General features: G+C 54.6%; 46 protein-coding genes, 1 tRNA gene and 1 pseudogene (2 of these 48 cut by a window edge). 18 read left to right on the top strand and 30 right to left on the bottom strand.

Annotation, left to right across the window (positions count from 1 at the left end; genetic code table 11):
- The 4 genes from FHG12_RS13900 to gmd all read left to right on the top strand — a co-directional run.
- Positions 1-3658, top strand: the 3' portion of a protein-coding gene (locus FHG12_RS13900) for a sensor histidine kinase (protein ID WP_139516301.1). Its footprint begins 74 nt before the window's first position; the window shows 3658 of its 3732 coding nt (coding positions 75-3732); its start codon lies beyond the left edge, outside the window; it ends in the stop codon at positions 3656-3658.
- 147 nt (positions 3659-3805) lie between these two features.
- Positions 3806-7378 (top strand): hypothetical protein, encoded by a 3573-nt coding sequence (locus FHG12_RS13905; RefSeq protein WP_139516302.1) that lies wholly within the window; start codon positions 3806-3808, stop codon positions 7376-7378.
- Between the two features lie 141 nt (positions 7379-7519).
- Positions 7520-8461 carry a GDP-L-fucose synthase family protein gene (locus tag FHG12_RS13910; RefSeq protein WP_139516303.1) on the top strand — a complete coding sequence of 314 codons (942 nt, stop codon included), beginning with the start codon at positions 7520-7522 and terminating at the stop codon, positions 8459-8461.
- Between the two features lie 138 nt (positions 8462-8599).
- Complete coding sequence (gene gmd / locus FHG12_RS13915; RefSeq protein ID WP_139516304.1) at positions 8600-9709, top strand: GDP-mannose 4,6-dehydratase; 1110 nt, start codon at positions 8600-8602, stop codon at positions 9707-9709.
- A gap of 109 nt (positions 9710-9818) precedes the next feature.
- Here the strand turns inward: gmd and FHG12_RS13920 are convergent, their stop codons facing one another.
- From FHG12_RS13920 to FHG12_RS13950, 7 genes are all read right to left on the bottom strand, one after another.
- Positions 9819-11897 carry a beta-N-acetylhexosaminidase gene (locus FHG12_RS13920; RefSeq protein ID WP_139516305.1) on the bottom strand — a complete coding sequence of 693 codons (2079 nt, stop codon included), beginning with the start codon at positions 11895-11897 and terminating at the stop codon, positions 9819-9821.
- A gap of 80 nt (positions 11898-11977) precedes the next feature.
- Positions 11978-13336: a DUF58 domain-containing protein gene (locus FHG12_RS13925; RefSeq protein ID WP_230471374.1), complete on the bottom strand. Its 1359-nt coding sequence runs from the start codon at positions 13334-13336 to the stop codon at positions 11978-11980.
- Positions 13337-13377: 41 nt separating this feature from the next.
- Positions 13378-14445 carry an AAA family ATPase gene (locus FHG12_RS13930; RefSeq protein WP_139516307.1) on the bottom strand — a complete coding sequence of 356 codons (1068 nt, stop codon included), beginning with the start codon at positions 14443-14445 and terminating at the stop codon, positions 13378-13380.
- 213 nt (positions 14446-14658) lie between these two features.
- Positions 14659-15894 (bottom strand): DUF4350 domain-containing protein, encoded by a 1236-nt coding sequence (locus FHG12_RS13935; protein ID WP_139516308.1) that lies wholly within the window; start codon positions 15892-15894, stop codon positions 14659-14661.
- Positions 15894-16703 (bottom strand): DUF4129 domain-containing protein, encoded by an 810-nt coding sequence (locus tag FHG12_RS13940; protein ID WP_139516309.1) that lies wholly within the window; start codon positions 16701-16703, stop codon positions 15894-15896. The genes FHG12_RS13935 and FHG12_RS13940 overlap by 1 nt, the downstream gene beginning before the upstream one ends.
- A gap of 38 nt (positions 16704-16741) precedes the next feature.
- Complete coding sequence (locus FHG12_RS13945) at positions 16742-17653, bottom strand: hypothetical protein (protein WP_139516310.1); 912 nt, start codon at positions 17651-17653, stop codon at positions 16742-16744.
- A gap of 28 nt (positions 17654-17681) precedes the next feature.
- Positions 17682-18641 carry a stage II sporulation protein M gene (locus FHG12_RS13950; protein WP_139516311.1) on the bottom strand — a complete coding sequence of 320 codons (960 nt, stop codon included), beginning with the start codon at positions 18639-18641 and terminating at the stop codon, positions 17682-17684.
- 99 nt (positions 18642-18740) lie between these two features.
- Here FHG12_RS13950 and FHG12_RS13955 point away from each other — a divergent pair, with 99 nt between their 5' ends.
- Positions 18741-19457, top strand: coding sequence for an RDD family protein (locus tag FHG12_RS13955; protein WP_139516312.1), 717 nt, complete (start codon positions 18741-18743; stop codon positions 19455-19457).
- Positions 19458-19544: 87 nt separating this feature from the next.
- Here the strand turns inward: FHG12_RS13955 and FHG12_RS13960 are convergent, their stop codons facing one another.
- From FHG12_RS13960 to FHG12_RS13970, 3 genes are all read right to left on the bottom strand, one after another.
- Positions 19545-20276: an SDR family oxidoreductase gene (locus tag FHG12_RS13960; RefSeq protein ID WP_139516313.1), complete on the bottom strand. Its 732-nt coding sequence runs from the start codon at positions 20274-20276 to the stop codon at positions 19545-19547.
- Between the two features lie 217 nt (positions 20277-20493).
- Positions 20494-20931, bottom strand: coding sequence for an RDD family protein (locus FHG12_RS13965; RefSeq protein ID WP_139516314.1), 438 nt, complete (start codon positions 20929-20931; stop codon positions 20494-20496).
- 157 nt (positions 20932-21088) lie between these two features.
- Positions 21089-22723, bottom strand: a complete 1635-nt coding sequence (locus tag FHG12_RS13970) for a bifunctional GNAT family N-acetyltransferase/carbon-nitrogen hydrolase family protein (RefSeq protein ID WP_139517821.1) — start codon at positions 22721-22723, stop codon at positions 21089-21091.
- Between the two features lie 381 nt (positions 22724-23104).
- Here FHG12_RS13970 and FHG12_RS13975 point away from each other — a divergent pair, with 381 nt between their 5' ends.
- Positions 23105-23407: a hypothetical protein gene (locus FHG12_RS13975; RefSeq protein WP_139516315.1), complete on the top strand. Its 303-nt coding sequence runs from the start codon at positions 23105-23107 to the stop codon at positions 23405-23407.
- 84 nt (positions 23408-23491) lie between these two features.
- Here the strand turns inward: FHG12_RS13975 and FHG12_RS13980 are convergent, their stop codons facing one another.
- From FHG12_RS13980 to FHG12_RS14020, 9 genes are all read right to left on the bottom strand, one after another.
- Positions 23492-24148 carry a CoA transferase subunit B gene (locus FHG12_RS13980; RefSeq protein ID WP_139516316.1) on the bottom strand — a complete coding sequence of 219 codons (657 nt, stop codon included), beginning with the start codon at positions 24146-24148 and terminating at the stop codon, positions 23492-23494.
- A gap of 29 nt (positions 24149-24177) precedes the next feature.
- Positions 24178-25482, bottom strand: a complete 1305-nt coding sequence (locus FHG12_RS13985) for a serine hydrolase domain-containing protein (protein ID WP_139516317.1) — start codon at positions 25480-25482, stop codon at positions 24178-24180.
- An 80-nt stretch (positions 25483-25562) separates the two neighbouring features.
- A complete protein-coding gene (locus tag FHG12_RS13990; RefSeq protein WP_139516318.1) occupies positions 25563-26261 on the bottom strand; it encodes a CoA transferase subunit A in 699 nt (232 codons plus the stop codon).
- A 292-nt stretch (positions 26262-26553) separates the two neighbouring features.
- Positions 26554-27507, bottom strand: a complete 954-nt coding sequence (locus FHG12_RS13995) for a bifunctional riboflavin kinase/FAD synthetase (RefSeq protein ID WP_139516319.1) — start codon at positions 27505-27507, stop codon at positions 26554-26556.
- Complete coding sequence (gene truB, locus FHG12_RS14000) at positions 27491-28309, bottom strand: tRNA pseudouridine(55) synthase TruB (RefSeq protein WP_139516320.1); 819 nt, start codon at positions 28307-28309, stop codon at positions 27491-27493. The genes FHG12_RS13995 and truB overlap by 17 nt, the downstream gene beginning before the upstream one ends.
- Positions 28306-29094, bottom strand: coding sequence for an undecaprenyl-diphosphate phosphatase (locus FHG12_RS14005; RefSeq protein ID WP_139516321.1), 789 nt, complete (start codon positions 29092-29094; stop codon positions 28306-28308). Before FHG12_RS14005 ends, truB begins: the two co-directional genes overlap by 4 nt.
- Positions 29095-29409: a DUF3098 domain-containing protein gene (locus FHG12_RS14010; protein ID WP_139516322.1), complete on the bottom strand. Its 315-nt coding sequence runs from the start codon at positions 29407-29409 to the stop codon at positions 29095-29097.
- A gap of 78 nt (positions 29410-29487) precedes the next feature.
- On the bottom strand, positions 29488-30381 hold the full coding sequence (locus FHG12_RS14015) for a cell division protein FtsX (RefSeq protein ID WP_139516323.1): 894 nt from the start codon (positions 30379-30381) through the stop codon (positions 29488-29490).
- An 84-nt stretch (positions 30382-30465) separates the two neighbouring features.
- On the bottom strand, positions 30466-35046 hold the full coding sequence (locus tag FHG12_RS14020; protein ID WP_139516324.1) for a translocation/assembly module TamB domain-containing protein: 4581 nt from the start codon (positions 35044-35046) through the stop codon (positions 30466-30468).
- A 258-nt stretch (positions 35047-35304) separates the two neighbouring features.
- On the opposite strand from FHG12_RS14020, the gene tsaD reads away from it, so the two are divergent.
- The 5 genes from tsaD to FHG12_RS14045 all read left to right on the top strand — a co-directional run bounded on the left by tsaD (position 35305) and on the right by FHG12_RS14045 (position 38720).
- Entirely contained in the window at positions 35305-36315 is a 1011-nt protein-coding gene (gene tsaD / locus FHG12_RS14025; RefSeq protein WP_139516325.1) for a tRNA (adenosine(37)-N6)-threonylcarbamoyltransferase complex transferase subunit TsaD, read from the top strand.
- A gap of 12 nt (positions 36316-36327) precedes the next feature.
- On the top strand, positions 36328-36759 hold the full coding sequence (locus FHG12_RS14030) for a thioesterase family protein (protein WP_139516326.1): 432 nt from the start codon (positions 36328-36330) through the stop codon (positions 36757-36759).
- 8 nt (positions 36760-36767) lie between these two features.
- Positions 36768-37241 carry an SsrA-binding protein SmpB gene (smpB, locus tag FHG12_RS14035; RefSeq protein WP_139516327.1) on the top strand — a complete coding sequence of 158 codons (474 nt, stop codon included), beginning with the start codon at positions 36768-36770 and terminating at the stop codon, positions 37239-37241.
- A gap of 75 nt (positions 37242-37316) precedes the next feature.
- Positions 37317-38105 carry a C40 family peptidase gene (locus FHG12_RS14040; RefSeq protein ID WP_230471127.1) on the top strand — a complete coding sequence of 263 codons (789 nt, stop codon included), beginning with the start codon at positions 37317-37319 and terminating at the stop codon, positions 38103-38105.
- 120 nt (positions 38106-38225) lie between these two features.
- The gene (locus FHG12_RS14045) at positions 38226-38720 is read left to right on the top strand and encodes an HNH endonuclease (protein ID WP_139516328.1); all 495 of its coding nucleotides are present in this window, start codon (positions 38226-38228) and stop codon (positions 38718-38720) included.
- A gap of 130 nt (positions 38721-38850) precedes the next feature.
- Here the strand turns inward: FHG12_RS14045 and FHG12_RS14050 are convergent, their stop codons facing one another.
- Positions 38851-39708, bottom strand: a complete 858-nt coding sequence (locus FHG12_RS14050; RefSeq protein ID WP_139516329.1) for an alpha/beta fold hydrolase — start codon at positions 39706-39708, stop codon at positions 38851-38853.
- Positions 39709-39981: 273 nt separating this feature from the next.
- Between FHG12_RS14050 and FHG12_RS14055 the strand changes: the two genes are divergently transcribed.
- Complete coding sequence (locus FHG12_RS14055) at positions 39982-41046, top strand: fatty acid desaturase family protein (RefSeq protein WP_139516330.1); 1065 nt, start codon at positions 39982-39984, stop codon at positions 41044-41046.
- 55 nt (positions 41047-41101) lie between these two features.
- Here the strand turns inward: FHG12_RS14055 and FHG12_RS14060 are convergent, their stop codons facing one another.
- A complete protein-coding gene (locus tag FHG12_RS14060; protein ID WP_139516331.1) occupies positions 41102-41923 on the bottom strand; it encodes a hypothetical protein in 822 nt (273 codons plus the stop codon).
- A 59-nt stretch (positions 41924-41982) separates the two neighbouring features.
- Here FHG12_RS14060 and rpsA point away from each other — a divergent pair.
- From rpsA to cphA, 3 genes and pseudogenes are all read left to right on the top strand, one after another.
- Positions 41983-43779 (top strand): annotated as a pseudogene (gene rpsA / locus FHG12_RS14065) (30S ribosomal protein S1); the annotation flags it as partial.
- 562 nt (positions 43780-44341) lie between these two features.
- Positions 44342-44412 (top strand) — tRNA-Cys (locus FHG12_RS14070).
- Between the two features lie 271 nt (positions 44413-44683).
- Positions 44684-47329: a cyanophycin synthetase gene (gene cphA / locus FHG12_RS14075; RefSeq protein ID WP_139516332.1), complete on the top strand. Its 2646-nt coding sequence runs from the start codon at positions 44684-44686 to the stop codon at positions 47327-47329.
- Positions 47330-47439: 110 nt separating this feature from the next.
- Here cphA and FHG12_RS14080 read toward each other — a convergent pair whose 3' ends face one another.
- Positions 47440-48387, bottom strand: coding sequence for a hypothetical protein (locus FHG12_RS14080; RefSeq protein WP_139516333.1), 948 nt, complete (start codon positions 48385-48387; stop codon positions 47440-47442).
- 110 nt (positions 48388-48497) lie between these two features.
- On the opposite strand from FHG12_RS14080, the gene FHG12_RS14085 reads away from it, so the two are divergent.
- Both FHG12_RS14085 and kdsA read left to right on the top strand, forming a co-directional pair.
- The gene (locus FHG12_RS14085; protein ID WP_139516334.1) at positions 48498-49106 is read left to right on the top strand and encodes a methyltransferase domain-containing protein; all 609 of its coding nucleotides are present in this window, start codon (positions 48498-48500) and stop codon (positions 49104-49106) included.
- Positions 49107-49217: 111 nt separating this feature from the next.
- Positions 49218-50072, top strand: coding sequence for a 3-deoxy-8-phosphooctulonate synthase (gene kdsA / locus FHG12_RS14090; RefSeq protein WP_139516335.1), 855 nt, complete (start codon positions 49218-49220; stop codon positions 50070-50072).
- A 19-nt stretch (positions 50073-50091) separates the two neighbouring features.
- Here the strand turns inward: kdsA and FHG12_RS14095 are convergent, their stop codons facing one another.
- Both FHG12_RS14095 and apaG read right to left on the bottom strand, forming a co-directional pair.
- Entirely contained in the window at positions 50092-50931 is an 840-nt protein-coding gene (locus FHG12_RS14095; protein ID WP_139516336.1) for an O-methyltransferase, read from the bottom strand.
- 12 nt (positions 50932-50943) lie between these two features.
- On the bottom strand, positions 50944-51330 hold the full coding sequence (gene apaG, locus FHG12_RS14100; RefSeq protein ID WP_139516337.1) for a Co2+/Mg2+ efflux protein ApaG: 387 nt from the start codon (positions 51328-51330) through the stop codon (positions 50944-50946).
- Positions 51331-51441: 111 nt separating this feature from the next.
- On the opposite strand from apaG, the gene ung reads away from it, so the two are divergent.
- A complete protein-coding gene (gene ung / locus FHG12_RS14105) occupies positions 51442-52107 on the top strand; it encodes a uracil-DNA glycosylase (RefSeq protein ID WP_139516338.1) in 666 nt (221 codons plus the stop codon).
- 163 nt (positions 52108-52270) lie between these two features.
- Here ung and lepB read toward each other — a convergent pair whose 3' ends face one another.
- From lepB to FHG12_RS14135, 6 genes are all read right to left on the bottom strand, one after another.
- The gene (gene lepB, locus FHG12_RS14110) at positions 52271-53443 is read right to left on the bottom strand and encodes a signal peptidase I (RefSeq protein WP_139516339.1); all 1173 of its coding nucleotides are present in this window, start codon (positions 53441-53443) and stop codon (positions 52271-52273) included.
- Between the two features lie 150 nt (positions 53444-53593).
- Positions 53594-54313 carry a 4-hydroxy-tetrahydrodipicolinate reductase gene (gene dapB, locus FHG12_RS14115; RefSeq protein WP_139516340.1) on the bottom strand — a complete coding sequence of 240 codons (720 nt, stop codon included), beginning with the start codon at positions 54311-54313 and terminating at the stop codon, positions 53594-53596.
- Positions 54310-54951, bottom strand: a complete 642-nt coding sequence (locus tag FHG12_RS14120) for a DUF5683 domain-containing protein (RefSeq protein WP_139516341.1) — start codon at positions 54949-54951, stop codon at positions 54310-54312. Before FHG12_RS14120 ends, dapB begins: the two co-directional genes overlap by 4 nt.
- A gap of 188 nt (positions 54952-55139) precedes the next feature.
- The gene (locus FHG12_RS14125; protein ID WP_139516342.1) at positions 55140-56105 is read right to left on the bottom strand and encodes a ParB/RepB/Spo0J family partition protein; all 966 of its coding nucleotides are present in this window, start codon (positions 56103-56105) and stop codon (positions 55140-55142) included.
- A 159-nt stretch (positions 56106-56264) separates the two neighbouring features.
- Positions 56265-57071, bottom strand: coding sequence for a ParA family protein (locus tag FHG12_RS14130; protein ID WP_139516343.1), 807 nt, complete (start codon positions 57069-57071; stop codon positions 56265-56267).
- Between the two features lie 87 nt (positions 57072-57158).
- Positions 57159-57671 carry the 3' portion of a metal-dependent hydrolase gene (locus FHG12_RS14135; protein ID WP_139516344.1) on the bottom strand. The gene runs 168 nt beyond the window's last position, so 513 of the gene's 681 nt are visible here — the last part of the coding sequence; its start codon lies beyond the right edge, outside the window; its stop codon occupies positions 57159-57161.

Genomic DNA, 57671 nt, shown 5'->3' on the forward strand with positions numbered 1-57671 from the left:
TAACCATTACGGCCAAGAGGCCGGCGTGCTTTCACGTGCCGATACAGCCCGCTTGCAGGCTATGCTTATCGATGCTGAGCAAACTGCTGAGGGCGAAGCCGATGTAGTAGCCGAGCAAATACTGCAAAAAAAGCTCCGCTTCAGTACCTTAATCAACCGCACCACCTATCCCTGCTTCGTCTTTAAGGGCGAGAAGTTGCTTTACTGGTCTGACCATACAACCAAACCCGAGGCTGAGAATGTCGGCCAGAATTTCCGCGAAAAGCTCGTGGAAATGAAGTTTGGCAACTTCTTGGTATTGAGGCGGTTAGTCGGGCAATACGTTATCCTGACGTATGTTCCGCTAGAGCGCCATTACGGCATCAGCAACCGCTACCTGCGGGAGGGCTCTGAACGCGCCTTGTTTCGCGGCATGGCGGTGAAGCTCATTCCCAATAGTTCCAATCCTCATTTTGCCCGTTTGTACGCAGAGGAAGGCAACTACCTTTTCTCGGTGGAAAGCATGCAGCCCAATCCCGTAACGGGCGAATATCTGCCGTTAGCCCTGCTTCTGATCGGTTTTGGATTCTATTTGGCGGGCTGGATAAAGTTGGCCCGGCACCTCTTTGCCCAGAGCAAAGTACTGCAAGGAGCCTTGGCCATAGTCGTGCCGCTGGCTGTATTTCGGGGCGGTCTGCTCTACTTTGGACTGCCCTTTTCCTTTATTGAGTTGCCGCTCTTCGACCCTAAAGTCTATGCAGCTTCTCTGCTGTCGCCTTCCCTGGGTGACTTGCTGATCAACGCGGCTCTTTTCGTGGTGGCCGCCTACTACGTGCTTTTGCTGTTTCGCTGGTACGGCGTAATGCGTCTGTTCCGGCGTATAAGTGGCATCGGGCCGCGGGCAATTGTCGGCATGCTCGCCATAGCGGGTTTTTATAGCCTGCTCGAATCACTTTACCACTTCTACGCCAATACCTTCAACAACTCCCAGCTTGTGCTGGATGTCACGCAGGATATCCAAGTCTCCGGATTCAAAATCCTGCTCTGCCTGGCCATCATTCTGCATACCGTTGGGTATCTGATTGGTTTCTACATACTGGCGCAGGTTTTCAGCGCCATCGAACATCCCTCGAGCAAACGAGTTACAGCACTCATTTTGCTGTTGACTGCGTTGGTGCTTCTGCCTACCTGGCTGATTACTGAGCAGTTGCACGCGGCAACCCTGCTGGGCATCACGTTTATTTTCTTCTTCGTGCTGCGCCTCACCGGCATCAAGCAATTGGCTGCTGTGGTGCCATACCAAGTGTACCTGTTTATTTTCATGATGCTGGCCATCAGCTCGGCTGTTGGCAGCTTGGCCTTGTACGAGCACTTCGATCGCCAGCTGATTCTAAATAAACAGCGTGTAGCAGGTAACTTATTGGTAGACAATGACTTGCAGGGTGAGTACCTGTTGGCCGAGCGCATGCATAGCATCGCCGAAGACTCTCTGATTATCAAGAAGTTGGGTAGCCCGTTCTCCAATCAGGACATGGTGCGCCAAAAAATCGTGAAGCATTACCTGCGCGATTATTTCGACAAGTACGAAGTCATTGTAACCCTATTCGACCAAGCCGGCCGGCCGGTTGAGCCCGACGATGGCATCGGGTCGCTTAAGCAATTCAGAAACAGGTTGTTGCGTACTGCCGTCTCTACCGACCAGCCCAATCTGTACCTGATTCACAACAGCAACTCGTTTAGCTCGCGGCGCTATGTGGCTTTCCTGCCCGTCCGGACTCTTACGCCCGGAGTTTGCACGATTGTTTTGGAGCTGTCGCTCAAGAAGATAACGGCATACAGCGTGGTGCCGGAGCTGCTGATTGACCAGAAGTTCTTTCAACCCGGCTTAGGACCCGAGTTGAGCTATGCCGGGTATGAAAATAACCGCTTGGTATATAGTGAAGGTGATTTTGATTACGTCAACCGCCTGACCACCACACAGTTGGCTGATCCGCGGTTGTATACTTCGGGCTTGTCGATTGGGCGGGTGCACCACTTGGCTGTGCGCGGTGCCCAGCACCGAACTGTGGTTGTGACGACTTACACGTATTCGTTTAGCAATTGGCTGGCCAATTTTTCCTTCCTGTTTCTGCTGCACACGTTTTGCTGGCTGCTTTGCGTGGGCTTGTATATGCTGGCCAAAGGACGTTACCTGAACGTCTTCCGTACTAACTTCAGCACCAAGATTCAGCTGTTCCTCAACTTCGGAATCTTCATTCCGCTCTTGGTCGTCAGCATTGCCACGGCCAGTCAGGTTACCGATTCCTACAAGCGTGACTTACGGCGCAACTACGAGCGCCGTGGCAAGGCCGTGCAGGAGAACTTGTTGAAAAACAGTGCTTTATTGGCTGATTCGGCCGGTCGCGTTGCCCTTACCGATTTGGCCGATAACGTAGCCAGCCTCACGGAAACCGACCTGAACCTGTACGGTGCCGACGGCAACCTGCTGGTGAGCAGCCAGCCCATCATCTTTGAATCGGGGCTGCTCAGCCCGCTGATGAATGCACAGGCGGTGGCCTCTTTGGCCGAGCGCGGGCAGCCGCGGGTGCTGCTTTCGGAGCAGGCGGGTTCGTTGTCGTTCAACGCGCTGTATCTGCCGTTGCGGGCACCGTCGGCGCAACCGGGGCGTTCGGGCACCGTGATTGGTTACGTTGGTATTCCCTTCTTCGATTCGGAAAAGGATTTGGACAACAAGCTTATTGAGTTGATTTCCACCATCTTGAACATCTTCACGGTGATGTTCATTCTGTTCCTGTTGCTTACGTTTATTGCTTCCCGCATCCTAACCGAGCCGCTGAAGCTCATTACCGAGAAGCTGCGCCATACCACGCTTACGGGGCAAAACGAGATGCTCTCGTATCAATCGTCGGACGAAATCGGGTTACTGGTGCGCGAGTACAACGCCATGTTGCTGAAGCTAGAAGAGAGCAAACAGGAGTTGGCCACCCAGGAGAAAGAGGCCGCGTGGCGCGAAATGGCCCGCCAAGTAGCGCACGAGATCAAGAATCCGCTGACGCCGATGAAGCTTTCGCTGCAATACCTGCAAAAAGCCATTGCGGAGCGCCGCCCCAATACCGAGGAGTTGATTGGCAAGATTTCGCAAACGCTTATCACTCAGATTGATGTGCTTACGGATATTGCCACATCGTTTAGCACGTTCACCAATTTGCCCGCCATGCGACCCGAGCGCTTGGACATTGTACCTATTCTGCGGCGCACAGTTGAGTTGCACCAAGGTGGGTTGGTGGGCGGCATTCCGTTGGTGCTGCCCGGCGATGCAGAACAAGAACGCTATATCGTCTATGCCGACGAAAATCTGCTGGTGCGGACGCTTAACAATTTGCTAATCAATGCGTTGCAGGCGGTGCCTGAGGGGCGTAAATCCAAAATCAAAGCCAAACTGGAGCCGGTAGGCACCGATCGGGTCCGGATTTGCATACAGGACAACGGCACGGGCATTCCGGAGGCAGTACGCGACAAAATATTTGTGCCCAATTTCACCACCAAAGCCTCGGGTTCTGGTATTGGCTTGGCTGTGGCGCGCCGTGGCATCGAGAGCGCCGGCGGCCGGATTTGGTTTGAAACCCAGGAAGGCGTCGGTACTACTTTCTGTGTAGAGCTACCGCTAGCTCCCGAATAAGCTTGATAGTGAAGTGCTTATAATTTTATAAAGCAAATAAGCAGAATATAGCAGCCCATAAGCGGGCAAAGCCACGGCACGAATCTGGCGGCTCCGAGCGTTGTTGAGCTGAAGAAGTATTGGTTATCAGTCCCTTTAATACACCGTATGATTAGCAGCACTACGCACGGCCTCCTGCGCTTTTGCCTGCTGCTCGTCCTGCTGCTGGTGGCTGATGTTGTTGTGGGCCAACAGATTGGGCCGCCCAATACCCGCCGTTGCCAATGGCTTCGGCTCGTGCCGGGCCGCGATTCTACGGCGTTTCGGCTTTCGGATTCGCTTACCGTAGTGCCGTCGTCGGTGATGGCCAATGGGCGCTCCGTATCGTACGATTCGCGCTCCGATCAATACTTTTTTATCCGGGCCCAAAGTCGTTTTCCTGCCCCCGAGCCCGGCCAACCTGACTTGCAATTTCCGTCCGCCGAATCCGATTCCGTTTTGGTCTGCTACCGGGTGTTGCCGCTGCGGCTCACGGCCCCGCGCTACCGTCGCCCGCGCAGCCTGATCGACAGCGTTGGCTTTCCGCGCAGGCCTTTCAGCTACGAAGATTTTGCGGTCAAAGAGCAGATTCTCAGTACGCCGGGTATCAACAAAACGGGCAATTTGGCGCGCGGAATTTCCTTCGGGAATACGCAGAACGTGTTCGTTAACTCAGCGCTTAACCTGCAATTGGAAGGCAAACTGACCGATCAGATCAATCTGATTGCCGCTATTTCGGATCAGAACGTGCCGTTTCAGCCGGAGGGCAACACGCAGCAGCTCCAGCAGTTCGACCGCATTTACATCACGCTCACGCATCCGCGCTGGAACCTGTCGGCCGGCGACGTGGTGTTTCGCAACAAGCCCGACTATTTCCTGCGGTACTACAAAAACGTGCAGGGCGCAGCCGTAGAAGCCAATTTGGCGCAAGGCCCCGGCAAGCGGAGCAGTACCACAGCCGCCGCTGGTGTGGCCAAGGGCAAATTTGCCTCAATTGATATCGCGCCGCTGGAAAACGTGCAGGGACCGTACCGATTGCGCGGGCCTAATGGGGAGCAGTTTATCATCGTGCTTGCCAACTCAGAGCGGGTGTATCTCGACGGCCGGCTGATGACGCGAGGCTTCGATTTCGATTACGTCATCGATTACAACCAAGCCGAAATCACCTTTACGCCCAAGCACCTGATTACTCGCAACTCGCGCATCAAGGTTGATTTTGAGTACTCCGATTTCAACTACGCCCGCTCGCTTTTTCAACTCAGTCACTACCAGGAGTTGGGCCGGTTGCAAGTGCACGCAAACTATTACCGCGAATCGGATAACCCCGATAACTCACCAAACCTGGAGCTGAAGGAATCGGATCGGGAATTATTGCGCCGCATCCCCGACAACGTGGCGCAGGCCGTTACGCCCGGCGCCGACTCTGTGGCTTATGACCGGCGTCAGGTGCAATACAGCCGGCAGGTTCGGTTAGATCCGGTTACCAATCAGCGCGTTGCGTCGTTTTCGTATCCTCCCGATTCTACGCGGGGCGTCTACAACGTTCGGTTTACGGAAGTGGCACAAGGGGAGGGTGATTACGTATTGAGCAGCCAAAATGCCAATGCCAACGGGCGCGTATTTGAATACGTAGCCCCCGTCAACGGCAAGCGGCAGGGCCGTTACCAACCGGTACGCCTGCTGCCGACGCCCCTGCAAAAGCAGATGGTGACGATGGGCGCCAGCTACCGCCTCGATTCGACGGCTACGGTTTTTGTCGATCTTTCTTCTTCGGATCTCGACTTAAACCGCTTTTCGCCACAATCGGATAAGGGGCAAGCCTTTCGCGTCGGGTATGCGGTGCAGGATCGGGAGTTGAACATGCCCATCCTGAAGAACTACAAGTTCCGCAGTACGCTGGATTACGAATACACCAGCAGCCGATTTTCGCCCGTAGATCGCTACCGCGACATCGAATTTGACCGCAACTGGAGCACAACCAGCACGGTACAGGGCAACGCTACCCGGCGGCCAGCGCGCGAAGACAATATTTTTAACTTCTCGGCGGGGGCAGTAAAAGATCCCAACAACCTGTTCAACTACCGGCTGAGCCGCCGCTACCGCGCGGGCGAAGTCAACGGAGTGCAGAACTGGCTTGATGTAGCGCACCAGCTAGGCGCTGTGGAAATGCGCGGCGGCTTGTTTCTGCTGAGTTCCGAAGCTGGCCGTCGGCAATCGCGCTGGGCGCGGGGCGAGGCAACGGCGCGCTACGTGCGCGGGGCCATCGTGCCGGGGTACGCGTACCGCTTCGACAAAAACCGGGTAGCGCTACCCGGTGGCGATTCGCTTAGCTCGGCCAACTATTACGACGAGCATGCTTTCTTCATCCAAAGCCGCGACAGCGCCAAAACCCGGTTCCGCCTCGACTATACCTACCGCCGCGACCGCGACACGCTCAACGATGCCTTGCAGCTGCGCGGCCGCGCTCAGACTTGGCAGGGAAGTTTTATTAGTCGTATTGGTAAGTATCAGGATATCAATATATTAGCTACGTATCGTGATTTGGCTGTGCGGGATAGTGCCCGGCAGCGGACGGTATTGGCCAAACTGGACTGGAACGCCTCGTTGCTGCAAAACCAGATTCGCTCGGAGTTGAGTTACAGCGTCGCGACGGGTCGGGAACTGCGGCGCGATTACTCCTTCTTGCCCGTGCCCAATGGCCAAGGCACGCACTATTACGGCGGCGACGCCAACGGCAACGGTCGGCAGGATAAAGAAGAGTTTTTTGAGGCCCAAACGCCAGATGCACAATACCGGACGCACATCAAAGTGTTTCTGCCAACCAACGACTATATCTCGGCCTTTACCAATCGTTTCAGTTATCGCCTCACCATGGCAGCCCCGCGCGGCTGGCGCGAAAAAGGCGGTTGGTGGGCAGCGGCTGCCCGTTTTAGCACGCTTACCAGCGTTGCCTTAGACCGTCGCACTACCGACAAGAGCCTAGGTTCGCGGCTGAATCCCTTTGCATTGCAAACCGACGATGCTCTGTTGCTGTCCCTCAATAAGCTGCTGCGTAATACGCTGTATTTCAACCGCTCCAATCCCATCTTCGGGGCAGAGTTTACGGTGCAGCAAACCCAGCAAAAAGTACTGCTCACCAACGGTTCCGACATTCGCAACCTCGCCAGCCAGAGCATTCTGCTGCGGCGCACGCTGGCTCAATCCTTCACCGGCCGGCTTACCACGACGCGTAGTATCCGGCAGAATGTATCGGATTATCAGACGCTTATTACGCAGCCCAACCGCAATTATCGGCTGTTGATATACGAAGCCACCCCCGAAATCAGCTACCAACCAACTACGGCCTTACGGTTTACGGGCACTTACGTGCACTCGAATAAGCAAAACACGCAAGGGCCAGAACTCGAGACGCGGGGCGTTTTTGATGAGTTGGGTCTTGAAACCCGGCTTAGCCAGGTCAGCAAACGTACCGTAACGGCCGCGACCCGCTTTGTGCGCGTGGGATTTACGGGGGAACAGGCATCGCTGGTTGGTCTGGAGATCCTGAATGCCTTGCGGCCCGGCAACAACCTGACCTGGACTCTTAACCTCGAACAACGCCTCAGCAACGGCCTAAACCTCACCTTAGCCTACGACGGCCGAAAACCCAACGGGCTTGGCGCCGTACACACCGGCCGCATGCAAGTTTCCGTGCTGTTCTGATTATATTTCCAGCTACGAAGGACGGAACTGCTCAGCTTTCCTGATCATACAAACATATGATTTGGGTATTGCAGGTTACCTTTACCTTCTGATTGCATACATGAAGTCTGGCAATACTCCTACGTTATTAAAGAAAAATACATGAATCTCGACGCTCCTGTATACATCGCAGGCCACCGCGGAATGGTAGGCTCTGCAATCATGCGCCGCATGCAACGCGCGGGGCATACCAACTTTGTGGTTCGTAATTCTGCCGAACTCGACCTGCGCAATCAGGCGGCAGTAGCTGATTTCTTTGAAACGGAAAAGCCCGAATATGTGATCTTGGCTGCTGCTAAAGTAGGGGGAATCTGGGCCAACAACACCTACCGGGCCGAGTTCATCTACGATAACTTGATGATCGAGAGCAACGTCATTCACCAGAGCTACCTACACGGGGTGAAGAAATTGCTGTTTCTGGGTTCATCGTGCATCTACCCCAAAATGGCGCCGCAGCCGCTGAACGAAGATTCGCTCCTGACCGGCCCTTTGGAGGAAACCAACGAGCCCTACGCCATCGCCAAAATCGCCGGCATTAAGCTGTGTGATGCGTACCGGAGTCAGTACGGGGTGAACTTCATCTCGGCTATGCCCACCAACCTGTACGGCCCCAACGACAACTACGACCTTAAAAACTCGCACGTGCTGCCTGCGTTGCTGCGTAAGTTTCACGAAGGCAAGCAAAACAACGCGCCGGAAGTTGAGATATGGGGCACGGGCACGCCGCGTCGCGAATTTTTGTACGTCGACGATTTGGCGGATGCCTGCTACTTTCTGCTGGAAAACTTCGACGAGGCTGGCTTGGTCAACATCGGAACCGGCGAGGACGTATCCATCGCTGAGCTGGCTGCGCTTGTCAAATCCGTAACGGGCTACGAAGGAAACGTGGTTTTCAACTCGACTTATCCCGATGGTACGCCGCGCAAGCTCATGGACGTCAGCAAATTGGCAAAACTAGGCTGGCGTTATTCTACTTCTCTGGAAGAGGGTGTTAAAAAGGCTTACCAGGACTTTCTGACCAAGGTAGAACAGCCTCAGGCATAGAGCTTTGTAGTTTTAAATGGCTGTTCCTACTGACCTTTGATTTGGCAGTAAACAGCCCACGCCCATAAAATCTTTTTGTTTAGTGCTCTGGCGCATCATGTTGATACAGAGCCTTTTATCAATCAAAAGCATTTCCTCATGAAAGTTGCTCTAATCACGGGTATCACCGGTCAAGACGGATCTTATCTGGCCGAGTTCTTACTAAACAAAGGCTACGAAGTCCACGGCGTGAAGCGTCGTTCGTCGCTTTTCAACACCGACCGCGTAGACCACCTCTACGAAGGCAACGACCCTGATGCCAAGTTTAAGCTGCATTACGGTGACCTGTCGGATACCACCAACCTGATCCGGTTGATTCAGGAAACGCAGCCCGACGAGATCTACAACTTAGGTGCAATGTCGCACGTGAAGGTGTCGTTCGATGCGCCCGAATACACGGCCGATGTGGATGGCGTAGGTACACTGCGTATTCTGGAAGCGGTTCGGATTCTGGGGCTTACGAAGAAGACCAAAATCTACCAGGCCTCGACTTCCGAGCTGTATGGCTTGGTGCAGCAGGTGCCCCAATCGGAAACCACCCCCTTCTACCCGCGCTCGCCCTACGCGGTGGCTAAGCTCTATGCTTACTGGATTACGGTCAACTACCGCGAGGCGTACAACATGTTCGCTGTCAACGGTATCCTGTTCAACCACGAGTCGCCGATGCGCGGGGAAACCTTCGTGACGCGCAAAATTACCCGTGGCGTAGCCCAGATCGTAACGGGTCTGCAAGATTGCATCGACCTAGGTAACCTGGACGCAAAGCGCGACTGGGGCCACGCCAAGGATTACGTGGAGGCCATGTGGCTGATTCTGCAACAGGAGGTTCCCGAAGACTTTGTCATCGCCACCGGCGTTACGACCACCGTTCGCGAGTTCATTCGTCTGGCATTCTTAGAAGTGGGCGTTACCGTAAGCTTCAGCGGCGAGGGCGTTGACGAAATCGGAACGGTAACCGAATGCAGCGATCCCGAATACCAACTGCCTATCGGCCAAGTAGTAGTGAAAATCGATCCGGCTTATTTCCGCCCTACGGAAGTAGAACTGCTAATCGGTGACCCTACCAAGTGCAAAGAGAAGCTGGGCTGGGAGCCCCGTTACGATTTAGCTGGCTTGGTGAGCGAAATGGTGAAAGCCGACGTCGACCTGTTCAAGCGCGATAAGTACCTATTGAAAGGCGGTCATAAAGTATTCACCTACAAAGAATAGGCAAGAAAATTTAGTTACAGATACTTGATTATCAAGTATTTGTATTCATAAAGTAAAAAGAGCCGCTAAGATCTTAGCGGCTCTTTTTACTTTATGAAGAAGGAGTGGGTTAGCTTGCCAGCAGCTTGCGCAGGCTGTCCACCACAACGAGTTCCGTCTGGCCGGCGGGTGCTTTAGCGGCTTCCACTTGCTTCAGCGCAGCGGCTTGCCAGGCTGCCGACGGAACTTCTCCTTTTTCCAGCATACGCAAGTGCTCCAAAGCTAAACCCGATAAGGCACTGAGCCGCACGGACAGGGGAGCATATTCTTGAAGCGAGGGAGAAGCAGCGAGGGTAGGTTGAAGCAGTTTGTCATTGACTTGCCATTGAGCAAGCTGTGTCTGCACCGCGATGAGCGCCGCACGGGCCGAAGCGTCTTTGGGCATTCTACTGCCGGTTTCCGTTGAAATACCTTGTACCAGCTTATCAACTTGGACCCCAAACTGATGAGCTACCTCCGATTCGGGTAGAGCCGCATCTACCAGACGGTTCAGGGGTGTGCGAGTCGTATACTTGAAGCCCTGAAAATGCCGCTTGTATTCTTTTACGGGTTCGATTACGCTGGCCAGCGTGCGGAGCGGGGCCACGTCGCGGCCTGCGGCCAATTGCTTTAAGAGCTGTTCGGGCGCGCGGCGGTGTTGTAGGCCTAATAGCTCCATCTCGTCGCTGACTGCTGCCAACCGGCGATACATATCCGGCACGTCGCGTACCGTAGCCGGCGACCACAGCCGCTCTGCAACTGCCGCTGCGCGCGGCCAGATCCGGCTGTCAACAATGGTAGAATCCACAAATTCGCTCCACATAGTGGCTTCACCTCCCAAAATCAGCTTCTTCTGGGCATCGGTGAGTGGGGCGTCGGCGGGCAAAGGGTCGTTGAGGTAATGGCTGGCAGCACCGTAGTTCAAATCGATGTAGTAGCCGTTGGAAAGCAGCGTGGCGTGCCCCGCTTTGGCGGCTTCAAAAAGCCCTTTTCGCCCGCGCCAACTCTGGATAACGGCACTTTCAGGAAGGCCTGGCCCCAAAATCTCGTCCCAACCCACCATCGTCTTACCGTATTTGGTCAGCAGGGGCAAGATGCGCCGATTGAAGTGCGTTTGCAGCGCATGGTTGTCGAGCTGGCCATTGGCTTTCACCATGTGGTTTTCGCGCATGAAAGCGGCAATCCGCGGATTGCGTTTCCATTGACGCCCGTCGTTTTCGTCGCCGCCGATGTGGAAATAGGGATCGGGGAACAGCGCGGTCATTTCGCCAAAAAGCTTGTCCAGAAACTCGTAGGTGCTTTCCCGGGTTGGGTCGATGGCAATGTTGAGAATGCCCCAGCGGTCCGTCACACCATATGTAGAGTCGTTGCTGGCCAAGGTTGGATTGGCCGCAATCAGGGCCGTGGTGTGGCCGGGCATGTCAAACTCCGGGATCACCCGGATGCCACGGGCCGCCGCATACCGGACAATCTCTTTTACCTGATCTTGGGTATAATAGTGGCCCTCACCACCTACTTGCTGCAAACGCGGAAATAACTTGCTCTCTACTCTAAAGCCCTGATCATCTGATAGATGCCAATGAAGCACGTTGAGCTTCACCGCCGCCATACCGTCTAGGTTGCGCTTGACGACGGAAACCGGCATGAAATGCCGCGCGGCATCCATTAGCAAACCACGCCAGGCAAACCGAGGCTGGTCGGTAATGTCGACTTCGGGAAAATAGAATCCCTTTTTGTCCTGCACCACCAGTTGTTCCAGCGTGGCCAGGCCGCGCAGGGCGCCTATACTCGTTGCCGAGGTAAGCGCGATGCCCATGGGCGTTACGCGCAAGCTGTAGGATTCGTCTTCGCCGAGCTTGGCTTGCCCAGCTCGTCCGTAATGAATGGTAAGGCCGGGTGCTTTGCCCGCGTCAACTTGCTTGGTGCGCTGCGCCAAACGGGCTACGAACCGGGCCGAAGCTTCGCGCACAGCCGGATCAGAATCAGTTTCTAGCTGCACACTCAGTTGGCCTTTGATGGACAGGCGGGCGGCTCCCCAATGTGCCTCGGCCGGCACGGGCATCAGGTTGGCCGAACTCACAGACGTTACGGTGGGCGTCTGCGTTTGACAAGCGGCTGGGGTAATTACGCTAGAGAGCGCGGCGGCAAAAAGGAAAAGCGAACGAAGCATACGAGTGGGTTAAGCGACCAAGCCAGCATACGAAAATCGGCAAGGCAAGATAGGTAGTTGCGTGCTGTCTGCTTTGCCGCTCAAATCAACCCGCGGGCTTTGAACTCCAAATACCGATTGAGGGTGTTTACGGTCAGGTGCTCGGGCGCCGTAAGCAGCGCGTGGATTCCGTAGCGTTGCAGCTCGCGCACAATCTGCCGCTTTTCCTGAGCGAACTTTTCGGCAATTGTCTGATTATAAACTTCTTCTGTGGTGAGGGCAGGCGCGTTGAGGAAGTGGCGTAGCTCGGTATTTTCAAAAAACACAACCAAGAGCAAATGGTCTTTGGCCAAGCGCCGCAGGTAGGGGAGTTGCCGTTGCATGCCGTTCAGCGTCTCGAAATTGGTGTAGAGAATCAGCAGGCTGCGCTGACGAATTTTGGCTTTGACGTTGGTATACAGCAACTCATAATCCGTTTCTAAGTACTTGGTGCGCTGCTTATAGAGAACCTCTAGGATCTTGAGCATATGGCCGCCGCGACGGTCGGCGGGCAGGAGCGCGCCCAAACGGTCGGAGAACGTAATAAGGCCCGCTTTATCGTGCTTAATAATGGCAATGTTGCTGACGACCAGCGCCGCATTGATGGCATAATCCAGCAGGCTCAGCCCTTGAAATGGCATGCGCATCACCCTGCCTTTGTCAATGAGGGAGTACACTTGCTGCGCGCGTTCGTCCTGGAAGTGGTTGACAATCAAGGTGTCGCCGCTGGCATCGGTGCGGCGCGCCGTGGCTTTCCAGTTGATGGCCCGCGGGTCGTCGCCGGGCACGTAGGGCCGGACCTGCTCAAACTCCAGGCTGTGGCCCACCCGCCGGATACGCTTCACGCCGACTTCGGTAAGCCGGTTGCTAATGGCAAGTAGCTCATATTGGCGCATTTGCAAAAACGACGGATACACCGGTACCATCTGATCTTGCCCGTAGCGGAAGCGCCGCCGCACCAAACTAATGGGCGAGGCAGCAAACACGTTCAAAGCCCCAAATTGGTATTCGCCACGCTTCACCGGTCGCAGTTGGTAACGAATAATGCCTGTTTCGCCAGCCTTCAACGAGCTGCGAAACAGCACATCGCGGCGCTGAAACTGGTGGGGGATCTCATCTATCGTTTCAACGCTCACCGGGAACCGGTAGCTGTTTTCCAGATAGATCGCGAGGTCGTTGTCGCTGCCGTTGGCCAGCTTGTCGCCCATCACCCGCCGGCCAAATACCTGCCCGGCGCCGTTGCTGCCGGGCGCATACAGCAACAGCAAATCCAGCAGGGTAAACGTAGTCAGCATGCCCAAGGCCACCCGCATGGGTTGCAGCAGCGAAGGCAGAAAAAATGCCACCACAAATCCGGTCGCTACCAGCGCTAACGCAATAAAAAAACGCCGTGTCAGGTAAAGCGACTTCATTGAGTTTATAAATATTTGATATTCAATTTGTTATGAAAACGAATAATTTCTTACCGCGGCACTTCAACTTGTTGAATAATCAATTGTACTACTTCGTCGGGGGTGCCGCCTTCCATTTCGCGCTCGGGGGTGAGCAGGATGCGGTGACGCAACACCGAAGGAGCCAGGAACTGGATGTCTTCGGGGGTGACAAAATCGCGGCCCCGGAGGGCAGCGAGCGCTTTAGCGCCGTTGAGCAAGGCCAGCGAGGCCCGCGGCGAAGCGCCCAGATAAAGTGCTTTGTGTGCCCGCGTTTGCCCGACCAGCTGCGCAATATATTCCAGCAGCTTCGGCTCGACGTGCTGGCGCCGCACCTGCTGGCGTAGCTCTGCAATCTGCGCCGCCGAGAGCACCGGCTGCACCGCATCCAGCGGTATGCCTCCGAAGCCCGAATGATGCCCTTGCAGAATCGCAACTTCTTCCTGCGCCGTCGGGTAACCCACGTTGATTTTGAAGAGGAAACGGTCGAGCTGGGCCTCCGGAAGCCGGTAGGTACCTTCTTGTTCCACAGGGTTTTGCGTAGCCAGTACTACAAAGGGCTCCTGCATTTGGTACGTGGTGCCGTCCTGCGTTATGTGGCGCTCTTCCATGACCTCAAACAGCGCCGATTGCGTCTTGGCCGGTGCCCGGTTGATTTCGTCGATCAAGATGATGCTGGAGAAAATCGGGCCGGGGCGAAACTCAAATTCGGCTTTGTTGGGCCGAAAAACCGAGGTGCCCAGCACATCCGATGGCATCAGGTCGGGGGTGAACTGGATGCGGCTAAAGGGCACATCCAGCGTGCGGGCTAATAGCTTGGCAATGAGAGTTTTGGCTACGCCCGGCACGCCTTCCAGCAGTACGTGTCCATCGGCCAGAATAGCCGTGAGCAGCAACTCTACCAACTGCTGCTGACCGACAATTACTTTACCCAATTCGCGCCGCACGGCCTCCGCACTGGCGCTTAACCGGCTGAAGTCGGTGCGGGGTACGAAAGCATCAGGGCTGGCGGCTTGGGTGAAGTTAGTTGCACTCGGGTTTTCGGCCGGCTCAGACGAGGACGTAGCTTCCGGTGCAAAGGAATGATTATCGTTTTCCATGAAGTGGCAAAAGGTTCAGGCGGCAAGAAGGGGATAAGTAAAGAGAGTGATTTTAAGCACAAGATCTATTTTTGGATAATTCAGAAATATTTACATAGTTAATGTCTATTATTCTCAGTTAATTTGGTGTTACGCTTTTCTAACACAGTTTATCATCTGTATTAGAAAAGTTATAAACAATAAAAATACAATTTATACTACCAGTGCAATTTTCTATTTTGCCTCTTTTCGAAACTCATTGAGCGTTTTGCTGAGCAGTAGCAAATCGCGGTCGGAAACGCTTGGCGCAGTCAGGCTAAAGTTGATGGTGCGTACCAGCGCGTCTATTCTGGCGCGCGGCATACCTGCCTTTTGAGCGATGCGTTCGCGCAGTAGCTCGTCGTTCAGATCCAGAGTAGGCTCCTGAAAACGGGACCGGAGGTACTCTTGAAACAGGCTGATTTTCTTCTCCGCAATAAGTGCGTGGTTGCTTCCCTGCCGGTACAGCGAGGCCACGGTACTCGCAAACAGCAGCGTGGTATTGGGCAGCGGCCTAAGAATCGGAATGATACGCTGGCGCCGTTTGGCTTCGAAGAGCAGGAAGAGCATAAGTCCCACACTCCCAAGATAATACGCCGCTCGCAAGGCATCGTGTTCCAGCAGCACCCGCAGCAACGACTGTTCCCCCGGTCGGCCTTGTTTCTGGTACTCATCCCACCAGATGGGCCGGGCCGGCAAATACGAAAGGGCAGCAAAAGCAAACCCTTCGGTATGAGGCTGCAACACAAAATAATTGGTGAACGCGGCGGGTACCGAACTCAGGTAAAAGTTGCCGCGTCCGTGCGGAATCCGCACCAGCACGGCGCGGCCTTGCTCGTCGGTGGCGAGAAGTGTGCCGCGCGTCAGGCTGTCGAGTAGCAAGCGCGAGGTGACGTTTAAAACCGGGTAGCGGAAACGGCTACCCGCTGCGTGCGCCAGCTGCGGATTGAGCAGCCGCAAGGTGACGGAGTCAGTAAGCAAATCCGCAGCTGTGCGCGCCTGGTGCTGCTTGTGCCGGCTTAAAAAGGGCGCCGTGTGAAACCCTAGCGTATCGCGGAAATGCGAGTTAAACTGTTCGGCCGCGATGAAAACGTCGTTGCCGCGGGCCACGTAGCGCAGCAAGGCTCGGGTATCGGGTTTGCTTATGGTAAATGATTGATTTATAAATAGATAATTGTGCTTGGGAGTGCGTAAGGTAGTCTGCGCCGAGTCTTCGCCAAGTTGGTTATAGACGGGCAGCCGCACTTGCTGAACTCGCTGGCCAAACACCTCGGGCAGCACCTGGTACAGCACGTAAGTGCCATACGGAATCTTGTCTTTGTTGAGGTAAGTCGGCGACCAATCCAGGGGTTTGGGGCGGTAATACTCCACGGCGACGTAGCTGCCAAACAGCGCCAACAACCCCACCAGATACCAGCGAAACATAGTCATCAGGCGGCGCGGCGGTTAGCCAGTTGAGTCAGAAAATCGAGGCGGGCAGTGCGGGTAACAGCGTAGTGCTCGGCGGTGAGGGCCAGCTCACCGTACCACACGTACTCAAACTGGCGCGTAATTTCCGTAAAAGCCGGCCGAAGTGGGATAGAGGCCATTTCCTGCACGTAGGCTTGGTTGGTTTTGTCGGGCTGCCACTCGATCAGGTGGTGGTCAGTGAGCTGCTTGAGCACTTGCAAATAACCCAGGCGCACAGCCAGCCGGTAGTTGGCGCTGGCTTCGGCTTCGGCCAGTAGGGCGTTGAAATCCAGCGCATGAATGTCTTCCGATTCGGTGTCATAAGCCAAGGCGGCGCGGCGCGGCGAGCGCCCGAAAGCGCCCGTCAGATCGACTTGAAACAGCTTCAGAATCACAAATGCGATGGCACCCAAAAACAGCGTGTAGAAAACGTAACGCCAGAAACCCTGGTAGCTGCGGCTGTTCAGCCACTCCGACACTTTGTTCCAGAAACGCATCCAAAACAAGTCCCAGGCACTCATTTCACTCTTAACTTCCACGTACTGAAAATCACGCTGCCGACGGAAGTCGTGGAGGTGGCCAGGTGCAGGGCGGCGAAGCGTAACAGTGGCCGAACGATCGGCGGGGAAATGCTGCGGATTTATGGAGCCATCGGGAGAAGCTCCGCGCCTCTGGGCCGCGCCAAAGTGCGGAGCTAGAACGCAGAAGGTGATAATTAACTGCGTGATTAACAGAAAATTAGCGAGCCGCAACTGGAATGTATGCCAAGGAGATTGCAAGCGAATAATCAAAAAAATTGATTAAATACAACTATTTGATAATCAAGTAATTAGTATTCGCCTTCTTCGTCCGGGCGGTAGGCGTAGTTTTCCACGACCGCCGGCTTTTGCCCAATGCTATCAACTAAAGCCCGCAAGCCGATGCCTTCTTTGCGCTCGACCAAGTTGAAGTATTGAAACATGAGGGCAACTATAGTGGGAATATAAAGCAGACTTGCGCCGACCGTAGCAATACTCTGGGTCACCATCATGGCGGCGTCGGAAGAGATGAAGGGCCAATGCAATGCTTTAGCGGCAAAAACCAGGTACTGAGGAATTTGAAAGATGATGTTGAGAAAGCTCTGGATAAGCGTCATAACGAATATCAACCCTAGGGTAGACCACCATTTGCCGCTGATCAAAGACAGGCAGCGCCTCAGCGTACGATCAAAGCTGCCGCCTTCCATTACCATGACTACCATAAACAAACTAAGCGGTACTGCTAAGTAAATGCCGGGCACAAACAGCAGCACAAAAGCAATAACCAAAAGAATGCTCACGCCCACCAACGACAAGAGCATCCAGGGCGCTGTGCCGCGGACTTTTTGCCAAACCATCCGCGGTGTAACCTCTTCTTGTACAGAAGATTCCATGCGAAGCAATACATACCCGTAAACCGTAGCTGCCAGCAAAACATACGTCAGGAGCAGGCCGGCCAAACCGACAAAGTAGCCTAGTCCCGTCGGAACAGCGCCGAAAGCAGAAAAATCGCGGTTGGGTTGAGTAAGAGCGCGGTTAAATACCGAAGCCTGAGCCAAGCCTAACGAAATACCAGTTACCAATGCCACCGGCAACACGATGTACACCACGGCCTTGCCCAAGGGCCGCGCATGCGCTGCCAGAAACTCAAACGTCGCGCTGATCTTCATGCCAAAATCGCGTTCCTGGCGGAAATCAGCTTCTTGGGTAAATTTTGATTGCATACGTAAGTATTTGTTAATCAAATAGTTGTTAAACAGAGCCGCCGTCGCCGAACCGGCGCCTGAGTTGACGAGGATACAGGATAAAATACCAACCAATAAAGGCTGCCGAGCCGCCGATGATGGCTACACTCAGCGCAGCAGGCATTTCGGTGTGGCGCGTCACGAAGCCTTCCAGAAAGCCCGCCAAGATGAAAATCGGTACCAAGCCAATGGCAATCTTGACGCCGTCGCGGGCACCGCGCCGGAAGGAGGCCGCGCGCGAATAAGTGCCCGGAAAAAGCAGGCTGTTGCCCATCACAAAGCCCGCGCCGCCGGCCAGCACAATGGCCGAAATCTCGAGCGTACCGTGAATCCAGATGGTGAGCAGAGAAGGCAACAACACGCCCTTCTGGTAGAAAAAGTACTGGAAGGAGCCCAGCATCACGCCGTTTTTGAACAGCATGTACGCCGTGCCCAGCGAAAACGAAACACCCAGTGCAAACGTCATCAGGGCCACGCGCACATTGTTGACGGTGATAAACAGGAACATCGGCGCTTCCGACATGCCTTTGTACACGGCCATAGGGTCGCCTTTCTCGATGTTGTCGAGCGTTGTGTTGACGTAATCATCGCCGAGCACCACGCGCACAAACGTGTCGTCGTAAGCTGCCGACAAAGCGCCAAGGGCCGTGAAGACCAAAAACACAACCAGCGCCCATCCCAGTGTGCGGTGATGCCTGCCTACTACCAAAGGCAATTCGTGCTGCCAAAACCGCTTAAACCGCCCCGGAGCCTCCTTTTTGTTTTTATAAATGGCCTGGTGTAGCTTGCCAGTCAGCGCGTTGAGATACTGCGTAGTCGGCGAGTTCGGATAGAAGGTTTGGGCGAACGCCAAGTCGTCGGTCAGCTCCACGAAACGCGTAGCCAGCTCGTCGGGGCCGGCGGGGGGCTCGGTTTCAAAACGCCGCCATTTGGCCTCGTTCTGACGCAGGAAAACGGCTTCGCGCATAAGGGGGCAACACGTAAAAACGGAGTAAAAAAGCGGCAGACGCAGTCTGACAAATATAAAGATTTAGCCTTCGTTCCGGGCCTTATTTGGCCTTTTGTTATGAGCACGATTCGCATTCATACCACCCAAAACGTCACGCTAGAATACGAGGTCGCCAGCCTCGGCGACCGCATCCTGGCCGCCCTGATCGACTATGGCCTGTACCTCGTGTGGTTTCTGCTGTGCGCCGTGCTCAACTCTCAATTTGGCCTGGGATTAGGCCAGGTGGGCGTGCTGCTTATGTTGCTGCCGACGATGGTGTACCACTTGGCTTGCGAGGTCTTTTTCAACGGCCAAAGCCTGGGCAAGAAAGCCCGGCACATCAAAGTGATTCGGCTGGATGGCACGCGGCCCAGCTTGGGCAACTACGTGCTGCGCTGGTTGTTACGCCCCATCGAAATCCTGACGTTTGGCGGCGCCATAGCGGCGCTCACCATTTTGCTCAATGGGCGCGGCCAGCGCCTCGGCGACTTGGCCGCGGGCACAGCTGTGATTAGCCTGAAGCCTCGGCCGCAGCATGCCAGCCCCTTGTCAGCCGGCCTCACCTCTTCCGACTACATGGTGGTGTTTCCGCAGGCCGCGCAGCTCAGCGACCACGATGTGGCCGTCGTCCGGCAACTACTGTTTAAAAGCGTGCAGCGTCAGAATTATCTGCTGCTCAACGAAGTAGCCGTCAAGGTGAAATCTGTTACCGGCATCCGCACCGACTTGCCTGACGAGGCCTTTTTACGCACCATCCTCCGCGATCACGCGCATCTGCTGATGCAGCAGGTATAGGCAGCATTTTGATCGGTACTAAAAGAGGCGCCCCACATCATACGGAGCGCCTCTTTTGATTTTTGCAATTGTTTGATTGATAATATGTTACCAAGCAACGTGTTGTCCTTGCCAGTTCAGGAAGCTCCCATTTTCTTCGGCGTGAAGCTGATCGGTGAGGCGGATGATGCCGCGGGCCGAGTCGGTGGGGTTGAGGGCGGCACCGGTGCCGCCCATATCCGTACGCATCCAGCCCGGATCAACCATAATTGAAATCAGCCCGTAATGGCCGACTTCGGCAGCCACAGTGCGCATGTACATATTCATGGCGGCTTTGCTGGCGCTGTAGTGATACTGGCTGCCCGAGGCCTTAAGCGTAAGCGAACCTAGGCCCGAGGACAAGCTCACAATGCGGCTCTTATTGCCAGCCCGTAGCAGGCCCAAAAACTCTTGGGCAACCAGCAGTGGGCCTACCGCATTGGTGCCGAATACCTGAAGGGCGTCGTCGTAACGCAGATTGCCTAAGTACTGGGTGTTGGGGTCGTCGTTGAGGCCAGAACCTGGATGCCCAGGCAGGATGCCCGCGTTATTAATCAGAATATCAAGACCATCGGTGACGGCTTCTACGGCTTTGCGGGCCGCTTCCAGCGAAGCCGGATCGGTCACATCAAGGCCAATCACGACCAGCCGATCGGGGTATTGCTCGTGCAGGGTGTTCAAATCGATGGCTGATTCGGGCTGGCGAGTAGCGGCAAAAACCTGGTCGCCGCGCTCCAGGTATTGGCGCGTGAGTTCAAGGCCCAGGCCGCGGTTGGCACCGGTAATAAGGACGCGTTTCATAGGGTGAGTTGGGTTGAGGTAAACTCTGGTGGTACTTCGGGTTCGCGATCGCAGTTTACGTAATTATCGCGGCCGGATGGGCAATATCAAACTTTGCCAGGTCCAAACAATGCGGCCCACACGGGCTTATTAAGCAACTATAGAATACACAAAAAGAAAAGCCGACAACCCAAACGGGCGCCGGCTTTGATGTAAATATCTGATAATTAGGAAGTTGCTACTTGCGTACGCGAATCACGATGGTTTCGGAGCGCAAGTCGTGCTTGCCTTGCTCACTCTTGAGAAACGAAAAAGCCTCGTAGGGCACGCAACGCCACATTGTGCGCTTGAAAACCGTACGAAAATCGGGTTGCGTGCCTTCGTAAGTAACTACCCGTGTGCCGGTTATCATTTTGCCGATGGTGCGCCCAAAGACGGTTTCAAAAAACAAGTAATAGACGATCAGAACCAGCACGCCGAATAAGCGGCCGAGCAGCGGGTTGTCTAGCTGGTTTAACGCGGCCTCCATACCGGCCACCGATAGAATAATTCCGATCTGAAAGGCGAATGCGTAAATAAAAACCAAGTCGAGGAGGTAATTGGCGAAGCGGCGGCCCTTGCCGGCAAGCTCCAATTGTTCGGCGGTTTCTTGAGAATCAGTAGAAGTTACTTCCATAAAGTGAAGGGACAGAAAGGCTTAAATAGTCTGTGCAACTTCTAAAATCGGCAAGAAATAACCTAGTACTTTTTCTGGTTCGTTATAAATATTCTAAGGAAACAAAAAAGCCGACTGCTCTAAAAGACAGTCGGCTTTTTACTAGAGGTGTTACACTTTACTCTACGTGGATTTTGCGCTTGGTTGAGCGAGGTGCCCGTTCTTCGCCTTGTGCCAGCAGCTCGTCGTCGCGTTCGGTTTTCTTCACCCAGCTTACCGAATACAGGTCTTTCCGGCGGTCGCGGAGATTGCGCACGGCGCCGCTGGAATTCAGGTCCTTAAGCAAATCAAGGTCAAGATCCGCAATGAGCGTCATCTCGGTGTTCGGCGTGGCTTCGGCCACGATGGCATCGTGCGGGAAAGCAAAGTCTGAAGGACTAAATACCGCCGACTGCGAGTACTGAATGTCCATGTTCTCGACGCGCGGCAGGTTGCCCACCGAGCCGGTAATGGCCACATAGCATTCGTTTTCGATGGCGCGGGCTTGGGCGCAAATGCGCACGCGCTGGTACGCGTTTTTAGTATCCGTCCAGAAGGGTACGAACAGGATTTTCATGCCCTCGTCGGAGAGCATGCGAGCCAGCTCCGGAAACTCCGAATCGTAACACACCAGAATGCCAATCTTGCCAAAGTCGGTGTCGAAGCACTTGAGCTTGTCGCCGCCGCGCATGCCCCAATAGCTGGCTTCGTCAGGGGTTACATGCAGCTTATATTGCTCATCCACAGTGCCATCGCGGCGGCAGAGGTACGAGACGTTGTAGAGTTTGCCATCTTCGTACATGGGCATGGAGCCCGCGATAACGTTGATGTTGTAGCTCACGGCCAGCTCCATGAACTTGGTCTTGATGGGTTCCGTGAACGCCGCCATTGCCCGAATGGCCACCGACGGTGATTCTTCGTTGGTGAGCGCCATGAGCGGCGCATTGAAGAATTCTGGAAACAGCACACAGTCAGCCTTATAGCCGCTTACCGTATCAACAAAAAACTCAATCTGCTGGTAGAAGTCTTCCAGGCTGCGGGTAGCGCGCATCTGCCACTGCACAATTCCGATGCGCACGTTAGACTTCTGGTTACCAATGAGTTTCTCTTCCTCTTCGTAATACACGTTGATCCATTCGAGCAGGGTGGCGAAAGCCTTCGACTCGGAGTCGTAGGGCAGGTAGCCCTTGATAATCTTGCGAACGTGAAACTCGTTGCTGAGTTGGAAAGTCAGAATCGGGTCCGTGATTTCCTTGTTGCGCACCATCTCCACGTACTTGGCCGGCGTCATCTCGTTGGCATACGCCGCGTAGCCGGGAATGCGGCCGCCGGCTACCATCGCCCGCAGGTTCAGGTTTTCGCACAACTCCTTGCGCGCATCGTAGAGGCGGCGGCCCAAGCGCAGCGAGCGGTACTCGGGGTCCACGAACACATCGACGCCGTACAGCGTGTCGCCATCGGGGTTGTGGGTGTTAAACTTGCCGTTGCCCGTGATTTTGGCGTAGGTATGTTTGTCGCCGAAGTCGCTGTACTGCACGATGATAGCCAGCGCCGCAGCTACGACCACGCCGTTGTCTTCGATGCAAATCTGGCCTTCGGGAAATTTCTTGATCAGGGCGTAGTACTCATCAGAGGCCCAGGCGCCCTCCATGTTGGAGTACACCTTGTCCATGATGTCTTTCACGGCTTTGAAGTCGTTTCTTTTCAGGGTCCGCAGTACCAGCTTGTGCGCCGGAACAGCGGTGGGCGTCAGCAGCTCGCCAGGGGAGGGCATGCCGGGTAGCGCCTGCTTTTTAGCGTGGCTGCCGCCGGTTTTGCCGCTAGAATTGGTTGCCATAAGTAGGTTGGGTTTTTACAAAGCTAACGAATGCCGCCGCCGGCCGCCGATAAATCGGCTCGGCCAGGGTGCAGCTTCGGTTGAGGGTACTCCGCTTTACGGGTTAAGGTTTAGGAAGCAATAAGCTTGGCCGCCCGGAAAGAGCTATCCTTCACGGTTTTGCTTCCGGAATTAACGCAGTCGCTTGCAGGCGGGTTTGATTTGAAAACCGGTAATAAAGGAAAGCCAAGCCGGCATGCTTGTGGTAATAAAGAATATAACTACCAGGTGCTAACATTCGTTTCGGGAGTATTGATGAACTTCCTATCCGCCAGCCCCATGAAAGTAGTGCGTCTTCTCTTCCTGCTTAGTTTCGCTGCCGCCTTCGGCGCGTGCTCGTCCAATTCATCGTCTGACAACGCGAATTCCTCTACCGCCGGACAAACAGGAGCCTCGGAGCCGCCCAAGAACATTTCAGCGGCCTACGATTCGGCTGTTGCCGATAGCTCTACGGCCGTCGTAAATGCCGATTCGGCCAAGCGAGGCAAGGAGCCCATTCCGCATAACGTACCGGCCGAGGAATACGCTGCTCCGGCTCGTAAAACGCCTACGTCGGCCAATCCCGCTCCCGCCAACAAGTAGCAGTAACGCGCATACTAACAAAAAAGGGCTGCCCGATAGCGAGCAGCCCTTTTTTGATTGATGAAGGCAATAGCGTTGCGGTTGCTAGAGAACCATTTCGGGTACCCCTTCTTCCGGAATCACAAGCCGCCCGGCAGTGCCGGCTTTAATCTGGTCTATGGTGACGCCGGGCGCGCGCTCACGCAGCACAAAGCCATCAGGAGTAATATCAAGCACCGCGAGTTCCGTAACGATTTTCTTGACGCAGCGAATGCCAGTTATTGGTAACGTGCAGTCAGTCAATAACTTACTTGAGCCGTCGCGGGCGGTGTGCTGCATGGCCACGATGATGTTTTTGGCGGAAGCCACCAAGTCCATGGCGCCGCCCATGCCTTTTACCATCTTGCCCGGAATTTTCCAGTTGGCAATGTCGCCGCGCTCCGAAACTTCCATCGCGCCCAAAATGGTGAGGTCGACGTGCTCACCGCGAATCATGCCGAAACTATCGGCCGAGCTGAACAACGACGAACCCGGCAGGGTCGTAACCGTCTGTTTGCCAGCATTAATCAGGTCGGGGTCAACCTCGTCTTCCGTCGGGAAGGGGCCCATGCCCAGCAAACCATTTTCCGATTGCAGTTCTACATTGATGCCCGCCGGAATGTAGTTGGCTACCAGCGTCGGAATGCCAATGCCCAAATTGACGTAGTATCCATCGCGCAACTCCTGCGCTATTCGTTTGGCAATGCCGTGTTTGTCTAACATAATGCGGGTGGGAAAGAAAGAGGGACGAGTTATTTAACCAAGACAGCTTTCGATTCGATGACCGTCTGGCGCACCAGCATCTTGTATTTGTCGGCCAGGTCGCCATAGCTGTTGGGGTATTTCTGGGTGTAGAGGAGCGCCACGATTTTCTCCTTCGGGTCGACCCAATACGTAGTGCCGAAGATGCCGCCCCACTCAAAGCTGCCTTCCGAAAGGCCCGACTTGGCCGCACCCTGCGGCGTGACGATGCTGAAACCCAACCCAAACTTATTCAGGCCTTGGTTCACGTCGCCAATCTGGTTTTGCGTCATCAAACGCACCGTAGCTGGTTTGAGCAAACGCCGGCCTTTGTACTGGCCTTCGTTAAGCATCATTTGCAGAAAAATGGCATAGTCGTCGATGGTGGAGGACAGGCCCGCGCCGCCCGAGAAATAGGTGCCGGCCTCCTTGGGGTAATCCGGGATCATGCCATCACGCGGCCCCGTCTTGATGGTATTCTTAGCGGCATCTTGCGTGTAAAGCGCCGCCAGACGGGGCTGCTTATTGGCGGGCAGGTAGAAGTAGGTGTCACGCATGGCCAGCGGTTCGAACAAGCGCGTGCGCAAAAACTGGTCGAGTGGCTGGCCGGAGAGCACCTCGATCAGGTAGCCCAGCACATCTACGCTCAGGCCGTACGTAAAGCGTTCGCCCGGCTGGTGCATCAGCGGCAACGGGCCCAGCGCGTTCATGCGGGTCGCCAGCTTGTCGTTTGGCGTGCCAATGCCGCTGGGAATGTGCGCCTTCGCATAAATCGCTTTTGCTTCTTTGCTGCCAATAACCGGGTAGCTGATGCCCGACGTGTGCGTGAGCAGCTGGCGAATGGTGATTTCGCTGCGGGCCGGAACAGTAGTGTAAGTAGAATCCTGCTCGTTGAATGTAGCCAGCACTTTCGGGTTGCGGAAAGCCGGCAGATACTTCGAAATAGGATCGTCGAGCTGAAACTTGCCTTCATCGTAAAGCATCATCACGCCTGCGCTGGTGATGGCTTTCGTCTGAGAAGCTATGCGCACGATGGCATCGGCTTGGAGGGGCGTTTTGGCGTTTACATCGTTCAGCCCAAAGGCTTTACGATAAATAACGTGACCATCGCGCATGATCAGAGCAATGGCGCCGGGTACCCGATTGGCCTCGGTGTACTCGCGTAGCAGCTGGTCGATGGCAGGTAAGGAGGCCTGGGCGGAAGCCGAGGGTTTAGCCTTGGCAGCGGGCCGGGTGGCGACCGGAGCCGCTGTTTGCGCGCTGGTGGTATAGCCGCTGAACAGGAGCAGCAACGCAAGAATCATAGCCTTTCTCATAGGAATAAAAACTTAGGTTTTAGAGCCAAGCAAAGGGCTCTATCACTTGCTGTACTTGATGCTTGTCGGATGCCGATGCGCTATTTCTGCCGCACAGTGCGCTGCTCAATGCGCTTCTCGTAGTTTTTGCCTTCAAAAATGCGCTGCACGAAAATACCCGGCGTATGAATCTGGTTGGGGTCGAGCTCGCCGGCGGGCACCAATTCTTCTACTTCCGCAACCGTAATTTTGCCCGCAGTAGCCATCATGGGGTTGAAGTTGCGTGCCGTGCCTTTGTAGATCAGGTTACCGGCTGTGTCGCCTTTCCACGCTTTCACAAACGCATAATCGGCCCGCAGCCACGTCTCCATCAGGTACATTTTGCTGTTAAACTCGCGGCTTTCCTTGCCTTCGCCTACCTCGGTGCCGTAGCCGGCGGGCGTAAAAAAGGCCGGAATGCCAGCGCCACCGGCCCGAATGCGCTCGGCCAGCGTACCCTGCGGAATCAATTCGACTTCCAGCTCGCCGGAAAGTAGCTGGCGCTCAAACTCAGCATTTTCGCCCACGTACGACGAAATCATCTTGCGCACCTGCCGCTTCTGGAGCAATAGTCCAATGCCAAAATCGTCGACGCCGGCATTGTTGGAAATGCAGGTCAGGTCGCGCACACCGAGGCGCAGCAGCTCCTGAATGCTGTTTTCGGGAATGCCGCACAGGCCGAAACCGCCGAGCATAAGGGTCATGCCATCGGTGATGCCTTGCAGGGCTGCCTGGGCATTAGCTACAACTTTATTGATCATGGAGAGGAAAAGTGGGTGGGAAAATCAGGAAATAGGGGCTAGTGGAAGCGGCGCATAAAGGAATGATAAAAATTCATCCATTTTCTGAAATCCCTGAAGGCTGCCTTTGAAAATGGGTAAATCATTGATTGCCCAAATGTTACAAAAGTTCTGTGCAGTCCATCATCTCAAATGGTTTGGGTGAAATAAGTGATTAGATAAATAGTTGATTATAAGGCTTTTAAAAAAAGGCTTGACTGAATACAGCCAAGCCTTTAATAGCTTAAGTCAAAAAGTAGCTGATGCTTGGCCTTCAGCCGCCGATTAAGTGGTTACGGGCGGCCTCAGCATCGAGAAACAATTGCGCCTTAAGCGCATCTAAGCCGGAGAATTTTTGCTCGTCGCGAAGGCGTGCAACGAACTTAACGGTGAGTAGTTGGTCGTAGAGGTCGCCATCAAAATCGAGCAGGTGGGCCTCAACCGTTTGAGCCAGATTGCCGCCTACCGTAGGCCGCACGCCGATATTGAGCATGGCCGGGTGAACAGTGACCGCAGCGGTAGTGGCCATCACAGCGTACACGCCGCGGGCTGGCACCAACTTTAGCGGCTCTTCGCAGTGCATATTGGCCGTTGGGAAGCCGATGGTGCGGCCCAGTTGTTGGCCGCGCACGACGGTGCCGGTGAAGGTGTAATCGTAGCCGAGGTAGCGATTGGCCGTGCTGACGTCGCCATTTTCGAGGGCGCGACGAATACGGGTGCTGCTAACAGCCACGGCGTCAATATCTTCACGCGAGATTTCTTCTACCTCAAAGCCGTAGCGACCGGCATTTTGTTGCAGGTACTCAAAGCCACCTTCGCGATTTTTGCCGAAACGATGGTCGTAGCCAATTACCAGCTTGCGCGTACCTACCGTATCGACCAGCAATTGCTGAATGTACTGTTCCGAAGTCAACTCGGAGAATTCGCGCGTGAAAGGTACGATCAGGAGGTAGTCAACCCCGAAGTCAGCTAGCCTTTCAATGCGCTCCTCTAAGGTGCTAAGCAAATGTAAATCAAGAGGTTGTGGATGCGCTACGGGTGGTGCCAACACTAACCGCGGGTGGGGCCAATACGTAATGACGACCGAAGGCCCATTGCTAAGCTGCGCTTCTTCCAGCAACCGGCTCAAGATTTTCTGGTGACCCACGTGCACGCCATCGAACGTGCCGCTGGTAACAACGGCATTGGTCAGATGCGGAAATTGCGCCGGGTCACGAACGACTTGCATCGGGAGAAGCTTCGGAAGAAGGAGTATCGGGAGAAGGAGCTACGTACGCCTGAATACGGCGCCTGGGGGGCCGACGGTTGGCGTTTTCGCGCGGCGCGCCGGATGTATTTTCCGAGCCTTCCGGCCGGGGCGGCCGCATGGCTTCGATGGCTTCCATCGTCAGGGCATCGGCCACACGATACTCGCCGATGCGCGTGCGGGTGAGCTGGGCAAGGTGGGCTCCACAGCCCAAAAGCTGGCCAAAATCGCGGGCGAGGCTCCGGATGTACGTCCCTTTCGAGCAAACCACGCGAAAATCCACTTCCGGCAGCGCAACGCGCGTAAGCTCGAACGTCTTGATTTCGACTTGTTTGGATTTGATTTCGGCCGAGTCGCCGCGGCGGGCTACTTCGTAAGCGCGTTCGCCGTTGATTTTCACCGCGGAATACAGCGGCGGCGTCTGCTGAATGAAACCCACGAAGCTTTCAGCTGCGGCTTCCAGCGCTTCCAGCGTGATGTGCTCATACGGAAGCTCTTGATCTACTGGCGTTTCCAGATCGAAAGAAGGCGTGGTCTGGCCGAGACGAAACGTGCCGGTATATTCTTTTTCCTGCGCCTGAATCTCGTCGATGCGCTTGGTCATTTTGCCGGTGCACAGAATGAGCAGGCCCGTCGCTAGCGGGTCGAGGGTGCCGGCATGGCCGATTTTCTTGATGCGCAGCGTGTTCTTGACCTTCCGGACGACGTCGAAGGAAGTCCAAGTAAGAGGCTTGTCGAGGAGCAGGATCTCGCCCGATTCAAAATCAAACGGGCCGTGGCTCATATGAGGTGCAGGTTCACGCCCAGCGAAATCATGATCAAGATCGTGACTCCGAGGATGATACGATAAAACCCGAAGGCACGAAAGCCAAAGCGGGAAACAAAATTTACAAACGACTTCACAGCCAGCATCGCCACGAGAAAGGCGATCACGTTGCCGAACAGCAAAAGCTTCAAATCGCCGGGTTGCGGCCCGGTTACTTTGTACACTTTGTACAATTGGTAGCCTGTGATCACGACCATGGTGGGCACAGCCAGCAAAAATGAGAAATCGGCCGCCGAACGCCGGTCGAAACCTTGGGCCAAGCCACCGACGATGGTAGCCGCCGAACGCGAAACGCCGGGTACCAGCGCCAAACACTGAAACAACCCAATTTTGAAGGCTTTGCTGAGACTCGGCGTGGTGACTTCCTTGCGCGGACCACTGAACCAATTGTCGACAAAAAGCAGCACGATGCCGCCCACAACCAGCGAAATCGAAACGACTGTCACGCTCTTCAGTAGCTCCTCGATCACGTCCTTCAGCAAAAAACCGAGGATGCCAAACGGCAAAAAAGCCACCGCCAGCTTTACGTAAAAGTCGAAGCTCTGCAAAAAGCGCCGCCAGTAAAGCGCCACCACCGACAGGATAGCGCCAAGCTGAATGGACGTGATGTAGGTTTCGGTAAAAGGTAACTGCCCGATACCGAGCAGGTTAGCCAGAATAATCATGTGTCCGGTGCTGGAAACCGGTAGGAATTCCGTCAGCCCTTCCACGATGGCCAACAGCAGCGCGTGCCAATAACTCATCTAGGGGCGTTTGTAGGTAGGGCGCGCCGGCGCTGTCACGGGAGTGGCAGTTGTGGTGGCCGTTTCGGTGCGGGTAGCGGTGTCGGTAGCGGGCTGGGGTACAGAGCCGGGCCGCGTCATGATGGCCCAAAACTCAATTCCGAAGCCGATAATCAGCAAAATTGGGCCGAGCGTAATACCCAGAAATCCTTCGCCGTAGTCGCTCGAATCGAGCGTCATGGTGATGAAGCCCGCGGCCAAAATAGCCAGTCCTACAAACATCAACTGGTAGTTGCGCCGGCCAAAGGCGAAGCGCGGAGTTTGCTTTTGTTCCATTACGGTTTTTATTCTTCTAAAAGGTTGTTACATAACTAGTTAACTATAAATTAGTTATGTAAGGTGCTTTTTCGTGTTCTAATACAGATCGTCCAGAGACATGCCCAAATACTTACGCACGGCCCGGTACGAGCTCAGAAATCCGATGCCGCAGCCCAGCACAATCATCACGAGCATCAGGCCGCCGATAAGCCGGTCGTCGCGAAGCAAGCGCAACTCATCTACTTGGAGGTAAGCGTATTGCAACAAGGCCAACAGCAGCAGCGCTGCCAGCGCGCCGCTCACGAAACCTTGCCATGTAGCCCGTCGCAGAAACGGCCGCTGGATGAAAAGCGAAGTCGCGCCGACCAACTGCATGCTGCGAATCAGGAAGCGTTGCGAGAACAACGCCAACTTGATGGTATTGTTGATCAGGACCACGACCACGAACGTGAGCACCACGGCAAACCCAAGCAGCACCAAGCTGATGCGGCGCAGGTTCTGGTTGATTTGCGTGATCAGGCTTTCTACGTATTGCACCTCAAACACGCCCGGCTCCGCGCTGATTTCCTGCCGAATGCGGGGCAAGCTTACCGAATCGGCGTATTCCGCGTTGATTTTGAGCAGATACGCGTCGCGTAGCGGGTTGTCGCCCAGAAACTGCTGAAACTCTTCGCCGGTCTGATCAACAAACTGCTTGGCGCCTTCTTCCTTCGACAGAAAACGGACTTGCGGCTGGTTGTCTTTGTAGGCGATGTAGGGCTTGTGGGCAAAATCCTGTTGCAGGCGCAGCAACTGCGTTTCGGGCAGGTTACGCTCCAGATACACCTGCATTTCAATGTTCTCCTTCACTAGGTTGGAGAGTTTGTGCGCATGAATCAGCAGGAGTCCGAATAGCCCAATGATCAGCAACGCCAGCGTAATGCTGAACACCACCATGGTGTGCGGGTAGCTGCCAAGTTTTTTCTTACGGGTGGGGCGGGCTTGAGCCATGCGGGCAAAGGTACTACTGGAAATGAAGAAAGCGGAACGAAGAAAGCGGGATGCGAAGTGCGAAATCTGATTCTTGGTCTTCTGTTATAACGAAGTTCGGGGGTCGTCGTCGATGTTCAAGACTTCGCGGGCCCGCCGGGCGTTGGCGTCGCGGCGGCGCAGGTGCTTACGCGCAAACAGCTCCCGGAACGAGTCAAACTGCTCGGTGTGCACCAAGCTGATGCCCGCGCGAGCCTGGTTGGCGTAGGTAGAAGAAGGGTCGGTGGAATTGAGGTTGAAATCGCGCGGCGTGGTCTCGTAACGCAACCGCGCCCGAAACTTGCCATCCGGCCGCAGGTAGTATTCGAGGCTCAAGTCGCCCAAAAGGGAGGTTTGGGTATTAACCGACCCGGTTGTAGCGGAGCCGGTGCTGTTGCTAAAGCCGCCTTCCCGCGTCACGCGCAGCCGTCCGTTGAGGAAGCTGTAGCTCAGCCGCACCTGCAAAGCCTGCAAATCTTCCGCCGTCAAGCCGTTGAAATTGAAGGAGATCTCCAAGTTGGGGTCGATCTGCGACGTGAGCAGGCCCAACTGCGTTGAGATGATCTGGCCCAGGCTGTTGCCAAACGCGTTGTCGCGCCCACTCAAGGACGTAATCGAAGACAACGAGCCGACTTGCGTTAATTGTTTAAATACAATCAGGCTAAATACCTGACGGTTAAGCTCTTGCTCGTCGTTGCGGATAGCCGAAAAGAACGAGGCTAAATCACCTTCGAGCGACGAAGGAATGTCGTTGAACTCCAGATTGAGCTTAATCAGCGGCAGCAGCAGCGGTCCCGTCAGGTTCATAACCGCCGTTACGGGTACCACCGACGAGTTGGTGCCTTGCGTAACCGGCGCCAACGACGTGCGTTGCGTGTAAGCGGCGGTCACGTTCATTTCGCCTTGCAGCGGGTCGCCGTTCCAATTGATGGTGCCACCGGGCCGCACCACAAACTCTTTATTTACAAGGCCTTGCAACGTGAAGTTATAAGCGCCCCGCACGATTTCCACCTGCCCGTACATGTTAAAGTCGCCGCGGGTGTCGATGTTGAGGCGCAGTTGCCCGTTTGCCGTGCCCCGGATGATGTCGCCGGTGCTTTCGTCGAGCAGAATCTCCACGTAGGCGTCAGGGGTCACTTCTAGGTTCATGTTCAGGCGAATGCCCGACAGCTCTACCTTGCCCTCGGCCGCCGTCGGGATCTGTACTGTGGTTGTGGTATCGGCAATATTGCGGTTGACAAAGCGTATATAATTGGCCTTTTGAGCCTTAGCGGCATTGTCAAGCGGCAGCGACAACCGCGTGCCAGGGTCGCTGCGGGCTGTTACGCGCACGACCAAGTTGTTGGTTGGACCGCGCACTTCGGCCGTGCCGGTCGCGTACGCCGTACCGAAATACAGGTCGTTGTCTTTGCGAGTGGTGCTGAGCACCTGTAGCTTCCGGAATGTGCCCTTCAAATCGAGGCGCATATCGTGAAAACCCTGGTGAAATATATTGCCGTCAATGACGCCCGAATTACCCAGCGGGTCCGATAACTTGATGTTATTCAGTGCAATACGGTCTTCGGTAAAGCGAATGCGGTCGGCAAAGGAATAGGTCGTGCCCAGGTAAATAAATGTGAGCTTGCCATCCGTCACGTCAATATTGCCGACGAGGTTGGGAGCGGCCAACCGCCCCGTCAGCCGGATGGTACCGACGGCCGTTCCGCTCATGTCGCGGAACAAGGTATTGAGCAGAGGCTCAGCCAGTTTCACGGGGGCGCTGCTTAGTACGCCGGTCAGGTTAAGTTGCTGTTGCTCTTCGCGCGGCGCGTATGTGCCGCTTACCGTCACGACGCGCTGCTTATCGCGCTCCACATCCAGGTTTACGGCCAGACGACTGTTGGTATTGTCCCAATCGCCGCGGCCTACCACGTTGCCTATCAATACGTTGCCAAATTCCAGCGAATCAACGTTGAGCGTGCTATTGATTACCAGCGGCCCGTACACTCCGCTGATGGTGCCTTGTGCATTGGCCCGGCCCGTGATCTGTTGGGTAGTAAGTGAGCTTAGCGTTTCTAGCTCCAGATCTTTCACGTTGAGCTTCAGGACTTTGCTAGGATTAGTAGAGATAAAGCCTTGAGCACTAACGCTTTGTGCGCCATTGGAGAGCGTTAGGTTTTTGATGTCAAACTCCCGGCCCGCGCCCGAAATAATGACGGAGTTATCCGGGGCAATGGTCCAATCGCGGCCCAGTAGGTTTACGCCCGACTGCCGCAGTACCACCTGCACCGCGTTGGGCAGAAACCCAAGCGAGCCGTTGATGGCGGCCCGGTTGGTGGTGCCAGTTTGGGCAAGCGCCGTGGAAAAATTGATCTTTTCCTGATCCCACACGCCTTCCACGTAAAACTTCTCGGTTTTGCCGAGACCCGGCAGCAATTGCCGCTCCGAAGTAATGTTGGCCTGCGCCAGTACTTCCGGTTTGTAAGGCAGCTTGGAGGTATTGAATTCAAAATCAGTATTTAACACCCGGACGCTGTCGAACCGGATGCCGTCGAAGTGCCCGCCGAGCGAGAAGATGGACGTCTGGCCGTTGCGGAACGAGCCGTCGATATGCGAGAAATCGGAAACGGTTAGCTGAGGAATGAACAGCTGCAACACGGGGTTGGCCTGTTTCAAATACAGGTTCAGATCGATGTTATACTCAGAGATCGGTCCTTGCCGCTTCCGCTGGTAATAGCTAGCGATGGCCGCGTCGTTGCTGGCAAAATTAAGCTCGTACTCGTGCAGCAACGTCTGCACGTCCCGAATGACGGTGGTAAAGTTGAAATTGCCGGCGGCCGTAAGGTTCAGCACTTCCGAGCGCACGGTCAGGCTGCGTTGCCCACGGGCATTCACGCTCACCACGTCGAAGGTGTCGATGGGCACCATTTTGCCGGCGTAACCAACCTTCGAATTGCGGAGCGAGATGCGGCCCACCAAGTCATCGAGGCGCAGACCCTGAAAACGCACATCGGCCGTGGTGGCCACCGTGACGCTCTGCTTCGTAAGCCCAAGCGCCCGCAAATCGGCCTGTTGCACCTTGGCCCGCACGTCGAAAGCCTGGCGGCCTTTGGCCAGGTCGATGCTGCCGTCGGCGTGTAGTTTGAGGTTGGGGTCGTTGACGTTGAGGTGGCCGGCGAACGACTGGCGGCTGAACTTGCCGTCGGTGTTGATGTTGCGGAAGCGGTAGCCGTTGAGCCAGATACTTTGCACATCTGCTTTGGCTTGTAGCTGAGCACCTTGCGGCGTAAAGCCCACGCCCTGTACCCGGCCGTTCATGGTGATGTCGCGGATGGTGCTTTCATCGCCGAGCAATTTGCCGAGCTGGAACGCGGTAGTCTTGACCTCGCCCTCATAGGAAGAATACCGCGGATCAGTTTTGAACTTGAGGTTGACGTCCGATACCACATCGCCGAGCGCGGTGTGGAACGAGCCATTGGCCACAAAGTCGTTGTAGAAACCTACAAACTGCCCCTGCAACCGCACCGTGCCGAGGCGCTGCACGTAAGGCCAACCACTTTTAGGAATGTAGCGCCGAATGTCGCGGCCATCAATCACGGAGGGCTGCAAGCGCATTTCCACGAGGCTTTCCTTGAAATTAGGCAGGCCTTCGACATGGATGTTGCCGACCACGTGCGTGTTCTGCCCGTAGCGCACGTCGAGGTTTTTGGTGGCGAAATCGCGCACATATCCTTTAGCCTGCCCCGAAATCAGGACCGTTTCGTTCCACTCCTCTACCTGCGGCGCAAACTTGGCGATGTCGTCGGAATAAACCCGGGAGGGATTCAGCCGGGCCGTCACCTTCACGGAGTCGTTAAACGACGTAAATGCTAAAAAACGCTGATAGTCAAAGCGTAAGTAATCGCTTAATTGACTGTTCAATACGCGCAGATTCAGCCCCGAAAACTCCCAGAACTTGGGACTGTACGTCATGTCGGCGGTAAGCTCCCGCAGGCGTGTTTGCGAAGGTGTATCCACCGCCCGCAAGCCTTGTACGAGCGCGTGAATGGTGTCGCCTTTAAACCACAGCTGCGAGGCATCAGCGTAGATGCTGTCGATGCGCATGTGGGCATAGTCCATGGCCTTGCCGTAGGTAGCGGCCCGCTTCACATTTTGCCGATCCAGCACAAACCGCCCGTTGCGAAGTCCGATGGCCGAAATCTTAAAATCGAAAGGCTTGGAAACTTTGGTGGTGTCGGAAGGCCCGATCAGCCGTTTTACGGAAGCTAGGAATTCAGAAAGGTTCGTTGAGTCAGGTGTGCCCTCGTAGGTCACCAGGTCAAAGCGGGGTTCGTCGAGCGTGAGCTTGCCTACGTGGAGGTGGCTCGGGTCGAAGACCGAAAACATCTGAATATCGGCGTCGGCCCGGCCAATGTTGAAGAGCTCGTTGCCGCGCCGGTCAAGCACGCGTACGCCCTCGAGCAGCACATGCGAAAACGGCCGCACATCCACCCGCCCGATCAATACTTTGTGGCCCAGCTTCTCGGTGAGGATGCGCGCCGCCCGTTGCGCGATTTGCGTCTGCACGCTCGGCACCCGCAGGGCTATCAGCACGCCGCCTACCGCCAGCGCCAGCAACAGCACCAGAGCCAGGAGAAACTTAAGCGTGATGGATAGAAAACGGGGCACGAGGAGTTTATATAAAAAGCGGCTACTCTACGAAGATGCTGCTTTTTGCTCAACCGCTGCCTGAAACCGGCAACAGAAAAGCAACTGCACAGCAAACGCAGACGGACAGGACACGGTTGGGATAAAAATACTCGCCAGCAGATCAGACAACCCGACTGGCCAGAGGTTTACTATTTTAACGACCTTTGTCTTGGTTTCTGGTGCCACAAGCCTAAAAAATACCGAGTAGCACCGATCAGTGATTTCCTCTACTTATATATGCATACTCCTGTCATTCTGGCAATTGAGTCTTCGTGCGATGATACGTCGGCGGCGGTGATGGCCGGCGGCGAAATTCTGGCCAACGTAGTAGCTACCCAGCAAGTGCACGAACAATACGGTGGGGTAGTGCCGGAGTTGGCCTCGCGGGCTCACCAGCAGCACCTTATCCCGGTAGTGCAGGAAGCGCTTCGCCGGGCGAAGGTACAGAAATCCGACCTCGACGCTATTGCTTTTACGCAAGGGCCGGGCCTATTGGGCTCGTTGTTGGTGGGCGGCATGTTTGCCAAAACGTTTGCTTTGGCGTTGGGCAAGCCCCTGATTGCGGTCAATCACATGCGAGCGCACATTCTGGCTCATTTCATTCGCGACCCCAAGCCTGCGTTTCCGTTTCTGTGCCTGACGGTGAGCGGTGGCCACACCCAACTCGTTATCGTGCGCAGTGCCTTGGACATGCAGATCATCGGCCAAACCATCGACGACGCTGCCGGCGAAGCCTTCGACAAAACTGCCAAGCTGCTCGGCTTGCCGTATCCCGGTGGTCCGCACCTCGACCGGCAGGCGCGCCAAGGCAACTCGACGCGGTTTCCGTTTCCGGTGGGTGCGATGCCAGGCTACGATTTTTCCTTTAGCGGCCTGAAGACCTCAGTGCTGTATTTCTTGCGCCAGCAAAGTGCTGCTGATCAAGATTTTATCAAGAATAATCTGGCGGATTTGTGTGCCAGTATTCAATACACGATCATCCAAACGTTGCTGCGCCAGCTCCAGCGCGCCGCCGCTGATCATGGCCTGACGCAGGTTGCTTTGGCCGGCGGAGTAGCGGCTAATTCGGGTTTGCGCGAGGCATTGCAAAATCTGGCGGCAGAAAAAGGCTGGCAGGTATTCATTCCTGACTTCGAATTTTGCACCGATAATGCGGCTATGGTCGCCATGGCGGGCCATTTTCAGTACGAAGTCGGCGATTTTGCCACGCAGTTCGTAAGCCCAGATCCGCGCCTGAAACTGACGTAGCTTTCCCTTTCGATGAAGAATCCTTTCCAGCCCGGCGCCGTCAAAACGTACACGCACGTAGTAACGCCGGCTGATTTTGCCGTGCTCGACGGCCGCACGATCCATGAGCTATACAGCACCTTTGCGCTGGGCCGCGACATGGAGTGGACGAGCCGGCAATTCGTGGAGGAAATGCTGGAAGCCGGGGAGGCAGGCATCGGCACAATGGTGCACATCGACCACATAGCCCCCGCTTTTGAAGGCGAAACCGTCGCGTTTTGCGCTACTTTCGAGGCGTTGGAAGGCCGGGAGCTTACCTGCACGCTGGAAGCGCGCGTCGGCCCGCGACTCGTTGCTACGGGTCGTACGGGCCAGCGCATTACTTCGGAAGAAAAGTTGGCTGGCCGTTTTGCCGCGCTTCGTAGTGTTGATGTGCCTGTTGATAAACAATTGATTAGTAAGTAGTTATAACAATGGCTAAAGAAAAAGATTCTACGCCTAAACGCGTCAACATCGTCAACCGCCGAGCTAGCCACGAATATTCTTTTCTGGCGAAGTACGATGCAGGAATGATGCTGCAAGGCACGGAAATAAAAAGCATCCGCGACGGCAACGTGAACATGCAGGACGGCTTTTGCACGTTTCACCCCGACGGTAGCCTGTGGGTGCACAATCTCAGCATCGCGCAATACACGCAAGGCACTTACAACAACCACGAGCCCAAGCGCGAGCGCAAGCTCTTGCTCAACAAGAAAGAGCTGCGTCAGCTGGAGGGCAAAATGCAGGAGCAGGGCGTGACCATCGTGCCCATTCGTATGTTCGTGAACGACAGGGGCTTTGCTAAACTGGAAATCGCGTTGGCGAAAGGCAAGAAGCTCTACGACAAGCGCGAAGACATCAAGGCCAAAGACCAGAAGCGCGAAATGGACCGCGCCCGGGAATATTAGAGCCAGCAGCTACGCTTCCGCAACGAAGAAATCCCCAACTTTGCTCATTCTTTTTCCTCTACTCTAGTACTTCCTTTGGAACACGGAATCTGCGCGTTGAGCGTCGTGCCGGTGCGCGCCGAGCCTACGGACAAGGCCGAAATTGTTACCCAACTCATTTTTGGCGATTGCTACACCATTTTGCTTACGCAGGGCAACTGGCGCCAAGTCTGCATTGCGGCCGATCAGTACATCGGCTGGATTGACTTTAAGCAGCATTTGCCCGTTACGGCCGACTATTTCGCGGCGTGGCAAGCCCAGGACCACCCGCGCACGCTGGATATCGTGCAGATGGTGAGCGACACGAGTACGCGCATCCCGGTTTCGTTGGGCAGTCGTTTGCCTTTTTTCGATGGGATGACGTTGCGGTTGGGCGAGCAGCAATTGTTTTACAACGGCGCGGCCACCAACCCCACCAACGGGTCGGCGGAGCGCCGCGCGGCGTTGCTCGTGAAAATGGGGCAAATGTTTCTGAAATCGCCGTACCTGTGGGGCGGTAAAACGCTGTTTGGCATCGACTGCTCGGGCCTGATGCAGCAACTCTACGGCCTGATCGGGGTGCAACTCCCACGCGATGCCCGCCAGCAGATTGACCACGGCCGGCCGGTGCATTTTGTGTCGCAGACGCAGCCGGGTGATCTGGCCTTTTTCGACAATGCCGAGGGCAACATCGTGCACGTGGGCATGCTGATCGAAGACCAGCAGATTCTGCATGCCAGCGGTGAGGTACGTATCGACCCGCTCGACCACAACGGCATCTTCAACCGCAGCCGCCAGAAATACTCCCACAAACTGCGCCTGATCAAGCGAATTTTGCCCGATTAACCGGCCTGTACGCCGCGCCAAAAACGCTGCTGACGAAAGGAAACTTAACGTCTCAGGTGTTGTTAATGCGCTTAGAATCATCTAGCTTTCGCTGTACCCGATGATTCGAACCACGAGCGTATGGACCAAAAAGTTCTTGTATTGAACGGCGACTACACCGCGATTACGCTGTGCAGTGTGCAAAAGGCCTTCGTGCTGCTTTTTCTCGACAAAGCCGAGATGATAGCCAAGTCCGATCATGGTGCGCTGCGCACCATCAGCCATTCCTATCCTAAACCCAGTATTATCCGGTTGCAGCGCTACGTGCGCGTGCCATACAAGGGCATTGCCCTGAGCCGGCACAACGTGATGAAGCGCGATCATTTTGAGTGTCAATACTGCGGTTCTACCAAAAACCTGACCCTCGATCATGTGTTGCCGCGCTCGCGGGGCGGGGAGTCGTCGTGGAGCAATCTGCTGACGGCCTGTGCCCGTTGCAACCACGCTAAAGGCCATCGCACGCCCGAAGAAGCCGGGTTGGTCATTCGGCAAAAGCCCAAAAAACCAACCTTAGCAGGTTTTCTTAGGCTTAGTGCAGGCAGTATCGACCAGAATTGGCACGCATATCTGAATTGACTTGAAACCGGCATCTCGTGGCAGCCGGTTTTTTTGTGTCGAAACGCAAAACTGGCCGGCATTTCAACGCAGAAGGCCTGGCAAAATGCATTGCCAGGCCTTCTGTTGTAACATATTGACTATCAATTACTTATAAACCAGCTTGTGTGCTTGCTTTTCCGGCGAAGGCCAGCAAATCCTGCGACAAGCGGTCTTTGTCGGTGAAGAACAAGCCGTGCGGAGCGCCGCTGTACACAAGGTATTGTGCGTGAGGCAGATGCTTGGCCGTTTGGGCACCGCTGGCTTCAATGGGCACTGTTTGGTCGGCGTCGCCGTGCACGATGAGCGTAGGCACTTTGATCGTCGCCAGATCCTGACGGAAATCGGTGGTGGCAAACGAAACGGCGCAGTCGTAAGTGGCTTTGGGCGAAGCCAAAGACGTCACCGTCTGCGACCAGTCCAGCACCGCTTGGCTCACGGGGTGGCTGATCATGCTCACGTTGAAAAACTGCTTGCCGAAGCCGGACAAAAAGTCAAATCGGTCTTTCTGGATACCGGCCAGCATCTCATCGAACACTGACTTATCGACGCCGGTTGGGTTGTCGGAAGTTTTTAGCAAATAAGGCGGCACTGCGCTGATAAAGGCCACTTTCGAGACGCGCGCTCCGCCGTGGCGGCTCATGTAGCGGGCCACCTCACCGCCACCCATCGAAAACCCAACCAAGGTCACGTTTTGCAAATCCAGCGTGTCGAGCACGGCCTTCAAATCGTCGGCCAGCGTGTCGTAATCGTAGCTTTCCCAAGGCCGCGACGACTTGCCAAAGCCGCGCCGGTCGTAGGCAACTACGCGCAAACCGTGTTTGGGCAGTTCCATCATTTGATGTTCCCACATGGTATGGTCGAGGGGCCAGCCGTGTATCAGCACGACCGGTGCACCTTGGCCCCAGTCTTCATAAAAAAGGTTGATAGCGTTGCCGTTGGCATCTTGCCCAGCTTTGATGTAGCTCATAATCAGCGGATAAATGTGAAGAAAAACAATGTTGCTACATACGCCGGGCAAGCCCAGAAAGATTGTGCTGGGCCGTGCAAGCCAAGATGTTGCACATAAGGGCCGTGCAGTACGCAAAGGGCTAATAGTCAGCCTGCCTGCGCACCCGATGACGGGCCGTTTTGTAATTTTCCTGGGCCGTCTGGTTACTGACGAGCAACTGATTTGAATTAACTCACATCCGTTGAGGTTGTAGCCCCGTACCTTTGTGGGTATCCCATTTTACGGTTGTTCATGTCAGTTCCCAAATTTGCTGCTTCCCGCTCGTTCCATACTGAGCTAAAACGCAGAATCAACGACTACTTCGAAGAGGTAGGCAAATCCACCACCGGTACTTCCAGTCTCTTTGTTAAGGCCGTAGTGCTGTTAGTCGCATTTGTATTTTTATATGTCCACCTGGTATTTTTCACACCGCCTGTGCTGTTGGCTGTGCTTGAATGTATGCTGATGGGTGGCGTAGGGGCAGCAATTGGCTTCAACGTGATGCACGACGGAGCGCATGGCAGCTTCAGCAAATCGAAGTTTGTCAACAGTTTCGCAGCCTTCACGCTCAACGTAATGGGTGGCAACAGCTTTATGTGGAACATGAAGCACAATCTTATCCACCACATGTACACCAACGTCGATGGCGTTGACGACGATATCGATGTGCAGCCTTGGATGCGCATGAGCTCCACGCAGCCGCGCCACAAGCTGCACCGTTTCCAGCACCTCTATTTCTGGTTTCTGTACAGTCTGCTCTACATCGCCTGGATTTTTGTGATGGATTACCAGAAGTATTTCAAAGGCAAAATCGGCTCGATGCCCATCAAAAAGATGTCGTTCAGCGATCAGTCGGTGTTCTGGGGTTTCAAGGCGTTGCACTTGGTGCTGTTCATTGTACTGCCGATTTATATGCTGGGCTTTGTAAGCTGGATGATTGGCTTCCTGGCGTTTGGCAGCGTGGCCGGCTTTACTTTGAGCCTAGTTTTCCAATTGGCGCACACGGTAGAGCACGCCGCTTTCCCAATGCCCCACGAAATTACCAACAAGCTGGAAGATGAGTGGGCCATCCATCAGATCAAAACCACCGCTAACTTTGCTACCCATAACAAAGTGATTAGCTGGCTGGTAGGGGGGCTGAACTTCCAGGTTGAGCACCATTTGTTTCCGAAGATCTCGCACGTACACTATCCTGCTATCAGCAAGATTGTCAAGCAGATGTGTGAGGAGTTCAATATCGAATATAACGAGTATCCAAAGATGCGCTACGCAGTGGCGTCGCACGTATCATTCCTGCGCCAGATGGGTCGGGCGTAACTTGAGCCATATTAACCAGAAAGCCCCGCCTGCTGTAGCAGGCGGGGCTTTCTGGTTAATAGTACCAGTTGTCTACGGACTGTCTTGCTGTTATTGTCCACTTATGATGCCGCTTCTCGACGCAGTACAAGCTGACTCTCCCGCCGCCAAGGTCAGAATAAGTCATTTGAAATACGCCTTTGTCGAAAAACTTATTAAATCCCACTCTTGAAAATCGAATGAAATCATATTTTCCCTTTGAGTCGAGTAGGGGTAAAGGTACCAAGCGTATAGGTCGCTTTGCATAGTATTGCATTGCCTTACATGGCCCTTTCCGGACCGTGTTAAGAGAATCTTTCTTGTCCCACATTTGCATAAGCAATGGGAAAAAAGCAGAGTCCAAATGATGCTCTTGCATAATCTTAAATGCTTCTTTTCGAGCGTTCCTTTTTTGTTCTTCATCCGGACAATCAAAGCACAGTACTCCTAATCTTAGAGGAAATCCGAACTCCTCTATAATATCAAGAGTGATTGGTTTATGCAGAGAAGCTGCATAAGCTTGAGATACACTATCATGAGATAAGCCAACAGGTAAAGGAGGCCGCCTAAATCGCCACAGAACATCAGTTTGAATGGTTTGGTTGAATAGAGCAACCAACACTGAATCTTCTTGCTGCTGATAAAACGTATTGCTAGGAGAATAAATATCAGCTTCTGTGTGGCAGGCTTGAGCTACAAATAGTATTACTACCCAAGACAGCAGAATCCAGTTTTTCATAGCCTGAATATAGATAGCTTCATCCATGCTGTTTGCCTGCGGAAACCTGCTTATCATTCCGTATCTTTGCCGCCCCGCCAGGGTGGCGGGCCTGTGGCTGAGGCTCAGGAAGTTACTCATAACGCGTTCCGGCTTTTGGCCCCAAACCGGACGTGTATAGCAGGGCCGCAGCAAACATAATGGCAGAAGTAGTAGATAACTTCGATTGGGACAACGTCGGAGCGGCGCAGTTTGGTGGTAACTATACCGCTGAGCAGCGTGCCGAGATGGAAAAAATGTACAGCGACACGCTGACAACCGTCCAGGAAGAAGAAGTGATCAAAGGAACCGTAGTGGGCATTACCGACCGCGACGTAATCCTGAACATCGGCTTCAAATCCGACGGCCTTGTGCCCTTGTCGGAATTCCGCGACTTGGTTGACCTGAAAGTAGGCGACCAGGTAGAGGTGTTCATCGAAGACCAAGAAGACGCTAACGGCCAGCTGATCCTGTCGCGCAAGAAGGCGAAGATCAAGCAGGCATGGAAGTCGATCTACGACGCGCTGGAAAATGATACCATCCTGGAAGGCGTTGTAAAGCGTCGTACCAAAGGTGGTCTGATCATGGACCTGGACGGCGTAGAGGCTTTCCTCCCCGGCTCACAAATTGACGTGAAGCCTATCCGTGACTTCGACATCTATGTAGGTCGTCGCATGGAAGTGAAAGTGGTAAAAATCAACGCCGCTTTCGACAACGTAGTAGTTTCGCACAAAGTCCTGATCGAGAAAGACCTCGAGAAGCAGCGCGAAGCCATCCTCAATAACCTGGAGAAAGGCCAGATCCTCGAAGGCGTTATCAAGAACATGACCAACTTCGGTGTGTTCATCGACCTTGGTGGCGTAGATGGTCTGTTGCACATTACCGACATCTCGTGGGGCCGTATCGCGCACCCGAGCGAAGTGTTGCAGCTCGACCAGAAGCTCAACGTGGTAGTTCTGGACTTCGACGAAGCCAAGAAGCGTATCTCGTTGGGTCTGAAGCAGTTGACTCCTCACCCGTGGGATTCGCTGCCCGCCGACATGGGCGTAGGCTCGAAGGTGAAAGGCCGCATTGTGAACGTTGCCGACTATGGCGCGTTCATGGAAATCATCCCCGGCGTAGAAGGTCTCATCCACGTTTCGGAAATGTCGTGGAGCCAGCACTTGCGCAACCCGCAGGACTTCATTAAGCAAGGCGACGTAGTTGAAGCGCAGATCCTGACGCTCGACCGCGAAGACCGCAAGATGAGCCTCGGCATCAAGCAATTGACCGAAGATCCATGGACCCGCGCTGACTTCGGCACGAAGTACGCCGTAGGCACCAAGCACAACGGTCTGGTGCGCAACCTGACCAACTTCGGCCTGTTCGTAGAGCTGGAAGAAGGTGTGGACGGCCTCGTGCACGTTTCGGACCTGTCGTGGACCAAGAAGATCAAGCACCCTTCGGAAGTAGTGAAGGTGGGCGATCGTCTGGACGTGGTGGTGCTCGAACTCGACGTAGCCAATCGTCGTCTGGCGCTGGGCCACAAGCAGTTGGAAGAAAACCCTTGGGATACGTTCGCTACGGTGTTCACTCCTGGCTCGGTTCACCGTGCTACCATCACCGAGAAGAACGACCGCGGCGCGGTGCTCGAGTTGCCTTACGGCATCGAAGGCTTCGCTTATCCGAAGTCGTTGCAGAAAGAGGATGGTTCGCAGGCTGAAAACGGCGAATCGCTCGACTTCCGCGTGGTAGAATTCTCGAAGGATGACCGTCGTATCGTTCTGTCGCATTCGGCTGTTTACAACCAGGCACAGGAAGAAGACACGCGTGCTTCGAAGTTCGCGAAGAAGAAGCCCGCTGCTGGTGCTCCGGCTGCCGGTGCTGCTCAGGGTGATGCCAAAGCTAACGACGCCAAGAAATTGGCTCCGGCTGAAAAGTCGACCCTCGGCGACCTCGATGCATTGTCCGCTCTGCGTGACCGCATGATGGGCAACGAACGCGATGCTGGTGTGCAAAAGCTGCAGGCCAACGCCGAAGCCAAGGCTCCTAAGGCGGCTGCTAAAGCTGAAGAGGCTCCGGCCGCTGAAGCTCCTGCTGAAGAAGCCCCCGCCGCTGGCGGCATTCTGTCGGCCGTAACCGGCGCTGCTTCGGCGGCTTTCGATAAGGTGAAAGAAGTTGCTGGCGACGCTGTTGAAGCTGCTACGCACTCCGAAGCTTTCGAGAAAGCCAAAGAATTGGCTGGTGACGTAGTTGAGCGTGCTACGGAAGTAGCTGGCGACGTAGTCGACAAGGCGAAAGACCTGATTAGCGGCGACGAAAACGCCGACAAGAAGGACGAAGAGAAAGCCTAATCTTTTTTCTTAAGCTGATTGGAAAGGTCCCGGAGCAATCCGGGACCTTTTCTTTTGAATAGGAAACCGAAGCACCCAGGTCTTCTCACAGGAGGTCAGTGACTTACAGCGGCAGAAGCTTAAAAACCGCGTAGTGGTTTGGCAAAAGCAATATTATCCTGTAGCTTTGCATCCCATTCAAAAACCAGGTGACGTGACCGAGTGGCTAGGTAGAGGTCTGCAAAACCTCCTACAGCGGTTCGAATCCGCTCGTCACCTCTTTTTCCTAGTTCCTGTTTTCGTTTAGCTCTGTGCCCCAGCCGATTAGCCCCGGCTGGGGTTTTTTGCTTTTATGGCTTTGAGGAGAGTGTATTTTTATTTCGATAAATGTCTTATTATGAGATTGTTATAAATAAATTTAGGTTGAAGCCCTCGGGTTCATTACCTTATGATAAGGTGGCAAACAGTCCTAGCGGCCCGTTGTCACAACATCCTTGGCGCAAACTCACTCGTACAACCGCGCACAACTTTCTTCCATCTCCCTTTCCTTATGAAGATCATTGACCTGCGCACGATGCGCGGCCCGAGTTACTTCTCCGTCAAGCACCACAAGCTTATTGTGATGAAGGTTGACTTAGAGGACTTTGCCGACAAGTGGTCGAATGCTGTAGCTGGCTTAGCTGGTCGGTTGACAAAGCTTTTTCCTGAACTGGGCAAATCCCGGGTGGTTTCGGACTCGGTAAAGCAATCGGCCAAAAACCCGCCCCTGACCAAAGAACAACTTGCTGATGGAGAGCCTCTTGGCCACGTAATCCAGCATGTGGCCTTGGAACTACAACGATTGGCCGGCATGCCGGTGTACTGGGGCAAGTCGTATCCGGCGCACGAGGCAGGGGTGGAGTTTGTGGTGTTTGCCTACCAAGAAGAACGTGCTGGCCGCGTAGCTGCCGAAGCGGCAGTAGAAATCGTGGAAAGCCTTTGCCGGAAGCAAAAGACTGATATTAAGGGCATTGTAAATGAGCTGCACGACATTCGCGAGCAAGAATTCTTCGGACCAAGTACCTATAGCATTGTAGCCGAAGCGGCGTCGCGTGGGATTCCGTATATCCAGCTCAAAAACAGCAACATCATCCAGCTGGGGTACGGCGTAAACCAAAAGCGCATCTGGGCGACTACTACCACTTATACCTCGCACGCGGGAGTTGAGATTGCTGGTAACAAGAACCGGACAAAGGCCATGCTGCGTGATGCCGGCGTACCTGTGCCGCGCGGTACTACCGTGTATTCGCCTGAGGGCCTGCGCGATGCGATTGACGAGTTGGGGTTCCCCATTGTGACCAAGCCGCTAGATGGCAACCACGGTAAAGGAGCTACCATCAATATTTCGAACTGGAAAGAAGCCCTTGCGGGGTTCAAAGCCGCGCAGGTGTATTCGCGAGCGGTTATTGTCGAGCAGTTTGTGACAGGGTTTGACTACCGACTACTGGTAGTTAACGGTAAGCTGATCGCGGCTGCCAAGCGCACGCCTGCAGCCGTTGTTGGTGATGGCGAGAGCACCATTCAACAGCTCATCGATAAAGTGAATCGCGACCCGCGTCGGGGTGTGGGGCACGAAAAAGTGCTGACGGCCATCAAGGCCGACAAGCATACGATGGCGATTTTGAAGGCTAGAGAACTGACGCTCAAATCGGTGCTGCCCCAAGGTGAGACGCTGTATCTGAAGAGTACTGCCAACATCAGCACCGGTGGCACTGCCAGCGATGTGACTGATCTGGTCGATCCGTACAACGTCTTATTGGCCGAGCGCGTGGCGGGCATCATAGGGCTCGACATCTGCGGCATCGACCTTCTTACCACAGATATTGCCATCCCACTAAACGAAACCCGCGGCGCAGTGATCGAAGTAAATGCGGCGCCGGGCTTCCGGATGCACATTTCGCCTACGGAAGGGCTGCCCCGCAACGTGGCTGCTCCAGTGGTCGATATGCTGTTTCCGCCCACGAGCGAGTCACGCATTCCGATCATTGCCATTACGGGTACCAACGGCAAAACCACCACTACCCGCCTGATAGCGCATATTGTAGCAGCACAAGGCTATAAAGTGGGCTTCACCACCACGGATGGCATTTATATTCAGGGCAAACAACTGCAAAAAGGTGATTGTACCGGCGGCCAAAGCGCTGAGTTTGTGCTCAAAGACCCGACCGTCAACTATGCAGTGCTCGAAACCGCGCGCGGGGGCATGTTGCGCTCGGGGCTGGGCTTTACTAGTTGCGATATAGCCGTGGTTACCAACGTCGCAGCCGACCATTTGGGGATGCGCGACATCCATACGGTGGAAGAAATGGCCAACGTGAAAGCGGTGTTGCCGCGGACTGTAAAAAAGGATGGCTGGGCTGTGCTCAACGCCGACGACGAGCTGGTATTCGGTATGTGTCGCCAACTGGATTGCCGCGTGGCTTTGTTCAGTATGAACGAAAACAACCCCCGTATTCTCGACCATGTGGAGAACGGGGGAGTGGCCGCCGTGTACGAAGAAGGCTACATTACCATATACAAAAACAGCTACAAGCTCCGCATTGACCGGGCTGCGGAGTTTCCGATTACGTTCGGCGGCCGCGCAACATTCAACATCGAAAACAGCCTGGCAGCTGCGTTGTCGGCTTATCTGGCGGGCTTTGGCCGCGATGAGATCAAAACGGCGTTGCGCACGTTTGTGCCCTCGGCCACCAAGACTCCGGGCCGGATGAACGTCTACCGATTCCCGGATTTTGAAGTCATTGTAGATTACGCCCATAATACAGCCGGTATCGAGAAATTCGCGGAGTTTCTCGACAACACGCCCGCGACGCATAAAGTAGGCGTGGTATCGGGCCTGGGCGACCGTCGCGAGGAAGATACCATCGGTTTCTCCCGCGTGATCGGCCGTATTTGCGATGAGGTGATTTTACGCCAAGACCGCGATCTGCGCGGCAAAACCGCCGAAGAAATCCGGACCTTGATGGAGCACGGCCTTCGCCTCGACAAACCCGATCTGCCGATCACCTACATCGAAGACGAAATGCAGGCCATTGACCACATACTCACAACGGCGCAGAAAGGCTCGGTGATCGTCATGCTCACCGAAAATATTTCGGGGACGCTCAAAAAGCTCGATTCGTACGAAGCTTCTCTTATGGAGAAAACGGCGAAATAGAGAGAAATAATAATCATTCATATCTATCTGATTATTAAATAAATATAAAAACGGCCCGCTGCGTGAGCAGCGGGCCGTTTTCGTTACTGAATCCAAGCCTAAGTAGAAGCTTATTTCAGCGTGAAGGTGGTTTTACCGATCATCACGCCGCCTGAATAAAGCTCAACAGTGTGCAAACCCGTTTTGTAAGCCGCGCCTTTGGCATAGATGAATTGCACGGGCTGGCGCGTGTTGTCGTACACGATGTCCTGCTTAGCTGTGTAGAAGGCTTCGGAGCCGTCGATCATGAAGGTGCCGCCGCCGGTGCTCAGGTTGTAGAGAGCTGAGCCGTCGGGCTCGATTAGGCGCATCATGATCTCTTTGGTTTCTTTCGGGGCCACGTCGTTGCGAGCCAAGTTGAAAGTTACTTTTACCTTTTCTACCCGCTTGGCTTTGAACTCGTTATCGTCGTCGTCCTTTTCCTTGTTACGGGAGTTGATAACGCCCACGCGGATGTTTTCGGCCTGCAACCGCGACGCGATCGCTACCTTCTCCGACAAATCTTGGTTGGTGCGGGCGATGGTGGTGATGGTGTCGGTCAGCTTGTTTTGCCGTTCCTTCAGGGTGGTGGTTTCGGTGTAAAGTGCTTCGTTATCCGACTTCAGCTGAGCGATTTCTTCGTCTTTCTTTCTGAGCTGATTTTCGAAGTTGGCGGCGCGCTCTTTAAAGCGGCGCTGCTCTGCAATAGAAAAGCTGCCGGCCCGGAATGAGCGAAGCTTAATCAAATCAGCATTGACGGCCGCAATGCGTGCTTCCAGCGAGTCGTTGGCTTGGCCCATGGCCTGTACCTCTTGGCTTTGGCGTTCAAAATCGGCTTTGATCGCTTCGTACTGCTTGATCTGCTCCTCCAGCTTAATGTCTTTTTCCTTGACCGTGGCGGTAAGCTGCTCGTTTTGCTTTCCCTTTTGCTGATTCATGTAAAACAGAAAGCCGTTGATGCCCAGCAGCACCAGAATCAGTGCCACAATCAGCAGCACTCGGTTGTTGTTCTTTGGCTCGGGGCTTTGGTTTTGTTCCATAGCAGGAGAATTAAGTTAAGCCGGACAATCCGGACGGTAAGTTACCTTTATGCACAAAAATAGAGGGATTGTCCACTCAGGCAAGTTTCACGCATAAATACTAAGTCTGCATGAAATCGGATTTACTATTTGGACAAGAGTATTGGAGTAGCCGCTACGCGACCGGCCGAACCGGATGGGATGCTGGTATTATAACGCCGCCGCTACGGGATTATTTTGCGCAACTGGGCCCACCCACCGCCCTACGCATTCTGATACCCGGCGCCGGCAAAGGGTACGAGGCTGAGTATCTGTATACTATGGGCTGGCCTAACGTGTTTGTGGCCGATTTGGCGCCCGAGGCATTACAGGCATTGCAGGCGCGGGTTCCGGATTTCCCCGCCGATCATTTGTTGCAGGAAGATTTTTTTGCACTAAGCCCAGAGCCGCCCTACAACCTCATTGTGGAGCAAACCTTTTTTTGTGCCATCGACCCGGCCCGCCGCGCCGACTACGCCCGCAAGTGCTCCGAGTTGCTGCGGCCGGGCGGCAAACTGATGGGCGTACTGTTCGACCGGGAGTTTGGCTCGGCTTCTGAGCCACCCTTCGGCGGTACCCGAGAAGAATACCGCGCTTATTTTGCTCCGTACTTCGAGTTCCTTCACTTCGAAACTGCGTATAACTCTCTAAAGCCTCGCCAAGGTCAGGAGCTGTTTATCTGCTTGAAAAACAGACATTAGCAGCAGGCCACGTAGCGATAAAACACTACTTGACCTGCTGCCTTCCTTTTCGTTGAACCCCAAAATTGTCCTACCGCGCAGCTGTTACAGCTTGTGCTTTATTTCATTCTCATGCTCGAATCCTTAACCAACGTCCTGCCGCATTTCCGCAATACCAATTCTGGTCAGTTCTTTTTGATGGCAGGGCCCTGCGTCATCGAAGGCGAAGACATGGCCCTGCGCATTGCCGAAAAGGTGAAGCACATCACCGACAAGCTCCAGATTCCCTACATTTTCAAGGGTTCGTACCGCAAGGCCAATCGTTCGCGCATCGATTCGTTCACGGGCATCGGCGACGAAACGGCGTTGCGCATTCTGCAGAAAGTCAGTCAGGAAATCGGGGTTCCGACCGTGACCGACATCCACGAATCGGAGGAAGCCGCTTTTGCTGCCGAGTACGTGGACGTGCTTCAGATTCCGGCATTTCTGTGCCGCCAGACTGACTTGCTGATTGCGGCTGCCAAAACCGGTAAAGTAGTGAATATCAAGAAGGGGCAATTCCTGTCGGGCGAAGCGATGCAATTTGCCGTTGATAAAGTACGGCAGTCGGGTAATCCGCATGTCATCCTCACCGACCGCGGCAATTCCTTTGGCTATTCCGACCTAGTAGTGGATTTTCGCAACCTGCCTGCCATGCGCAGCTTCGACGTACCCGTGGTGATGGACGTAACGCATTCGCTGCAACGTCCTAACCAAGCCAGCGGCGTAACGGGCGGCCAACCGGCTCTGATTGAGACCATTGCAAAAGCCGCCATTGCTGTGGGCGCCGATGGGCTGTTCATCGAAACCCACCCCACGCCAGCTACCGCCAAGTCGGATGGGGCGAACATGCTGGCGCTCGATCAATTGGAAGCCCTGCTGACGAAGCTAACCCGCATTCGGCAGGCTTTGCAGGACGAAGGCAGCATTGCGCCGATTTCTACATAAACACTTGATTTTCAAGCGTTTATCCAGAAAACCATTTGGTGCTGTTCAGAAGCTTATCCAATGGATGGCCAAAGCGCAGCGAAAAGTCTTGTTTGGGTTGGTTCTTCCGGAAGAAAACCAAGCCGATAAAGTATAGGTCAACGGTCAGGCGCACTTCCGGGTGCTGCTTGATCGTTTGCCAGGCACGTTCCATTTCCGAAGACCAATGAATGTCGTCGAAAACGAATACGCTGTCGTCTGTACGGCGCGTGAGGCACTGCTCGAAGTAGCGCACAGTAGGCTCGTAGCGGTGGTTCCCGTCGAAAAAAGCGAAGTCTATCGGGCCGGGTAGCGCCGCAAGGGTAGGAGCCAAGGTGTCATCTAAGTTGCCCTCGACGAGTTGTACGTTGTTTAGCTTCAGCTTATTAAACGTTTGGCGAGCGACCGCGGCCGTATTGGGGCAACCCTCAAACGTCACCGTCTGCGCCCGTAAGCAGGGCGAGGCCAGATACGCCGTGGTTAGGCCCAACGAAGTTCCTAGCTCAAGAATAGTATGGGGCTGGAAATGATTAACCAACCTGAAAAGCAATTGCCCAAACATGCGTGGCTTAGCCGCTGTGCGGGCAATATCCCGGATGCGGCGCTGACGGCCAGCTCCGGTATGCGAGCCCGCGCCGAAATCCCGGACAGCTATCGAATCGGAGGTGTGAAGCAGCTCACGCCGGCGGGCTTCAATGGGCGCATAAGCTCGGTATTCACCATCGTGGTTGATGACGTGGTTATAGAGCCCAAAAACGAACGGGGAATGCAGACCGTGCGCATTCCCCGAGCGGAGGTAAAATTGTAAGAAGCTGTATGCCTGAAAGATAAGAGGCGGCACGCGTAACGGGTATTAATTCAAGCGGTATGGCACCACAAGGGTAAATTCTGGAATGTCAACGGTAAACTCCTTGCCATCAACGAGGCGCTCCATCTGGTAGGTGCCCCGCATCTTGCCCAAGCCGCTTTTTAAGTTGCAGCCCGATACGTATTGGTGCGAATCGCCGGGTTCTAACGTAGGCTGCTGGCCCACCACGCCTTCGCCTTCCACTTCACGCGTAACGCCGTTAGCATCGTAAATGTACCAGTGCCGACGCAGTAGTTTTACGGTGTATTCGCCGTTATTACGGATATCAATCTTGTAGGCAAATACGTAATGCTCCTGGCCGGGGCTGGAATAATCTGGCAAGTAATTGGTCGTGACGGTTACCGTTACGCCCTGCGTCGTCGTCGTATTCATGGCTCCAATGCGATTCTTATAAGAGGCTAACAGCCGTTTTCGGAATTTGGTTTATCTACGCAGCTTGCCCCAAAAAAGGCTTACTTAACTCGAAAAAAATCCAATCCTACTATGACCGTAAAGATAGAAGAAAGCTGGCGCAAGGTGTTGCAGTCGGAGTTTGAAAAACCGTATTTCCAGCAGCTCATCACCTTTGTGCGCGACGAATACGCCAAAGGCCCTGTTTATCCGCCGGGACCACAAATTTTTCACGCTTTCGACGCCTGCCCTTTCGACAAGGTTAAGGTAGTAATCTTAGGGCAAGATCCATACCACGGGCGCGGGCAGGCGCACGGTTTAGCGTTCTCCGTCAACCCAGGTGTGCGCACGCCGCCTTCTCTGCTCAATATCTTCAAAGAGTTGCAGTCTGACCTGCCGGGTACGCCGGCTCCGGCCAACGGCAACCTTGACCGCTGGGCACAACAAGGAGTGTTGTTGCTCAACGCCACCCTTACAGTGCGGGAAAGCGATGCGGGCTCGCACCAGAAAAAAGGCTGGGAACAATTTACCGACGCTGTTATTCAGAAGGTTGCCGAGCAAAAGCAGCACGTCGTGTTCATTCTCTGGGGCGCTTATGCCCAGAAAAAAGGCGACTTTATTGATCAGCGCAAACACTTGATTCTTAAAGCTGCCCACCCTTCGCCTTTCGCCGCCGACCGAGGTTTTTTCGGCTCGCGCCCGTTCAGCAAAACCAACGCGTATTTGCAAGAGCACGGCGAACAACCTATTCAGTGGTGATCTGAACCACGGAGTGCGTGTCATATTTGTAATGACTTGATAATCAATAAATTATAAATATGATGTAAGCAAACAAAAAAGCCTTGGCCGACTGCCAAGGCTTTTTTGTTACTGAATTAACCGTCGACGAAGTCCGTGAACTCCGCAAAATCCGCGGTCCGGATTAGTCGATGAAGTTGAACAGACGGTTCCAGCGAATTTTGTGGAAGAAGTCAGCATATGGATCAACCGACAGCCAGATGAGTACTGCCTTTCCCACAACGTGGTCTTCCGGAACGAAGCCCCAATACCGCGAATCCAGCGAATCGTGCCGGTTGTCGCCCATCATGAAGTAGTAATTCTGCTTGAAGGTGTAGCTGGTCATTGGCTTGCCATCTTGCAGGAGCACGCCGTTGGCAACGGTTACACCCTTGTTATGCTCGTAGCGGGTAATGATCTTCAGGTAGATGGGCGTGTTTTGCGGCGTGAGCTGTACCGTCTGGCCTTTCTTGGGGAGTTGCAACGGCCCGTAGTTGTCCATGTTCCACTTCAACGCAACGCTGCTTTCACTGGGAGGCGTGCTAGCCGGATAATCGGGGTTGTTGGGGAAAATAGTCGGATCGGGTTTGCCGGCCGGTACTTTATCCAGCACAACTCCCTTTATGTAAGGCTGTTGCTTGAAGAAATTGGCAGAAGCGGGCGTAGCATCTACCATATAGGCGGGGCCGTAGGGTGTGTATTGCGGCTGCGGTACACCGGTCGCGGCGTTGTTAAAATCCGTAATGCCCTGCTCCTTGAAAATCTTGTCGCGCACTGGCTCATTGACTTGCAGGTAATAACGGTTCTGGCTTTGCGGCGGGTTCTGCGCCGGCTTTCCGTTGATGTACACCTGCATGTCCTTGATCTCCAATACGTCGCCGGCTACAGCAATGCAACGCTTGATGTAGTTGGTGCGCAAATCGGCCGGAAATTGGTTTTCAAACGGCACATTGAAAACGACCACATCGTTGCGCTTGATTTCCGAGAAACCGGGCAGGCGGTAGGAGGGCAGTTGAATGAGATCGGAGTAGCTTGGCAGGCTCGTCCCCCACAGGGTCTGGTGTGTGAGCGGAACCTGCAAGGGCGTCTGCGGCGTACGGGGCCCGTAGTGTAGCTTGCTCACAAACAGGTAGTCACCTACTAGCAGCGTATGCTCCATGGAGGGCGTCGGGATGGTATAGGCCTCGAACGTAGCCCACCGAATGAGCGTCGCCGCCACTACCGCGAACAGTATCGCATCGCCCCATTCCCGAAAAAAGCCTTTGGGCTTCTTGGGGGTTGCGGTTTCGGGTTGTTTTTCCCAGAATTTTACGGCCATAGGTAGATAGGCAAACAGAGGTACAGCAATGCCCGGCAAATGCGGGCTACAAATGAGAAACGGAATATCCGATTAATTACGCGAATCCGATATTCTGGTGCAGTGTGCAACACGCACAACTTGAAAAGAATCCCGAAAAATAAGGCTTGGTTATAGGCCCAGCATGTCCTTCATTCCAAACACGCCTTTGCGGCCCACCAGCCACTCGGCGGCTAATAAGGCGCCCTGCACGAAACCGTCGCGGGTGTGCGCTTCGTGCTTGAGTTCGATGGTATCGGCTTCAGAAGAATACGTAACGATATGCGTGCCCACGACCGAGCCCGTGCGCTCAGAAAGCACCGCCAACTCGTGGTCGGCTTGGGAGGGCTCGTTGCGCCACATGGTTTTGGCAGGGAAGTGCCGGATGATGCCTTCTGCTGCCGTAAGTGCCGTGCCGCTCGGCTGATCGACTTTCTGGGTATGGTGAATTTCGCGTACCTGCACATCGTAGCCGCCAAACTGGTGCATTTTGGCGGCGATGTACTCGTTGAAATGGAAGAATAAGTTGACGCCGACGCTGTAATTCGAGGCGTAAAACAGCGCTCCGCCCGTTTCCTTACATAAGTCTCGGGCTTCGGGAAAGTGGTGCAGCCACCCCGTAGACCCGCACACCACCGGCAAGCCCTGCTGCAGGCAGGCCATTACGTTGGCAAAAGCCGCATCGGGGTGCGTAAATTCGATGGCTGCATCAACAGAGGTCGCATCGAAGTCGGAAATATGAACACCGGGCCGCGAAGGGTCCACAATACCGGCAATTTGGTGGCCGCGCGCAATGGCTTGAGCCTCAATGGCTTTGCCCATTTTGCCGTGACCAATCAGCAACAGCTTCATTTGGTAGAGCGAGTAGATTTTAGGTTCAGCGTAATGGCCACGCCGGGTGCGCTTGGCGCCGTCGGAACGCGCAGCAGCGTTGGGTTCCAGTGCACGCTCAGGTCGTCGCTGACGTCGAAGTCGCGCAAATGAGCATCCACCAGCGCATCCACGATTGTCATGCCGTAAGCTAAAAGCGAATAGGCAATGAATTGGTCGCGGTAGCGCCGGTAAAAAATAATACCGGCGCGCACGTTTTCAGCGCTGGTTTCTTGGCTCGACCGTGGACCGGGGTCAGGTAACCCCTGTTGCCGCGCTCGGAAGCCCGTTACGTATTCTTTGTAGCGACTTTGGTAGAAGAATTCAACGCCCAACGTGCCACCGACAGCCCCGTACACGAGGGGAAGTTTCCAGTATTTGTGATTGTATACCTGGCCGGCACCCGGAATGAAAGCCGCTAGCAACACCGCCTTCGTAGGAGGCGTCACCTTCATGCCCAGTAGGCGAGCCGTCTTACGCAACGAATCGGGCACGGCCGGCGCGTCCACCTGAGTTGAGTCGGGCCCTGCGGTAACCACTTGCGCCTGCGCCGTGCCAAGCACAGAAGTTGCCAATACTAGCAACAGCATGAGTAGCAGAGCGCGCGAAGTGACTAACATACAAGGCGTTACCATACGTGGCAAACAAGATTAAGAAGAAAGCCGACAGCTAAGCAGGTATACAGGGCTGTGCAGCAGGCAAACGAAAGGCAGCGAGGTCTAAGTGTACCAGGCATGGCCTTGAACAGCAAAAAGCTTGGCACACACAGGTGCTAAGCTTTTTGAAGGCGTTCGCTTGCCAACTGCGCTTAGTCGGGGTGGAGGATGTGCAGGATGCGCTGCATGTCTTCCACCGAATCGAACGCGATCTTGATTTCACCGCGGCCTTGCGGACCGGGCTTTACCTGCACGCGACTGCCGAAGCGATCGGAGAGGTGGCGCTCGGTCCGGCGTAACTCTGCCACTGGAACGTGCATCTGCGCGTCTGTGGGTGGTTGAGCAGTAGGAGCATCTGTGGCCTTAGGCGCCGAAAGACCTCCCCGAACTAGTTGTTCTACGCGACGTACCGAAAGTTCTTCGTTTACAATGCGCTGAAAGAGAGCCAGTTGCTGATCGGCGTCATCGATGTTGATCAGAGCCCGGGCGTGGCCCATGGAGATCACGGTGTCGCGCAGACCAATCTGGATATCCGGCGGCAGCTTCAACAGACGCAGGTAGTTGGTGACCGTCGAGCGGTTTTTGCCTACGCGGTCGCCCAGTTCTTCTTGCTTCAGGTTGCATTCGCTGACGAGGCGCTGGTAGCTCAGGGCAATTTCAATCGCGTTGAGGTTTTCGCGCTGAATGTTCTCGATCAAAGCCATTTCCAGCATTTGCTGGTCGTCGGCTTTGCGGATATAAGCCGGAATGGTGTCGAGGCCCGCTAGCTTAGAAGCCTGCAAACGCCGCTCGCCGCTGATAAGCTGATAAGCGTTGGTGCCCATCTGCCGAACCGTCACGGGCTGGATAATGCCCTGAATCTTAATGGATTCGGCCAGCTCCTGCAAGGCTTCTTGGTCAAAATGCGTGCGCGGCTGGTACGGGTTGGCCTCGATCATGCCCACCTGAATCATGCCCACCGAATTGACCGGATGCGGAACCAGACCCAAGCGTTCGCTTTTCTTCTCGTAGCTGCCTTCAATTAAGGCGTTTAACCCCCGGCCCAAGCCGCCGATTTTACGTTTGGCCGCCGCGGGAGCCGCTGCCGGCGTGGGTTTTTCTTCGTTCTTCTCTGACATACCTGCAATCAGCTTCCGCCCAATACCGAGCGAAAGCAGGATTCAAAAATACACAAACGGCGGGGAAGGGCCGGAAATTTTCTGCGACGTCGTGCCGTATAATGAAAAACGGCAGACCGTTTTCGTCTGCCGTTTTCTAAGTGCTTAACACGGAAACCCTTATGCCGCCGTATCTTCTGCGGCTTCCGGGTTGGCTTCGATGCTGTTTTTCTCCACAATCTCGCGGGCCAGGTTCAGATAGCTGATCGAGCCTTTGCTTTCGGCGTCGTGCAGGATCACCGGAATGCCAAAGCTCGGCGACTCGCTCAATTTTACGTTGCGCGGGATGATGGTATCAAACACAAGCTGTTGGAAGTGCAGTTTCACTTCTTCCACCACTTGGTTGGAAAGCCGCAGGCGCACGTCGTACATCGTAAGCAAGATGCCTTCGATTTCTAGGTTCGTGTTCAGGCGGCTCTGAATTATCTTGATGGTATTCAGCAGCTTCCCTAAGCCTTCCAAGGCGAAATATTCGCACTGAACCGGAATGATTACAGAGTGCGCGGCCGTCAGGGCGTTCACCGTAATCAGGCCCAGCGATGGTGAGCAGTCGATGATGATGAAGTCGTACTGATCGGCAAGGGGCCGCAGCGCTTCTTTCATCTTCTCTTCCCGGTTGGGCAAGTTGATCATCTCCACTTCAGCGCCCACCAAATCGATGTGGGAGGGCATAAGGTCGAGATGCGGTAACACATTGGTAGTCAAGATGATATCTTGGGCGTTGATGCCGTCTACCATGCATTCGTAAATGCTGTTCTCAATATCCTTCGGATCGAAACCTACCCCCGACGTCGCGTTGGCTTGGGGGTCGGCATCTACCAGAAGGGTACGGTATTCCAGAGCGGCTAAACTAGCCGCCAGGTTGATTGACGAAGTGGTTTTGCCCACCCCGCCCTTCTGATTGGCTACCGCGATAATTTTTCCCATTAGTACTTAGTTGTCAGTTGCGGGTTGTTAGTGGAGAGAAGCTAGCCGTGAGCGTTTTGAGCCCATATCCAGTTTCTAACTAACAACTTACAAATCAATTGTTTCGCCGATGCGCATGAGCACCAGTTCTTTACCGGCTTGCGTTGCTTTCGTACGAGCTTCGTCGTGGTCGATTTTGATAGGCGGGAAGGTATCGTAGTGCATGCCCACGATTTTGGTGGTGCCTATCCAGTCGGCCGCAATCAGTGCATCGTCGATGCCCATGGTGAAGTTATCGCCAATGGGCAGAATGGCAAAATCCAGCTTGTATTGCTCCCCGATCAGCTTCATGTCGTAGGTGAGGGCAGTATCGCCGGCAAAATAAAAGGTTTTGCATTCTGCTTCTATCACAAAGCCGCCCGCCAAACCGCCATACGAACCGTCGGGCATGGAGCTGGAGTGCAGGGCGGCCACCAGTTTCACGGTGCCGAAAGGCAGCTTGGTTTTGCCGCCGATGTTCATGCCGTAGGTCGCTTTTAGTCCCTTCGGACCGAACCATCCCAGCACTTCAAACATTCCTACTAAGTCGGCGCCCGTGCGCTTCCCGATTTCCTCTGCGTC

Source organism: Hymenobacter jejuensis, assembly GCF_006337165.1.
In the GTDB taxonomy this organism is placed as follows: Bacteria; Bacteroidota; Bacteroidia; order Cytophagales; family Hymenobacteraceae; genus Hymenobacter; species Hymenobacter jejuensis.

Bases quoted from the DNA above. Each gene is read 5' to 3' on its own strand.
- FHG12_RS13905 (WP_139516302.1), top strand. From the start codon at position 3,806: ATGATTAGCAGCACTACGCACGGCCTCCTGCGCTTTTGCCTGCTGCTC.
- FHG12_RS13910 (WP_139516303.1), top strand. From the start codon at position 7,520: ATGAATCTCGACGCTCCTGTATACATCGCAGGCCACCGCGGAATGGTA.
- gmd (WP_139516304.1), top strand. From the start codon at position 8,600: ATGAAAGTTGCTCTAATCACGGGTATCACCGGTCAAGACGGATCTTAT.
- FHG12_RS13920 (WP_139516305.1), bottom strand. From the start codon at position 11,897: ATGCTTCGTTCGCTTTTCCTTTTTGCCGCCGCGCTCTCTAGCGTAATT.
- FHG12_RS13930 (WP_139516307.1), bottom strand. From the start codon at position 14,445: ATGGAAAACGATAATCATTCCTTTGCACCGGAAGCTACGTCCTCGTCT.
- FHG12_RS13935 (WP_139516308.1), bottom strand. From the start codon at position 15,894: ATGACTATGTTTCGCTGGTATCTGGTGGGGTTGTTGGCGCTGTTTGGC.
- FHG12_RS13945 (WP_139516310.1), bottom strand. From the start codon at position 17,653: ATGCAATCAAAATTTACCCAAGAAGCTGATTTCCGCCAGGAACGCGAT.
- FHG12_RS13950 (WP_139516311.1), bottom strand. From the start codon at position 18,641: ATGCGCGAAGCCGTTTTCCTGCGTCAGAACGAGGCCAAATGGCGGCGT.
- FHG12_RS13955 (WP_139516312.1), top strand. From the start codon at position 18,741: ATGAGCACGATTCGCATTCATACCACCCAAAACGTCACGCTAGAATAC.
- FHG12_RS13960 (WP_139516313.1), bottom strand. From the start codon at position 20,276: ATGAAACGCGTCCTTATTACCGGTGCCAACCGCGGCCTGGGCCTTGAA.
- FHG12_RS13965 (WP_139516314.1), bottom strand. From the start codon at position 20,931: ATGGAAGTAACTTCTACTGATTCTCAAGAAACCGCCGAACAATTGGAG.
- FHG12_RS13970 (WP_139517821.1), bottom strand. From the start codon at position 22,723: ATGCCCTCCCCTGGCGAGCTGCTGACGCCCACCGCTGTTCCGGCGCAC.
- FHG12_RS13975 (WP_139516315.1), top strand. From the start codon at position 23,105: ATGAAAGTAGTGCGTCTTCTCTTCCTGCTTAGTTTCGCTGCCGCCTTC.
- FHG12_RS13980 (WP_139516316.1), bottom strand. From the start codon at position 24,148: ATGTTAGACAAACACGGCATTGCCAAACGAATAGCGCAGGAGTTGCGC.
- FHG12_RS13985 (WP_139516317.1), bottom strand. From the start codon at position 25,482: ATGAGAAAGGCTATGATTCTTGCGTTGCTGCTCCTGTTCAGCGGCTAT.
- FHG12_RS13990 (WP_139516318.1), bottom strand. From the start codon at position 26,261: ATGATCAATAAAGTTGTAGCTAATGCCCAGGCAGCCCTGCAAGGCATC.
- FHG12_RS13995 (WP_139516319.1), bottom strand. From the start codon at position 27,507: ATGCAAGTCGTTCGTGACCCGGCGCAATTTCCGCATCTGACCAATGCC.
- truB (WP_139516320.1), bottom strand. From the start codon at position 28,309: ATGAGCCACGGCCCGTTTGATTTTGAATCGGGCGAGATCCTGCTCCTC.
- FHG12_RS14005 (WP_139516321.1), bottom strand. From the start codon at position 29,094: ATGAGTTATTGGCACGCGCTGCTGTTGGCCATCGTGGAAGGGCTGACG.
- FHG12_RS14010 (WP_139516322.1), bottom strand. From the start codon at position 29,409: ATGGAACAAAAGCAAACTCCGCGCTTCGCCTTTGGCCGGCGCAACTAC.
- FHG12_RS14015 (WP_139516323.1), bottom strand. From the start codon at position 30,381: ATGGCTCAAGCCCGCCCCACCCGTAAGAAAAAACTTGGCAGCTACCCG.
- tsaD (WP_139516325.1), top strand. From the start codon at position 35,305: ATGCATACTCCTGTCATTCTGGCAATTGAGTCTTCGTGCGATGATACG.
- FHG12_RS14030 (WP_139516326.1), top strand. From the start codon at position 36,328: ATGAAGAATCCTTTCCAGCCCGGCGCCGTCAAAACGTACACGCACGTA.
- smpB (WP_139516327.1), top strand. From the start codon at position 36,768: ATGGCTAAAGAAAAAGATTCTACGCCTAAACGCGTCAACATCGTCAAC.
- FHG12_RS14045 (WP_139516328.1), top strand. From the start codon at position 38,226: ATGGACCAAAAAGTTCTTGTATTGAACGGCGACTACACCGCGATTACG.
- FHG12_RS14050 (WP_139516329.1), bottom strand. From the start codon at position 39,708: ATGAGCTACATCAAAGCTGGGCAAGATGCCAACGGCAACGCTATCAAC.
- FHG12_RS14055 (WP_139516330.1), top strand. From the start codon at position 39,982: ATGTCAGTTCCCAAATTTGCTGCTTCCCGCTCGTTCCATACTGAGCTA.
- FHG12_RS14060 (WP_139516331.1), bottom strand. From the start codon at position 41,923: ATGAGTAACTTCCTGAGCCTCAGCCACAGGCCCGCCACCCTGGCGGGG.
- cphA (WP_139516332.1), top strand. From the start codon at position 44,684: ATGAAGATCATTGACCTGCGCACGATGCGCGGCCCGAGTTACTTCTCC.
- FHG12_RS14080 (WP_139516333.1), bottom strand. From the start codon at position 48,387: ATGGAACAAAACCAAAGCCCCGAGCCAAAGAACAACAACCGAGTGCTG.
- FHG12_RS14085 (WP_139516334.1), top strand. From the start codon at position 48,498: ATGAAATCGGATTTACTATTTGGACAAGAGTATTGGAGTAGCCGCTAC.
- kdsA (WP_139516335.1), top strand. From the start codon at position 49,218: ATGCTCGAATCCTTAACCAACGTCCTGCCGCATTTCCGCAATACCAAT.
- apaG (WP_139516337.1), bottom strand. From the start codon at position 51,330: ATGAATACGACGACGACGCAGGGCGTAACGGTAACCGTCACGACCAAT.
- ung (WP_139516338.1), top strand. From the start codon at position 51,442: ATGACCGTAAAGATAGAAGAAAGCTGGCGCAAGGTGTTGCAGTCGGAG.
- lepB (WP_139516339.1), bottom strand. From the start codon at position 53,443: ATGGCCGTAAAATTCTGGGAAAAACAACCCGAAACCGCAACCCCCAAG.
- dapB (WP_139516340.1), bottom strand. From the start codon at position 54,313: ATGAAGCTGTTGCTGATTGGTCACGGCAAAATGGGCAAAGCCATTGAG.
- FHG12_RS14120 (WP_139516341.1), bottom strand. From the start codon at position 54,951: ATGTTAGTCACTTCGCGCGCTCTGCTACTCATGCTGTTGCTAGTATTG.
- FHG12_RS14125 (WP_139516342.1), bottom strand. From the start codon at position 56,105: ATGTCAGAGAAGAACGAAGAAAAACCCACGCCGGCAGCGGCTCCCGCG.
- FHG12_RS14130 (WP_139516343.1), bottom strand. From the start codon at position 57,071: ATGGGAAAAATTATCGCGGTAGCCAATCAGAAGGGCGGGGTGGGCAAA.